The organism is Caldicellulosiruptor kronotskyensis 2002 (assembly GCF_000166775.1).
Lineage (GTDB): Bacteria > Bacillota > Thermoanaerobacteria > Caldicellulosiruptorales > Caldicellulosiruptoraceae > Caldicellulosiruptor > Caldicellulosiruptor kronotskyensis.
The window spans coordinates 2,325,931-2,383,601 of sequence record NC_014720.1 but is presented as its reverse complement, the minus strand read 5'-3'; the positions used below and the strand labels follow the sequence as shown (position 1 = coordinate 2,383,601).

Genomic DNA, 57,671 nt, shown 5'->3' with positions numbered 1-57,671 from the left:
TTTTCAATATATATTTTCTCTAAGACTTTATGAAATTATTATTTTCTTGCTATTAAAAAATGGTGTAAAATATTAAAGCGAAAAAACAAAGAAGTATCAGGGGGAGAAGATGTGGTAAAAAAGTCGCAAGAGTATATTGTCAAAATTGACACACTCAATCACCAGGCACAGGGCATTGCAAGAATTGATGGTTTTGTAGTGTTTGTTGACAATACTTTAATTGATGAGGTTGTAAAAATCAAAATAGAAGAGGTAAAAAAAGAGTATGCCAAAGCAAACTTAGTTGAAATTTTAGAAAAAAGCCCATATAGAAAAGACCCTGAATGCCCTTATTATGACTTTTGTGGTGGATGTCATTTGATGCATGCAAAATACCAGCATCAGCTAAGCCTAAAAAAGCTTCTTGTTGAAGATGCTTTTAGGCGAATAGGAAAGCTCAGCCCCAAAATAAATGATGTTATTGGAATGGAAAACCCATTTAGATACAGAAACAAAACAGCACTTCCGGTAGGTGGAGATTATAAAAAACCACAAATAGGATTTTATAAAAAGATGACACATGATATTGTTGATATAGATTACTGTCTTATTCAGCATGAGTTTTGCGATAATGTGATAAAAGGTATGAAGGATCTAATCCGAAAACACAAGATAGAGGTTTATGACGAAAAAAAGCATAAAGGAGTTTTGAGGCACATTGTTGTTAGAAATTCATTTGCATTTAATGAGATGATGCTCATTCTTGTTTGCACAAAAGTACCTGAGAATTTAGAAGCTATCAAAAATGACATTTTAGATAAGTTTCCCGAGATCAAATCCTTTTTCGTCAACTTGAATCCTAAAAGGACAAATGTAATACTTGGTGAGGAAGATATATTGATCTGGGGCAATAGCACAATAAAAGACAAGATAGGGAATTTAACATTTGAGATTTCCCCAAAGTCATTTTTTCAGGTAAATTCTGTGCAAACAGAGGTACTTTACCGTCAGGTAGTAAAATATCTGCGTAATATTGAGGCAGAAGTCGTATTTGATATATACTCTGGAATTGGTACCATTTCAATGTTTGTAGCTCGGTTTTGCAAAAAGGTTTACGCCATAGAGTTAGTTAGAGATGCAGTTGAAGATGCAAAAAAAAGCAGCAAGAATAACAGCATTTCAAATATTGAATTTATATGCGGTAGTGCTGAGATTGAAATTCCAAAGTTATTGAAAAGTGGAATTATACCCCAGGCTGTGATACTTGACCCTCCGCGAAGTGGCTGTGAAAAACAGCTCTTAGAAAGCTTGATAGAGCACAAGATACAAAACATAATTTATGTATCCTGCAATCCTTCAACACTTGCAAGAGATGCAAATATACTTTGTTCAAATGGCTATGAAGTTGTGGAAGTTCAGCCTGTTGATATGTTTCCACAGACATTTCATGTAGAGTGCGTGACATTGTTTAAAAAGTGTAATAGTTAAAAGAGGTGGATTCATTGAGTAAAAATATAAGAGAAAAGGCAAAATTATTAAAAAAACAAATTCCGGCTATTTTTTTAGCAATGAAAAGAAGAGATACACCTCTTTTAGCTAAGATATTTGCTTTAATTACCATTGTATATGCCTTGTCGCCAATCGACTTTGTACCAGATTTTATACCAATTTTAGGTTATCTTGATGATATAATAATTCTTCCATTTTTAGTTACAATAACAATAAAGCTTATACCAGATTCCATTTTAAATGAGTGCCAGAAAGAGGCAGAGAATCTTTGGCGAGAAGGAAAGCCAAAGAAATGGTATTATGCTATTCCCATTATTATTTTTTGGATGTTGATTATTGGATTGATTATTTAAAAAGTTGTGAAAAGTATTAGTTAAAAAGAGCAGGTGATTTAAATTGAAAAAATCTGTTGGTTATTTAATATCTCCAATTGGACTGATAAAGATTGTAGGACAAGACGATAGCATAGTATCAGTGGAGTTTGTTTCACGAAAAGATGAAAAAGAGCTGATTAGCCCTGTTATAAAAGAAGCTATTTTGCAACTTGAAGAGTATTTTGGAGGGAAGAGAACCAATTTTGAGCTAAAACTTCGTTTAGAGGGGACAGAGTTTCAAAAGAGAGTTTGGAATGAACTTATAAATGTTCCCTTTGGAAGTGTAGTTTCTTATAGAGAGCTTGCAAAAAAAGTTGGAAAGCCCCATGGTGCAAGAGCTGTTGGAAATGCTGCCAAGAAAAATCCAGCTGTGATAATTGTTCCGTGCCACAGAGTTATAAAAAATGATGGAACTTTGGGAGGATATAGTGCAGGAATTGATAAAAAGATATGGCTCTTAGAACATGAAAGGGTGACTTTTTAAAATGGTTGTGTTTGTGTTCGAGAATAAAATTTGGACTGTCTAAACTAATAATTTTGGTAATAACAAGAATAGGCTGGCTTATTCTAATTGCCAGCCTCAACAAGTTGAAGTTTTATGGGAACAAGAGCTGAGTATTTTGTAGAGCTTTTTTCATTGTACTTTGCATTACCTTTTTCATTGTCATGATGGTCAATTTTTAATACAATTCCGCTTAAATCTAAGTAAATCTTTTTTGTATTTTTGGCTTTGAATTTAAAGGTATATTCGAATGGGTAGTTAATATCAAGATTTAATACATTAGGACTAATAAGCATTTTTTTGAATTGAGTGGACAAGTCTTTAAATTTATTTATACTTCTTTCCCAAGTTGTTCCATCATAAGAGACGGAAATATCTTTTTCGTCAATTATTAGATTTCCCTGGGGTATTTTAATACGTACAAACAATATTCCTTTATGTTCAAAAGCATTTAAACTTAATGGTACCTGTTCATTTATAAAGGTAGTACCTATCTGATCCTGATAAAAAATTATTTTTCTGGACTTTAGAAGAGAAAGTTGTTCGAAGGTTAGCCTACAGACATAGTCAGTATAAATATTTTCCTTACTAAATACTTTTTTATATTTCGAATAATCTTTTTTGTCTGCAGAAAAATAGATTCTAATAGGTAATACACTTTTTAGATTATTCATTAGTATAGCAGAGCTTAGATCCAAAAAATATGTTTCTCGAAGGTCTCCATAATAGCCGTATTTTCTCAGGGTGTATATATTATTTTCTGGATAATATACCAAATTTAATTCTAATTTCTTTCCGACATTAAGCGGATAGCTGGAATTTTGAATAAGGTGAGGTAAAAATGAGTACTGGTTCAAATCACCTTTGTAACCCAACAGTACATTTGTTGTGTTTAAAGTTAACTTATTACCTGTAAGGTTTTCTATATACATTTTGAGTCTTATGCCTACTTTGTTTTCTTCTGGGAAAAGAGATGAAAGATTAGCCTTTATCTTGAGTCCTTTATAATCAATTAGTAAGGAATTTTTATCAAAATCGTATATCAGGTCTTTGACTGTTTGTAGAAATTCCACCTTTGTAGGGTAAAAATCAACAATGTATTTGCCGCTAATTACAGATTCTGCTTTTCTGAAAAGGTTTATTAAATTTTCGGGCTGATTGTTGTACACAACAACAATGTTTGCAATAATCAAGGCTATCAATAGAAACAATGAGATAAAAACCACTATTTTTTTTCTTTTACTCATTTTATTATTGTTACCTCCACCTAAAATATTGTTCCCTTAGGGGTTTTGCCCCTAAGGGAACTTGTAAAAGTTTTTGTATTATAGACCATCTACAGAATATACAGCATATCCTCTTGGTGGTGCCCATACTTCTACCCAACCGTTTGCATCACAGTATTTGTTTTGCGGCTGAACATTTTGACCTGAAACTGTGGATGACCAAGCATAAGCTTTTAAAGTCTTGCCTTTTAAGTAACTATTGCTTGTTTGAACCCATGCACCTTTCCATTGACTTGGATGATCATTTATTACAACGATGTATCCTGGGCTTGAGGTTGAATAGCCTTTGCTTCCGTAAATTATAATATCACCATCATTGCTTTTAAGAATTTCAATATTAGGTGCACCAGCAGCAAGTTTTTCTCTGCACCATACAAGCTGTTTTATACCATTTCCCCATCCACCAGGAGATGCTCCACCGCCTGTCGCAAGACCATAATCATAGTAATCTTTCCAGAATATACATGGATAACCTTGATAAGTCAAAATGAAAGCATAAGCCATCATTTTGTCATTTACAATTTCATCTGTGTCATGATTTGCAACAAAAGTTACAGCTTTGAAAGGATTTTTTGCAGCATAGCTTTTGCTATAGTCAAAGACGTTTGGCAAATATCCGCTGCCGCTTGTATTGTTGCAAATGTCTCTTAAGGTATAGTAAAGTGCAAAGTCAAATACAGAGGAACCACTTGAATTTGCCCACCAGTCAAGTGTTGATGTGTTTGCGTCCCAGTATTCCCCAACGCTAAATGTGGGGGATGTTGCAGCATTAAAATCTTTTACAACCCAATAGCCATAACCTTTTACATAGTCATATCTCCAGCTATCAAAACCAGCGTTTGTGGATGATTTCAGCCAGTTCATCCATGCTTTCATGTCATTGTAAGCTGGACCTGAAGTATAGCAGACATCTGGGAATCCAGCAAATGTTCCTTCGTCACCACTGCAATAGTTATTTGGATGGAAAGCATCCCAGTGCCACTGACACATACCGCTTGCTGTATTTGTAAAATCTGTCCATGTATTTGTACCAGTCTTAGGATTGTATTCACTCTTTCCACCAGAGCGGTGATTCAAGACAATATCTTCTGTTACAGATATACCATAGCTTTTATATTTTGAAATAGCATTTTTTAATTCAGATTGAGATCCAAACCTTGTTTCAGTTGTTCCATCTTGATAATATTGACCAAGGTCATAGTAGTCATGAGGATCATACCCCATTGAATAAGCCCCGCCTTGACCTTTATAGGCTGGAGGGAACCATATACGATTTATACCGTAACTTCCTCCTACCATGTATTTAAGCTCATACGCTTTTGAAGCAAGAGTGTTCCACCACGTGCCTCCTGCTGGTACATCCCAATAAAAACCTTGCATCATCACACCAGCATAGATAGATAGTGATGAAGTAAGTAAAAATACAATAATTACAATAAGGGAAATGATGGTAAGTTTTTTAGATAATTTTTTAAATAAACCATTCATACCAAACACCCTCCTTGTTTTGATTTTGAATTAATCGTAACAAACGTTTTCGATAAATGTAACTTAAAAATTCTTGTTTAGCTATTCCTCCTCTCATAGTTGAATGCAATCGTTTGTAATTATATTCTATAAAAAATAGCTGAAAAAAGTCAATAGTAGCTTAAATACTTTAGTTGTTTTGACTTAAATAAATAGAATACTATTCATTTAATGCTAACAAAAGGATATAAGGTGTAAAGAAAAAAATTGTGAAATGTATTTAAAAACATAAAGAATATAGATAGAAAAGATTTCTACAATAATATAAAAAAGGCTTTTGAAGTAGAACCCCTCCAAAAGCCCGTTTATATTTGTATTTATGAATTTTCCTTTATATACTGCTGATAAAAATAAAAACTATCTTTTTTAATCCTTTTTTGAGTTTCATAATCCACATATATAATTCCAAATCTTTTTGTATACCCCATTGCCCATTCAAGATTGTCCATCAGAGACCATACAAAATAGCCTCGCAAATCCACTCCATTTTCAATTGCCTTTCTTGCTTGTTCAAAGTGCTGTTTTAAATACTCCACTCTCTTTTGGTCATGAATCCTTCCATCTTCTACCTTGTCGTTATAAGCAGCACCGTTTTCTGTTATATAAATTGGAATTTGTGGGTAACTTTCTTTAATCCAAATCAAAAGATCAAAAAGTCCTTGTGGGAATACTTCCCAGCCCATCTCGGTGTACTCTCCTGCAGGATGTTCCCATCTTATTGGAAATATCCAAGAAGAATTTTCATCGTAAAGCCTGACGGCACGTGTATAGTAGTTGATACCAAGAAGATCAGGGAAAACGAAATTTTCTTTTACTTCCTGCTGCATACTCAATGCTTTTTGAGTTTCCAACAAATCTTTTTGAACAAGATAATCAAACAGCTTTTGTGGATAGCTTCCTTTGAGTACTGGGTCAAGGAAAAGTTCATTGTCAAGCTGGCTACTGAGGTTTACCATTTCTCTTTCAATTTCGCTTACCTTATATCCAAGACGCTCTGTTTGAAGGTAAACTGGAGTTAAATTAAGTGTAATTCCTACCTCAACATCAATATTGTTTTCCTTTACCGCTTTTACAACCTTAAAGTGTGAAAGCATAATATTGTGTACAACATCCATTGCAACTTTAAAATCTTTTATTCCCGGTGCATGAACTCCATAAAAGTGTCCCAAAAAGGCAATACAATAAGGTTCATTAAATGTTATCCATTTTTTTACTTTATCTTTGTAGCGATTTATAAGAAGCATTGCATATTCAAAATAATAATTCACGATTTCTGAGTTTGCCCAACCGCCAATGTCTTGAAGCTTTTGAGGAAGATCCCAGTGATAAATGGTGACAACCGGTTCAATATTGTTTTCAACAAGCTTTTTGATGAGTCTATCATAAAACTCAAGACCTTTCTGATTTACAGTACCATAGCCATCTGGAAATATTCTTGTCCAAGCAATAGAGAATCTGTATGCTTTTAGTCCAAGTTCTTTCATAAGAGAAACATCTTCTTCGAACCTATGATAGTGGTCACAGGCAACATCGCCTGTGTGACCGTATAGAATATTCCCTTTTTGATGAGAAAACCTGTCCCATATAGATTCACCTTTTCCATCTTCATTCCAAGCACCCTCAATCTGATATGATGCAGTTGCAGCACCCCACAGAAATCCTTTTGGTAAACTCATGTTTGTAAACCTCCTTGAGTAATAGAAATTTTTAGTTGTGAAATCAATTACACTCATATCAAAATATATTGCCATATAAAATTTGAGTTTGCAAATAAAAATTTTAAGTGAATATAGCAAAATTTTTAGATGTTTTTAACCAGTAGATGTTTTAGAAAAGAAACAAAAAAGAGACACACCACTTTAAATATGCAATGGTGTGCCTCCTCTTTTTGCAGTTTTATTTTCCTGTCTTAAATATTATTTTCCCATCACAACTTCAACTACATTTTCATTGCCAAGTAATTCTACTGGGATTAAATTTCCTGCAATCTCTTTTCCATTTACTAATATTTTTTTAACACCTTTCGAAATATGGTCTGGATTTGAAACCTTAATAGAAAGTTTTCTTCCTCTGAAAACTCTCTCAACTTCAAAACTGTCCCACTGATTTGGTATACATGGGTCAATGATAAGCCCTTTATAGTGAGGTCTTATTCCAAGGATATACTGTGTTGCAGCAACAAATGCCCATGTTGCAGTACCTGTCAACCATGGATTTCGCGCGCGACCAAAATAATATGGATGTTCTTTTCCAGTGATAAACTGGGAATAAACATAAGGTTCAGTGGTATATATTTCAGCAATATCATTTTTGTTTGCAGGAAGGAACGACATATAGTATTCAAAAGCATAATCGCCTCTTCCAAGTACAGCCTCTGCAATAATTACCCATGTATTAGCATGACAGAAAATAGCAGCATTTTCTTTTAATCCTGGTGGGAAAGAAGTTACAGCCCCAACCTCTATGATATAATCAACATAAGCTGGCCAGTTCTTAACACAACCATGCTCTGTTGCAAGATACTTTTTAACACTATCCATTGCCATTTTGCCTTTTTCATCAATAAAAGCCCCAGAAAACACTGCCCAAGACTGTGAGTTTAAGAATATTTTGCTTTGCTCACTTTCTTTTGACCCAAGTTTTTTACCGCTTGCCAAATACCCTCTTACAAACCATTCGCCATCCCATGTATACTCTTCCATTGCCTTTTTGATTTCATTTCTATAAGCTTTATACTTTTCAGCATCATCAGTCTTTCCAATATACTCAGCAAGTTCTATAAACTCAGATAAAGCTTTGTAATAAAGCTGGGTTGACCATGTACTCTCGCCACCGTCTTTGAGGTTGATACAGTCATTCCAGTCAGCAGCAAGACCAAGCAAAAGTCCATGTTTTCCTCTGTGATTCCATGAGAACTCCAAAGCTTGTTTTAAATGCTCATAAACAGAAGCACTTCCCTTGTCCGCATATTCCACAACTTCATCTAAGATAGAAAAGTCACCTGTTTCTTTTATATAGTGTGGCACAGCAATTAAAAGCCATAAATGGTCATCTGAGTAAATTCTATCTCGTGGAGGTATATTATGTTCTCCCTGAGTCAATGTAAGAGGCTGGAAGTGATGCATCGCATATCCTTCAGAAAGCTGGGCCTTAAGAAGTTCAATAAGTCTTTTTCTTACCTCTTGGGGGATTGAATGTGCAACGCCCAGAATGTCCTGTGAAGAATCTCTAAAGCCAAGTCCATCTCTTCCACCAGCTTCAATAAATGAAGCAGACCTTGACCAGTTGAATGTTGTATGGCACTGATATTGATTCCATATATTTAACATCAAATTCATCTTTTCGCTTGGCGTTGAAAATTTAAACTTACTAAGTCGTTCATCCCAATACTTTTGTACTTTTTCAAATTCTTTTTGAATATTTTCTTTTGATGCAAATAGTTTTTTATATTCTTTTCCTTCCTTGTATGCATCTCCTATTCCCAGTACAAACACTAAGTATTCTTCTTGACCGGGCTGAAGTTCAATTTTTACCTGTGTTGCAGCACATGGATTTCCACCTATTGCAATTGACCCAAAACACCTGCCGTTTTGAATTGCTTCTGGATTAGCCTCACTGTTATATGGACCAATAAATACATCTCTATCTGTATCAAAACTTTCAATCTTTTTATTTGTGCACGTGAAAAATGCTTTTGGTTCATAAGGACTCCAGAGTTTGATAGAATAATCTACAATTTCATCTTCTTTGTTGTAACCCATTCTGCAGGTGTAAAGAATATACTGAAAATCCATCATGTCAAGCATAGAATTCCATAGACAGAACTCTGTATAAGTAAATATCGATAGTTCTTTTTTCTCATCTGATTCATTCTTGATTTTAACTTCCCAGATCTCAATTGGTTTGTCTACTGGGACAAAGATTTTTAAAGATGAAGTTATATTGCTGTATTTGCTTTCAAATATTGAATATCCAAGACCATGTCGACAGATGCTCAGGAACTTCTCAAGAGGCTTTCCAACAGGTTGCCAGCTTATTGACCAGAAGTCTTTTGTCTTTTCATCTTTGATATATACATATCTTCCAGGTCTGTCCATTGGGATGCTGTTAAACCTAAAACGAGTGACCCTTCCAAGTTTTGGAGATTTGTAAAAAGAATAACCTGAAGCGTTATTTGAGATTATAAGACAATAATCACTTGTTCCTAAATAATTTACCCATGAAGTTGGTGTTTTGGGGTTTGTTATAACATACTCTCTGTTTTGAGAATCAAAATATCCATAATTCATAAAAAATGCCCTCCTTAAAATTTTTCTATCCCATTATCACTTCAACAAAATGCTCTTTGCCATCTGAAAAAGCTGGTATTAAATTAGAAGACATTTCTTTACCATCAACTACAACTTTTTTTATACCTTTTGAAACACCATCAGGGTTTTTTACTTTGATATTGTAAACTGCATTTCTGAACACTCTTTTTACAGTAAATCCATTCCATTCTTTTGGTATACAAGGATCTATTAAAAGTCCATCAAAGTCAGGTCTTATTCCTAAAATCCACTGTGTCATTGCCACAAAGTTCCAAGCAGCAGAACCTGTCAGCCATGAATTTTTTGCCTCTCCCGGTTTGTATGCATCTTTTCCAGCAATCATCTGGCAGTATACATATGGTTCAAGCTTATGAATTTCACTTATATCTTCTCTGTACGATGGAGCAATCTTTGACCAGTATTCAAATGCTCTGTCTCCTCTTCCAACTATGCACTCTGCTATCATAATCCATGGATTATTGTGACAAAAAACTGCTGCATTTTCTTTGTAGCCCGGCGGATAGCTTGTAATCTCACCAAGATGAATTTTGTACTCTGTAAAAGCTGGCTGAACAAGGACTATTCCATGTTCTGTATCAAGATATTTTTTAACAGAATCGAGCGCAGAAATAGCTTTTCCATCATCAAGTCCTATTCCTGCCATTACACAAAAACCCTGTGTTTCAATAAAAATTTTTCCTTCATCATTTTCTTTGCTTCCAACTTTGTTGCCAAAATAGTCGTATGCTCTTAAAAACCATTCACCATCATAACCATACTTTAAAATAGCCTCTTTCATATTATCAATGTGTTTTTGGGCATCTTTGGCCAGCTCAAAATTTCCTGTCTTTTCACACAGCCTTACAAATTCTTTTCCTACATATACAAACATCCCTGCAATCATGACCGATTCAGCAGTCTTGCCATCCTTGTTGTCGCATGTCTGGAACGACTCGTCAGGGTTTGTTGAAAAAGCATTGAGGTTCAAACAGTCATTCCAGTCAGCCCTGCCGATAAGAGGAAGTCCATGTGGGCCTAAGTTGTTGACTACATGATAAAATGCTCTTTTCAGATGTTCAAACAGTGTTCCCACTTTTTCAGGGTTATTTTCAAATGGTACTACTTCGTCAAGGATTGACCAGTCTCCAGTTTCTTTTATATAGTGAACTGTTGAAAGTATCAGCCACAAAGGGTCATCATTGAAGTTTCCACCAATTTCATTGTTACCTCTCTTTGTAAGTGGCTGATATTGGTGGTATGCCCCACCATCTTCTAACTGGGTTGCAGCTAAGTCTAAGATTCTTTCTCTTGCACGCTCTGGGATCTGGTGAACAAAACCAAGAATATCCTGGTTTGAATCTCTAAATCCCATTCCTCTACCAATTCCGGATTCAAAATATGATGCACTTCTGGAGAGGTTAAATGTAACCATGCATTGATATTGATTCCATATATTTACCATTCTATCTACTTTGTCAATTCCTGTTGATACATTGAACTTGTCCAAAAGCCCATCCCAGAATTCTTTCAATTTTTCAAATGCAGCATTTACATCTTCTGGTTTTGAAAACTTTTCAATCATCTTATACGCCTTTTCTTTATTTATAACGCCTTTTTTAAACCACTTCTTTTCAGGTTCATTTTCAACATAGCCAAGAACAAATACAAGCTCTTTTGTTTCTTCTGGCAAAAGGCTAATTTCAATCATGTGAGATGCAATTGGTGACCAGCCATGAGCTTCTGAATTAAAACTTTTTCCTAATTCAACAGCTGCAGGGTTTTCAAATCCTCTGTAAAGCCCAAGAAAAGTATCTCTGTCTGTATCAAACCCAGAAATAGGAACATTTACAGAGTAAAAAGAAAAATGATTTCTTCTTTCTCTGTATTCAGTCTTATGGTAGATTACAGAACCTTCAATTTCAACTTCACCTGTTGAAAAGTTTCTCTGGAAGTTTGTCATATCGTCAAGTGCGTTCCACAGACAAAATTCGATTAAAGAGAAAAGTTTAATTTCTTTTTTAGTATTTGTCTTGTTAGTAATTCTCAAATGATGTATCTCACAGTTTTCATCAACAGGAACAAAAAACCTTTGTTCAACCTCAATACCATTTCTTCTGCCCGTGATAATTGTATAACCAAGACCATGCCTGCACTGGTAAAATTCAAGGTCTTTTCTTGTTGGCATCCATGAGGGTGACCAGACATCATCCCCATCTTTTATGTAGAAATATCTTCCACCCATATCAAGCGGAACGTTGTTATAACGAAATCTTGTTATTCTTCGAAGCCTTGCATCTTTATAAAAACAGTAGCCTCCAGCGTGGTTTGAAATCAGAGATAGAAAATCTTTCATTCCAAGATAGTTTATCCAAGGATATGGAGTAAGCGGTGTTGTGATTAAATATTCTCTTTTAGCATCGTCAAAATAGCCAAACTTCATTTTTGAAAACCCCTTTCTCGAAACATATTCAATAAGATAATATGCCTATCTTAATTATACCTTTTTTGCCAAACTGCCAACTTTAATTATTTTGCTTTTATTTTGCACTATTTTGTCATGAAACAGTCTACCCAAAGCTTTGATTTTAGATATTAATAATCAGCCCAAATTATGATATACTCAATATGGACAAAATTTTGCTGATCCTCAAATAATCAAGAATATCTGTTGTACTTTTTGGAAAGGGAGAAGAAAGTTGAAAAAGGTTTGGATATTTAATCACTATGCAATCCCGCCAAAAGTTGGGGGAATTACAAGGCATTTTGATTTTGCTAAGCAGCTTGCAGAAAGAGGCTATAGCGTTACTATCTTTGCTTCAAGTTTTGACCACAAACAGAGGGTTGAGATGTTAGAAAAAGGCAAGAAATTTAAAATAGAGGAATATGAGAAAGTAAAATTCGTGTGGATAAAGACGTTTCCTTATAAAAAGAATGATATAAAAAGACTTTTTAACATATTTTCATATGCCAAAAACCTTTATTTCATTGCAAGAAAGTTTGAAAGACCTGATGTAATATTGGCATCTTCATTTCATCCTCTTGCCTGGATTGTGGGGTATTTGCTGTCAAAAAAATTTAAATGTAAATTCATTGCAGAGGTCAGAGACCTTTGGCCGCAAAGTGGTATTGACCTTGGTGCTTTGAAGGAAGGAAGTGTAATTGTAAAGCTTTTAAGAAGTCTTGAAAAATTTATTTACACAAAAGCAGACTATGTTGTAACGGTATTGCCAAAGGCAGACCAATACATTGAAAGTTTAGGTATTGATAAAAAGAAGATTGTTCATATTCCTAACGGATGTGATATAGAAAGGTTTGATAGTCTTAAAAATATTCTCTCAGAGGAAACGAAAAGGATTTTAGATGAACATAATGGATATTTTAAGGCTTGTTACTTGGGTGCGCTTGGACAGGCAAATGCAATGGAGACCATAATAGAGGCAGCAAAAATTGTCCAGGAAAATATAGGTGATAGAGTTCATTTTTTGATAATAGGTGACGGGCCAGAAAAAGAAAAGCTTGAGAATATGGCAAAAGAGCTTGAACTTAAAAATGTATTTTTTTATTCTCCTATCTCAAAGCTTTCTGTGCCAAGCTTACTTGAGCGCGTTGACATAACACTTGTTTCAATGCACAATCTAAAAGTTTACAGGTTCGGAATATCACTTAATAAGCTTTTTGACTATCTTTGTGCTGCAAAGCCGATTGTTTTTGCGGGTAATGTAGCAAATGATATTGTCAAAGAGTCAGGTGCAGGAATTTCCTGCCAAAGTTATGACAGCAAAGCATTTGCTGAGGCAATATTGAGCTTGTATGGTATGTCCAAAGAAGAAAGAGAGAGAATTGGGCAAAAGGGAAGAGAATATGTTCAAAAGTACCATGATATAAAGGTGCTTGCAGAGAGGTTAGAAAAAATATTATAAGCGGAGATGGTAGGAGATGAAATCATATATTAAAAGCTATCACAAGCTGAGCAAATTTTTTGTTGTCCTTATGGACATTTTACTTGTACACGCAGGTTACATTCTTGCATATATAATCAAGTTTAACTTTACATTCCCAGAAAAAAATTTTATGCCTTATTATACATTGATTCCACAAATAACTCTTTTTACACTTGTGCTTTTAAATATCTATGGACTTTATACAATAACAATGAAAACCATTAGCGAAATTGCATTTTCGCTTGGTCTGGCACTTATGCTTCTACAATTTTTAACAGTTGTATCAACATTTTTCTACAGACACTTTGCTTTCCCACGAAGTATATTTATAATTGCCTTTTTTGTACAGTTTTTGTTGCTTTTGGGTTGGAGAGGACTTGTTTTATATGTTTTCAAAAGAGTTCAAGGTGTCAAGCATGTACTTGTGATTGGAGAGATGTCAAAAGCGCAGGAGTTTGCTCAAAAGCTTCAAAATATTTCGAAAGGTTGGATAGATGTAAAGTATGTTCTTGAGCCAAAAGCTATAGAAGAATTGATACCATATATAAAACTTGTTGATACAATTTATATTTATTCAAAAATGGATGAAAACTTAAAAAGTGAGATTGTAAGAAAGGCGATAGAATTCAAAAAACATATTTTCATAGCACCAGACTTTAGAGATATATTGGTATCACGTGCGAGGGTGATTCAGTTTGACGATGTTGCAACACTTTCTATTGAACAGCCAGAACTTACTTCCGAGCAAAAGCTTATAAAAAGATTTTGTGACATTCTTCTTGCATCAGTTGCACTGGTTATTTCTTTTCCTATAATGATCTTGATTGCAATTGCCATAAAACTTGACTCAGAAGGTCCAGTGATTTATAGGCAAAAAAGGATTACAGAAGGAGAGAGAGATTTTTATGTTTTAAAGTTTAGGACGATGGTAAAAGATGCAGAGAAAATGACAGGTCCTGTGCTGGCAACCGAAAACGACCCCAGAATAACAAGGGTTGGAAGGTTTTTGCGCGCAACAAGGCTTGATGAGCTTCCACAGCTTATAAATATTCTAAAGGGTGAGATGAGTTTTATAGGACCAAGACCAGAGCGTCCTTATTTTGTTGAGCAGTTTAAAAAGCTTTATCCTGAGTATTCTCTTCGTCATAATGTAAAGGCAGGGCTCACAGGACTTGCACAGGTTTACGGCAAGTATGCAACAAGTCCAGAAGATAAGCTCAGGCTTGATTTGATATATATAAAGAATTACTCTGTTTTTTTGGACATCAAGATTTTACTGTTGACCTTAAAAACAATCTTTACAAAAGAGGCAGCTGAGGGGGTAAAAGCTAAAAATGAATAGGGGCTGCTTTTCTATTTTGTGAGGCAGCCCTCTGTTTATGGTAAAATCTCAATAAAAATGAGCAATCAGCATAAAGCGGCACTACCAATTGGGTAATGCACTGCCGACTTCTTACAAATTGTTCCAAACCTCATCGTCAATATCGTTGTTCCAAAAATCTATACTACTCTCACTGGCGGACACCAAATCACTTAATAACTTTTTATCTTGCTTGTGTTTTAAAAACAAAATAAAGTCAATAACTTCTTCAAGTTGACTTTCCGGGATTTCCTCAATTAGCTTTAATAAAAGATTTTTATTTGCTTTCACTAATTTCACCTCTGAATTAATATACTATACCTCATTATTTTTCTAATGGGAGTTCTTCTTAGAAGTGTAGTCTCATAATCCTAAAACATTGTAGAATTGTTTATTTTGGTGGAGGCGGGGGGATTTGAACCCCCGTCCGAAGGCATCGAACCCCAAACTTCTCCGGGTGCAGTCAGTGTACTTAAATTCTCGGGAAGAAAACGCCCACTGACAGGCTTTTTCTTCCCCAGCCTGAAATTAGTCCCAAAAGTAAGGCTCAGGCGACCTTACTTTCGGTGCCCCACGACGGTTGGCGCCCGACTCGGAGGCCGTGGGCACCTCCGGCGGACGTTAGCTGCGCTTTAGGCAGCTAAAGCGAGTTCTGCTTTGTCTGCAGTTATTTTTCTTCTCGGTTTTTTATAGTGGCACCGAGAAAACCACTACCCGCTATTTGGAATCCGACTGCCCCCGTCGAATTCCAAAACACGCCCCCTTATCTTAAATACTCCTTCATCTTCTTTCTTATCTCAAGCTCAGCATCCCTTTTTGCTATTGCTTCACGCTTGTCATAAAGTTTTTTACCCTTTGCAACTGCAAGCTCTACTTTTATTTTACCTCTTTTGATGTAAATCTTCAATGGGATTAAAGTGTAACCTTTTTGCTGAACATAACCCGCAAGCCTGTTGATTTCATGTTTGTGCAAAAGTAGTTTCCTATCTCTCATTGGGTCAACGTTAAAGATGTTGCCTTTTTCATAGGGACTTATATGCATGTTGTAGAGAAAAACTTCACCATTTTCAACCCTGGCAAAACTGTCTTTGAGATTAACATGACCAAGGCGCACAGACTTTACTTCTGTGCCTTTTAGCTCAATTCCTGCCTCGATTGTCTCTTCAATGAAGTAATCATGATATGCTTTACGGTTTGTTGCTATGACTTTTATGTCATCCTTCTTATTCTTTTCAGACATCTAATCAACTCCTGCAATTGATTCCAAACAATTATTCTCTGCAAACTTTTATTATATAATAGAAACAAATTTTTGTCAATCCCCAATATGCATTACATTTGCTCTATATATCATTGTTCCAACAACTCCATTATTTCTTCTTTTGTAAATTTTCCTATAAACGATTGACTTGCTTCTATTAAGCTATCAAATAAGTCTTTCTTTTTCTGTTGTAAAGCAAGTATTTTTTCTTCTATTGAATTTTTGGCTATAATCTTGAATGACTGAACAACATTTTTCTGACCCAGCCTATGTGCTCTTGCTGTTGCCTGGTTTTCAACTGCCGGGTTCCACCATGCATCAAAGTGAATAACAACGTCTGCGCCAGTAATATTGAGTCCAAATCCACCAGCTTTTAGAGAAAGTAAAAAGACATTTCTCTCTCCACTGTTGAACCTGTTCACCATTTCAACTCTGTCTTCAGCTTTTGTTGCACCATCTAAATAAAAGTATAAAATTTTTTCCTTGTCAAGCATTTTGTTGATAATAGATAACATTGAAGTCCACTGAGAATATATAATTACCCTGTGCCCGCTTTCTAAACAGTCTTGTAAAATTTCTTTCAGTGCTTCCATCTTACCAGAGCTTCCTTTGTAATCTTCAAATACAAGCTTTGGATGACAGCAGATCTGTCTTAGTCTTGTCAGCAAAGAAAATATTTTTATTTGACTTTTTTCAAACCCAGCTGAATCTATTTCTTTTTCAATCTCTTTTTTGGCTGAGACTAAAAATTGCTTGTAAATTTTTTCCTGCTCTGGACTCATTGCAACTTGGATATTTGTTTCTATTAGCTCAGGAAGTTCATTTAATACATCTTGTTTTACTCTTCTTAAAACAAACGGTTTTATCAACTTTTTTAATTTTTCTAAAGAATTATTGTCTCCGCTATAAATCGGTATTACAAAACGCTCAACAAATTTTTCTTCGCCTCCTAAATATCCAGGAAGTATAAAATCAAAGATTGACCACAGTTCAATGAGATTATTTTCAATTGGTGTACCTGTCAGGGCAAATTTAGCATCTGCACAGATTTCTTTTACAGCCAACTTTATTTGTGAGTGAGGATTTTTTATGTACTGTGCTTCATCTAAAATACAAACACTAAAATCGATGTCTTTATAAAATTCTATATCTTTTCTCAAAAGTGCATATGATGTAATTACAATGTCATACTCTGGTATTTTTTCTATAGCTTTTTTGCGCTTTGCAGGTGTTGAGTCTATAATTAGAGTTTTCAAGGTTGGCGCAAATTTATCAATTTCCTGTTTCCAGTTATAAATAAGTGATGTTGGCACAATGGTTAATACCGGCTTTTTAATTTTTTGCTTATTTGCAAGGATAAAGCCAAGTACCTGTAGAGTTTTTCCAAGCCCCATATCATCAGCTAAAATTCCACCAAGTTCATTTTCAAATAGAGAAGACAACCATTTTATTCCAAGTTTCTGATAATCTCTTAACACACCTTGAAGCTCAACAGGGATTTTAATATCAATTTCCCTAATATTTTCTATCTTTTCAACAATATTTTTTATACTTTCAACTCCATTTGCCTGAATTTCGCTTTCTTCTAAAAGTTTTGTTACAGCCACTGCTTCTTGTAAAGAAAGCTCAGCTTTTTCTTTTACAACCTGGCCAATGTCAGATGCAGATTCTAAAAATGAAGCAAATCTTTTTATATTTGGACTATCTAAAATCAAAATTGAGCCGTCTTTGAGTTTGTAATACTTCTTCTTTTTCTTTATTGCATCAAGAATATTTTTAAGTTCTGAGCTATCAAGATCATCACTTTCAAGCCAGAAGTCAATTGAGTGTTTAGAATATTTTAAGCAGGGAATAATTTTTACATCTTTCTTTATTTTAAGCTTCTTAAAATCTTCCGAATAATAAACATCAGTTATATTTTGGATTTGTGGGACACCTTCTGCTAAAAATTCCATAAACAGATCAGGGTCAACACATTCATAACAGAATTCTTGGTCAGACTTTATCTTATTAAACCTATAAGCAAATAAAATACTTTGTATCTCAAACAAACCAAAATAATCAAACAATGGAACTTTCTTTGTTTTTGATATTATATTAAATATTTCATTCATTCCACTGATTCTTGCAACAAACCTTTCATTTTCAAATTCTAAGTATAGTTTGGGTTTAATAATATAATCTTCTAATATTAATTTTTTGAGGTCTGGGTCAATTTCGAATTCAAAGTGTTCATTTAAAAATAAATAATATTTGTTCATGAACTCACAAAAGTCTTCTTTATTGAGGGTAAAAAATTTAACGTATTCAACTTTGAAAAAATTAAATACTCTATTTGCTTCAGCCATTTTTTTGATAATTGAAGAAAATATCTTTTGCTCTGGCGAAAGCTTATATAAAGTGTCACCTGAGACAAAATAACTACCATCGCTATATAAAAATTTTTTGTTGGCAGTGTCTATTAAATCACTATAAAGTCTTACCTGATTGTCTTCAAGTTTAAATAAAATCTTTGGTTTTACTTTAGTGCAAAGATCAACTTTTACTTTTTGAGCATCATAATAATTTGCCACAAAATAATCAAAAGATATAAAAATTTCTTCATTGTCAAGGATTTCGATTATTTCATTTGCTATCTTTACAGGTAGGTAAATAGTATTTTTTTCTGTTTCTAAATCTAAAAAGTTCAAATAATTCAATAGCGCATTCAAAAATTTTTTGTCTTTTTCACCAAAAAAATGATAAGTAGGATTATACACAAAATTTTTACCAAACTGAAATGGTTGTTTTTGTTCGTATGCTTTTAAAAATTCTGGTATATTTGAAACCACATAGTCTCTTTTTAAATCTGAAGTTTTTACTTTTAATTTTAAAGTTACTACATCATTAGTAGAATATCCGAAGTATTTTTCTAAAAATATGTTAGGAGACTTTATAGATAAATTATCAAGTGAAAACTTTATATAATTTTCTTCAAAATTGTTTGCAAAGAATTGATAAATCCGGGAATTTTGTTTTCTTTCCTTCTCAATAGCCTCATTTAATTTTTGTTCTAACATTTGAAGCAAAGTTTCTTGCATTTTATTTAGGCTATTGAGAATATACTTACCATCGGCAAAACTTTTTAACACAGCAATTATATGCCGACAAAAATCATCGAATAGAACAAAATCTTCTATATCAATATCTTCTTCCGATTCTAAATCAATATTTTCCAAACTGCATGTACACGCAGCACTTATGATTATATTTTCAATTTTGATATTACCAAAAAAGTCCTGAGTCATGTATGAAGGCAAATCAAAATCAACAAAAACCCAATATTCATTTTTACCATCTTCTACTTTGCCGAATATTGCATTTTCTTCTTGATCATATTGAATATCTTCTTTTTGTATTTTTCGAGCAAGAGATATTCCCTTTTCAAAAGCTTTTCTATTTTTTGCAAGTTGAGCAAGTTGACTGTCTGTTAAAAACTGCACAATTGTTTGATAATTAAGCTCTATTGACATTGTATTTCACATCCTTTATCCCTTTAGTAAGTAAATTTTATGCAGGAATTTTCATTCATATTGATTTTATCAAAAAATGAAGAACATTCAATAAGCAAAAATTTTCTATAAATTTTTAGCTATTTAATCTAAGACAAATAGTATCATCTCTTGAATTTTAAAGGGAAGAGGCTTGAAGATTAGATTAATCGCCAATTGTTACTCGAATAATCTCAAGCTTTTTCTCAATCATATCAGGTATTGGCAAATTGTATGGGCATCTTGTCACGCAAACTCCACATTTAATACAATTTTTTGCTTTTTGATAGGCATCATAAAACCAACCAGACTTTAGAGTTTGATAAGGTAGCCTTTTTATTGCTGAATCTGCATGGAGTATAACCCAAATAGGAATTTGTTGAGGGCATGGTTGACAATAACTGCATCTTCTACAAAATTCTTTGCCGAGCTCTTTTCGTATCCTTTCTATTTCTTTCATTTCATCATCAGTCAAAGGGCTAAGGTTCATTGCTACATTTACGTTTTGTTCTAATTCCTCAATAGTTTCTATTCCAGGGTCGGGTACAACAAATTCTTTTTGCAAGACGTATTTTAAAGATAGTGCAGCATTTGGGATAACACCACCACCAACTGGCTTCATTGCAATTATTCCAATATCTTTTTGGAGTGCTAATGGGAAAACTTTGTCTTCTACATCTGTTTCTATTATATTATAGCAAAGTTGGATCACATCAAATTTATCTGTATTTATTAACTTTTCAAGAATTTCTGTACTGTGGCTTGAAGCGCCGATAAATCTAATAAATCCTTTTTCCTTTGCTTCAACCAGTCCCCAGTAAGCTCCATCTTCAGCAAAAACCCTATTGAATGTATCTATATCATTAACACCATGTAGCTGATAAATATCAATTTGTTCAACACCAAGATTTTTAAGGCTTATTTCAATATCCTTCAAAATACCTTCTTTTATTCTATTTTGTGATTTAGATGCTAAATAAACTTTTTTATTGATTCCTTGTAGAGCTTTGCCTATCTTTATTTCGCTGTCTGTATATGATCTTGCAGTGTCTATAAGGTTTATTCCAAGTTCTATTGCTCTTCTTACTACTTTCACAGCAGACTCCTCATCGATTCTTTGTATTGGTATTCCACCAAATGCTATTGGGAAAACCTCAATATTTGTCCTACCAAGCCTTCTGTATTTCATATTTTTATACCTCCCTTATTAAGCTATTATTTTCATCAATTAACTGCACAGAACACAAATGATAATAAAGTCCTTTTTTAGCAAAAAGTTCTTCATGTGTACCCATTTCCACAATTTCGCCATCTTTCAAAACTATAATCTTATCTGCCTTTTTTACAGTAGATAACCTGTGAGCAATAATTAAAATTGTCCTTGTACCTGCTAAGTTGTTTATGGCTTCTTGAATTTCTTTTTCTGTTTCTGTATCAACAGAAGAAGTTGCTTCATCTAAGATTAATATCGGTGCATTTTTCAAAACAGCTCTTGCAATTGCAAGGCGCTGTTTTTGGCCTCCAGAGAGTTTTACCCCTCTTTCACCAATTACAGTGTCATAACCCTGAGGGAGATTTTGGATAAAGTCGTGAGCACAGGCAATTTTTGCAGCTTGAATTATTTCGTCCATGGTAGCATTTTCTTTTCCGTATGCAATATTTTGAGCAACTGTTCCATTGAACAAAAACACATCTTGCATTACCATACTGATATTATCATGCAGAGATTTCAATGTAACATCCTTTATATCAATATCATCAATCTTGATTGTACCTGAATCTGGGTCATAAAAACGATTTAAAAGATACATAATTGTTGTCTTTCCAACACCTGTTGGGCCAACAAATGCAACCATTTGTCCTGGCAGAATCTCAAACGATATATTTTTTAAAACCTGAACTTCAGGATTGTAAGAAAAAGAGACATTTTCAAAGGTGATTTTACCTTGAACATTTTTGAGTTTCTGCGCATTTTCTTTTTCTTTTATCTCAGACTCTGTTTCAAGAATCTCAAAAACTCTCTCAGCACCTGCCAAAGCTTGCTGAACGTTTTCAATGACTTGAGATAGCTGAGTCACTGGTTGATAGAACATGCTAAGATACAAAATAAATCCAACAATATCTTGCACAGGTACTTTTCCTCTCAAGGCCATAAGTCCACCAAAAGAAACTACTATCACTGTTCCAACAGAGCTTAGAAAACTTACAGTTGGATGAAATATTGCTGAGAGTTTAAGCGCACTCAAAAGTGCGTTAATGTGCCTGTAAATTTTTTCTTTTATTTTTAAAAGCTCTTTTTCCTGCTTGTTGAAAATCTGTATTTCACGGATACCTGAAAGATTGTCTTGCAAGTCGGCATTTAAATCTGCTAAAGCTTTTTGAGCTTCTCTAAAATTTGGCAAAATCTTTTTAGCAAAGACTGTGCCGCTCAAGATCAAAAATGGTATAGGAATTAAAGATAGCGCAGCAAGAACAGGGTTTATGATAAAAAGGATACATGCAACACCGAGTATTATAAGAGAATTCGTAAAAAGCTCTGGTACTGCATGAGCTATCAAGACTTCAAAGTTTGCAGTATCATTTACAACTCTTGACATAAGCTGCCCTGTTTGTTTGTCTACAAAGTACCCGAAAGAAAGCTGTTGAAGCTTGCTATAAACCAAAGTTCTCACATGTGCAACTAAATTCCATGCAGCATAATGTGAGAGATAACTATTTAAAAACTGAAATACAATCCTTAAAATGTAAGATAGAATCAATATAAGAGAGATGTTGATTATCATTCTTTTTGCATTTGGGTACTTGCTAATATTTGTAATTATTCCTGTCAAATCCCTCACAAGCCACGGACCAAGAAGGTTTAGTGCTGTGATTGCAAGCATAGAGATACCAGAAACAACAAGATATTTCCAGTATGGTCTTGCCATCTTCACAAGCTTTATCAAATACCCCATACAATCATCTCCTTAAAAAAACTTATTCAATGATTTCGAAAAGTCCAAATCCTTGAGAATTTTTTGAGCCAAGTCCGCAGTAATATGCTACCTCCATTATTATTGGGTCAGTTTCAATTGTATAAAAACCAAGCCAGCCTTTTATAGGCGTTTTTTTGAAAAGCAGGGGTTTAAAGTGTGTTTTTTCTTCAACCTTTAGTGGTTTTAAATCAAATCTGAAGCTTTTTTCATCAAAGTCTTTTATTAAAAGTTTGCATTTCTTCATTAAGTTTTGAGAAATAAGGTTATAGAACTCATCCTCAAAAGGAGTAAAAAAGTGTTTGTGTTCTGAATTTTCGTTTCTGATTGTTTTGTATGCACACATAGGAGATAACATTTTTATTTTATGGAAGCTTGAAAATTTCGGTTTTCTGAGCATATTTGCAGATGTCACATATAGTGTATTATCTTTTAGATAAATTTGGTCTTTTTTTAAAAGCCCGGTTGAAAACTTTGTAATAAAATCCTCAACAGGTGAAGAGATTATAAGTGAAACTTTTTTGTCAAAGACTATCTTTTTATTTGAGTCATTTCCTACAATTTTAAATGGACCTTCTAAGCGAGAAAATGAAAACAGTTTAAAGTTTTTCAAATCAACCTCATATCCCTTGTCATGTAAAAATGTTGCATAGATTTTATCATCAATAGTATTGTATATCATTGACTGGACAAAATAGTTGTAATGAATAGGAAGTTCTATTGGCTTTTGGGATTCAAAGACTACTTTTATTCTCATATTTCGCTCCCTTTCCTTAAAATGAAGTTTTATTTTCCATAAAAATATTTTATCAGGAAAATCAAGAATTTGCACGGCAGCTTTTGAAAAGACATATCAAAATTTTAGTGTTTATTTAATTTTTTTAAGTGAATATAGCAAAACATCTCACATGATGATATTATAAATTTTAAAAGAACCAGCTTAAAAAGAAGGAGGTTTAAAAGATGCCAATAACCTTTAACCCACAGACAAATATGTTTTTCATAGAAGCAAAGAACACAAGCTATGTGATAAAGCTTTTCAAAGGAAAGTTTTTGTCCCATGTTTATTGGGGGAAAAAAATTAAAGAATTTGAGTGGACAGATTTTGATGTGACAGGAGGAAGAGCATTTGGTGCAACACCTGACCCAAATGACAAAACATACACATTTGATACAATGCTTTTGGAGTACCCTGCATATGGAAATTCAGATTTCAGGCATCCTGCATTTCAAGTAGAGCAGGAAGACGGCTCTTGTATCACAAACCTTGTTTACAAAACACACAGAATTTATGATGGAAAGCCAAAACTTGAAGGTCTTCCAGCAACATATGTTGAGTCACCTGATGAGGCTCAAACACTGGAGATAGAACTTTATGATGATTTGATTGGTTTGAAAGTTACATTGACATATACAGCTTTCAGAGATTTTGATACAATAACAAGGAGTGTAAGGTTTGAGAACTTAGGAAAACAAACTCTCAAAATCCTTCGTGCAATGAGCGCATGTGTTGATTTCCCAGAAGGGGACTTCGAACTTTTGCACCTGTGGGGTTCATGGGCAAGAGAGAGATTCATAGAGAGAACCCCTCTTATCCATGGAACTCAGATAATTGACAGCGCAAGAGGTGAAAGTTCACATCAGCACAATCCATTTATAGCACTTTTATCAAAGGGTGCGACCGAAAAGTTTGGAGATGTTTATGGGTTTTCTCTTGTCTACAGTGGTAATTTTGCTGCAATTGTAGAGAAAGACCAATACAATCTGGTAAGAGTGACTATGGGAATAAATCCATTTGAGTTTACATGGGTTTTAGAGCCGCAAAGCAGTTTTCAGACACCAGAGGTTGTGATGGTTTATTCACAAGAGGGCTTGGGAGGGATGTCTCGCACATACCACAAGCTTTACAGAAAAAGACTTTGCAGAGGAGCATATCGGGATAAAAGAAGACCAATTCTGATTAACAACTGGGAGGCTACATATTTCAATTTCAATGAAGAAAAACTTCTTTCTTTGGCAAAAGAGGCAAAAGATCTTGGGATTGAGCTGTTTGTTTTAGATGATGGTTGGTTTGGTAAAAGAGACGATGATACAAGCTCACTTGGAGACTGGTTTGTTGACAGAAGAAAGCTTCCAAACGGTTTGGACGGGCTTGGGAAAAAGTTAAATGAAATGGGGCTCAAATTTGGACTGTGGTTTGAGCCTGAGATGGTCTCACCAGACAGCGAACTTTACAGAAAGCATCCTGATTGGTGCATACAGGTACGAGGAAGAACGTTGACACAATGCAGAAACCAGTACGTTTTGGACATCACAAGAGAAGATGTTAGAAAAGAAATTTTAAGGATGATGAAAGAGATTCTAAAAGCAGCTCCAATTGAATATATCAAGTGGGACATGAACAGGCCCTTAACAGAGGTAGGTTCGCTTGACCTTCCACCAGAAAGACAAAAAGAGGTCTTCCACAGGTATGTACTTGGACTTTATCAGATGATGGAGGAGCTCACTTATGAGTTTCCATACATCTTATTTGAAGGATGTTCTGGCGGTGGTGGAAGGTTTGACCCGGGAATTTTGTATTACATGCCTCAAATTTGGACAAGTGATGACACAGACGCAATCGAAAGGCTTAAAATCCAGTTTGGAACAAGCATAGTTTATCCTGCATCAACTATGGGTGCGCATGTATCAATTGTGCCAAACCATCAGGTTGGTAGGATAACACCAATGAAAACAAGAGGGGTTGTAGCACTTTCGGGTGCTTTTGGATATGAACTTGATTTGACAAAGCTATCTCAAGAGGATAAAGAGGAGATAAAAAAGCAAATTGAGATTTACAAGAGAATATGGCATATAGTGCTTAAAGGTGATTTGTACAGGCTAATTTCCCCATTTGAAGAAAATGCAGCTGCTTGGATGTTTGTAACAGAAGATAAAAATGAGGCGGTTGTATTCTATGTGGAAATTTTAAGGCAGCCAAACCCACCAATCAAAAGGTTAAAATTAGATGGTCTTGACCCCAGCAAGAGCTATTTGATTGAAGGTGAGCAAAAAACAAGGTTTGGCGATGAGCTTATGAACATTGGGCTTATGATTCCTCAAATGTGGGGTGATTTTAATTCTCATATTTGGATACTGAAAGCAGTTGATTAGATTTAGATTTGGTAGTATAATTGTAAAAAAGCAGGAAAGTGTGATTCTTATGATAAGAAAACTTTCAAATGCCGATTTTAAAACTCTCATGGATTTTGTCCGAAAGGAAAAAGAGTGGAATATTTTTATAATTGGCGATATTTTAAGCTTTGGTTTTGACTCACCGGTTGTTGAGGTTTGGGGAGAATTTGACGTTACTTCTGGAAATTTAAAAGCAGTTCTTCTTCGCTATCGCAGAGATTTAATTTTCTATTCAGATTCTTACGGCTGGGACATTGACTCATTTTGCAATATTATACTTACAACAAAATGCAAGGTTTTTTCTGGCAAAAAGGATGCTGTTATGCCGTTTTTGAAAGTACTGAATGTGCTCAATAAAAGAGAGCAGCTTTTTATGAAGCTTGATAGCAGTGTAGATAAGAATAAATTAGAACTTTCTCAGAAAGAATTTGAAAAGGTCAGGGTAATTAATAAGGACAATTTAGAAGAAAACCTTGACAAGCTTGAACTGATAGTATACCTATATCAGTCTATAGAAGAATTTTTAAATCCCTCAACGTTTGAACAGCTAAGACAGGATGTTTTGATGGGAAGAAGTAGAATATATTATATTGAAGAAGATGGAATGGTTGTATCGTCAGCACGAACAGGTGCAGAAATTGCAGACATGGCAATGGTTTTAAGTGTTTGCACAATGCACGAGTATCGTTCAAGAGGATATGCTACTATGTGCATGAAAAGACTTTGCAGTGATTTGATTAAAGAGGGTAAATCGCTTTGCTTGTTTTGTGACAACCCAAAAGCTGCCAATATATACAGAAAAATTGGTTTTCAGCAGATTGGCACATGGATAACATTGGGATTGTAAAGTATTTGTTTCAAACAGACTTAACCACCTGTGATTTTGCAGGTGGTTTATTATTTTTTTAAATTTTTGGTTGTAGTTATATAGATTTAGTGATATAATATAGCAAAATAAAAATGGTGAACAAACTATGAAAAAATTTGTTCTCTTTTCAGTAGTTTTTTTAAGCTTAATCTTGGTTTCCATCTTATTTGCAATTTTTTCGTTTAGTCTTTTATTTTCACAAGACAGCGGTGTAAAAGAATTCGAAGAAAATTTTAACATAAGACTTCCAAGAGGTACAGTTTCAGAAAAAATATATGACGATTATAGTGGTTTTCACAATGATGGTGTGAAACTTTACAAATTTGTTTTTACTCCCAAAGGTATGAAAAGTTTTGTTTCATACATCGAAAAACAAAAAGACTGGGAAAAGCTACCTTTAAGTCAATCATATCAAGCACTAATATATGGCGGAGAAGTTAAAGATTTTTCTGGTAATGTTACAGGATTTGGAGGCTTTGCAAAAGAAGTTGGTCTTCCTAAAATTTCTTCGGGATATTGGAAAGCAATTGGTGACAAGTCGGTTATCACAGCAAGGTTTATAGATTATGAAAACCTCGATATTAAAACTCTTATCAACCTTAATTCATATGATTTTTATTTGGCAATCTACGATACAAAAAAAGGAATACTTTATATGTTCCATATTAATACTTAAAAAACTTATAAAAAAGAAACAATGTGTAAAAGTTTTTCAGAGCAAAAAACTGGTTTGATATTAATTACATTTTATTTGAGCAACTTCTCGGTCAAGTTTGTAAAACAGATTTATCTTTTGCTTATAAATGGAATAAAAAACTTTTTTGTTTTATGTATTGTTGGTAATATTTTCTTCAATAACCTCTTTTACAAAAAATTTATATTGACTCAGTTTTAAATCTGCTGCTACAATTGAAAAATTTTATTTTTACATTGGAGTTGCCAAATATAAGCTCAAATTTTTGTTTTAATGGAGGTTTAATTTAAAATGAAAGATTATAGACTCATGCTGTTAGGAATTGCAATTATTCTATTTGGAATTGCTTACGAAGTAACGTTAATTGGTTATGCTCCAGAGGAATTTTTGCGATTTATAGTAAAAACATTTAAATTTATAGGCATTATTGTTACAGTAATTGGTTATTTTGAAGCAGAAAAAAAATAATCGAGCAGATAGTTACTTTATTTTTATAAAATTTTGATTGTAGCCTCAGGAATTTAATGATATAATGTAATAAAGTGAAAAAAATGGAGGTTAAAATTTTGAACAATAAGAATTTTACCTATGTTCTGGTTGCTTTAATTATAGGGATTTCTTTTACAATCTCTTCTTACTTTTTATCAAACGGCCTTATAAATTTAAGGGCAGAAAGAAAGGTCATTACAGTAACAGGTTCTGCAAAAAAACAGCTCAGATCTGACCTTGTCAAGTGGACAGGGATGTACACTGTTGTGGCAAAAGATTTAAAAGAAGCTTACAAATTTTTGGAAGAAAGTCAAAAGAAGGTGAAAGACTATTTCCTTTCAAAAGGTCTTTCTGAAAAGGACTTGATTTTTTCTTCAATTTCAACTCAAACAATATACGAGATGCTTCCAAATGGAATATATTCAACAAAGGTTGATAGCTACAAGCTTTCGCAAAGCATTCAGATTACATCAAAGGATGTAGACAAGATTACAGAGCTTTCTCGAAAGTCAACAGAGCTTATAAACTCCGGTGTTCAGTTTGAGTCTATGCCACCTCAGTATTATTATACAAAGCTTGCAGATTTAAAAATAGAAATGCTTTCTTTAGCGACAGAAGATGCTGTAAGAAGAGCAAAACAGATTGCAAAGAGCACAGGAAGTCAAGTCGAAAGACTAAAATCTGCTTCTATGGGTGTTTTTCAGATAACTCCGCTTTATTCAACTGAAGTTAGTGACTATGGAATAAATGATACAACATCAATAGATAAAGAAATAACTGCTGTTGTGAACTGCGAGTTTATAATAAAATAAGTGGCAAAAAGCCCCTTCCAGTTTCCTAAGAAAGTTGGAAGGGGTCTTAATATTCAAACTCAATCCCAAACGGTTTTAATGCTCTTGGCAAAATCCCGTGAACATATGCAATCATTAGACCATAGTTTGTTATTGGCACACCTTGCTGTTTTGCAAGCTCAATTCTAAATAGCATCTCTCGCCTTGTTATCATACACCCGCCACAGTGGATTATAAGCTTGTACTTTGTAAGGTCTTTTGGATAATTGTAGCCTGATACCCACTCAAAATTTATATCAAATCCAGCTATCTGGCGAAGCCATCTTGGAATTTTAACAGTTCCAATATCATCTGATTGCCTGTGGTGTGTACATGCCTCGGCAATCAAGACTGTATCTCCAGGTTTTAAATCTTTAATTTTCCTGACTCCTTCAACAAACTCCACCAAATCGCCTTTGTATCTTGCAAACAAAATAGAAAATGAAGTAAGTGGTATATCAGGTGGGGTGTCAGCATCAACCTTTAAAAAGGCTTGTGAGTCTGTGATTACAATCGCAGGTTTTTTACCAAGATTTTCGATAGTTTCTTTAAGCTCGTATTCCTTTGTCACAATTGCAATTGCATCAGAATCAAGAATATCCCTTATTGTCTGCTGCTGGGGCAAAATAAGTCTTCCTTTTGGGGCAGCTTTGTCAATTGGTACAACTAAAACTGCAAAGTCGCCTGGGTTTATCAAATCTCCTACTATTCGCAAATCCTCACCAACATCTGGTACAAGCTTTGAAAGTGAACTTTTTAGCTCATCAATTCCTTTTAAAGTAACACATGACACAGCTAAAAATGGCATTCCCAAACTTGTTTGCAAAAAAGAAAGTTTTTCTTTATAATTTGGGTCTTTGTCAATCTTATTCAAAACACCGATTTTTGGCACTTTTTTCTCGTCAAAAAGTTTTGCAAGCTGCTTTTCATACGTCAAATCATCTATATCAGATACCACCAAGATTGCAATATCTGTTTTATTTAAAACCTCCAGGGTCTTTTCAACTCTGAGCTTGCCAAGTATGCCTTCATCGTCAATTCCTGCTGTGTCAATCAAAACAACAGGACCGAGTGGCAAAATCTCCATTGATTTGTAAACAGGGTCGGTTGTAGTGCCCGGCATGTCAGACACAATTGCAATTGGCTGGTTTGTGATTGCATTGATTAAACTTGATTTGCCAGCGTTTCTCTTTCCAAATATAGCTATGTGAAGCCTTTCACTGCGCGGTGTTGTGTTCATCTTAAAGTCAGTCCTTTCCATAATATTTCATTCTTTAAACTTTATAAACTCAAAAGGATTCAAAAGCTCTTGTGCTTCTTTTTCATCCATAATATTTAGCTCTTTGACAACATCAATTATCTGTTTGTTCTCAAGAATAGCCTTTTTTGCAATTTCTGCTGCCTTGTCATATCCAATCCTGTCAATTAAGCTTGCTGCAATAGCAGGAGTCTTTTTTGCATACTCTAAACATTTTTCTTTGTTTGCTGTTATACCATCTATACACTGCTGCCTGAAAATTTTAATACCGTTTTTGAGAATTTTAAGACTCTCAAGAAGATTATTGGCTATCAAAGGCAAAAAGGCATTCAGTTCAAGCTGACCAGCTTGTGCTGCTAAAGTTATCGCAAAGTCATTTGCCATCACCTGAAAAGCTACTGTGTTTATAAGCTCTGGTATAACAGGATTTACCTTTCCTGGCATAATACTTGAACCTGCCTGAACAGCTGGCATGTTTATCTCATTTAATCCTGTGTTTGGGCCAGAGGAAAGAAGACGAAGGTCATTTGCAATCTTTGAGAGATTCACTGCTAATGCTTTCAAAAGCCCCGAGCATTCAACAAAAACGTCTGCATTTTGTGTTGCATCCATGAGATAGTCAGACCTTGCCAAGCCAATTTTAGTTAAGTTTCTTAATATTTCTATCACCTTGAAAATGTATTTCAAAGGTGCGTTTACTCCTGTGCCAACAGCAGTTGCACCGAGATTGACAACTCTTAGCCGCTCTTCAACCTTGTATAGTCTCCATCTGTCGCGTGAGATGGCTTGGGCATATGCACCAAACTCCTGACCAAGTGTTACAGGCAGGGCATCCTGCAGCTGTGTTCTTCCTGCCTTGATTACATCTTCAAATTCATGTTCTTTTTTCTGGAGGCTTTTTTGAAGCTCTGCACACTCTTCTGAAAGCTCTCTTACATTCCATATTGTAGCAATTCGCAGGGCTGTAGGGTACACATCGTTTGTTGACTGTGACATATTAACATGATTGATTGGATGAATTATGTCATACTCACCTGGTTTTCTTCCAATGTGAGTTAAGGCTACATTTGCAATAACTTCGTTTACATTCATATTTGTAGATGTTCCCGCACCGCCCTGGAATCTGTCTACAATGAACTGGTCATCATATTTTCCTGCCAAAATTTCGTCACATGCAAAGACAATAGCGTCTTTAATTTTTTCATCCAAAAGACCAACTTCATAATTTGCAATTGCGCACGCTTTTTTGACCATGACAAACGCTTTTATTAAATCTTTGTCAACACTCTTTCCAGAGACGTTAAAATTAGCAAAAGCGCGTTTTGTGTGAATTCCATAAAGTTCAATGTCAGAAAGTTCAATACTGCCCAAGAAATCTTTTTCTATTCTTGACATTGCTGTATATCTCTCCTGATTAAATGTATTTTAAAATTGTCCTATATTAATCAACATCAAATATTATATCATATCGATAAGAATTCAGGTGAAAAAGACGCGATTTTAAAACCACTTTCTTTAATTGCAGAATTTTAAAGCTTTGCGAGAGGTTTTTATGTCTAATAAAGATAACTTTGAATCAGTTCACAACGGTCATTTCATGTGATTTTTCCCTTTGGATTTATGTTTGTTTTTTAAGTGTGTAATTGGAGTGCAAAAAATATAGTAATTGGTTTAATTTAAAAACAGAAAACAGTCCAGGGTAAATTTTTATCTTTGGCAAGACAAAATAATGTAAGATTGAGTGCAGAATATTGCAAAAAAAACAATATTATGAATTGAAATTAAAACAGCAGTTATAAATTATAATTAAAGGTTCTTAAATGAAATAGAATTAAAAAACGAAAGAGTGAGAAGATATGGTCAGAAAATTACTAAAAAAGGGAAGGTACAAAAGAATCGTGATTAGTGTTATTGTGTTTTTTACATTACTCTTACTGAACCTTAGTGATGCGTTTGCAGAAAATACAGTTACGTATGTTGAACTTCCAGTTAAAAAGGTAAGTCAGGCATATTCAAATTGGTGCTGGGCAGCAGGAAGTGAGTCAATACTTTACTATTGCAAAAACTATTTAGGTTTTGGAAGAGAGGCAACACAGTGGGATATAGTGAAATATATTTATGGAAGCTATGTAAATAAACCTGCATCTCTTTATGATATACAAAGAGCACTGAGCTATTATGGTGTTGGTTCTACACGCATGATACCAGTAAGTGGCTGGATAATTTCATATGGGCAAATTGCAGAGCAAATTGTAAATTATAAAAGTCCAATAGGATTAGTAATTACAGCAACAGTAAGTCAAAATCATTTTGTTATTTTAAATGGTATATAGCAATATTTTGACTCAAATGGATATCTACAAAATTATATAATGATTATGGATCCAGCTATAGGTGGAGTAATTAGTATTCCTGATTCTGAGTTGAGGGATAATGACAATTACCAGGATTACTTAGATGCGATAAGAGTATTTAAACCATATTGATATAACAGGGGGGTGAAATAGAATGAAAAAGAATAAGGTATATATTGGTTTTGTAATGACCTTTTTGTTGCTTTTCTTTACGACATTTTCAGCTACTGGAGCAAGCTATTCAATCGACCACAATGATGAAATTAATATACTCAGAAGGCAGTACTTAGCCGAGTCATGGCTCAATCTTTATATCAGTACTCTTATTAAAAATTCTATAAAAGACTCACCTATGCTGCAATCGTTAAATGAAATAACAAATATCAATGGACCGTATAACATTGAAAAATTCAAGTTGAGCAAAGAGTATGAATATTACAGGGTATTTCATATTCCAACTGAAGTTAAAATAGCTGAAAATGGGCGTCCATATCATATTGTAAGAGATGAGGTAAAAGATAAAATTAAAAATTTGAGATTTAACTCTTGGAAAGATGTTTTTAATACTGAATTTGTAGACAATGGATGGGCAAGAATTGTATATTACGATAATATACCTGTTGGATATCTTCTTATCGAGTGGGATAGTAAAATGAACAATTATATAGTGAATACTGGAGTGTTTGGTAATGATTCATTGGGTAATGCAGTAAATAATTTGGAAAAATATTTGGTACAACGGGGCATGAAGAGTGATGTAAAAATTGTCAATATTGGAGAAATGACATTATACGCAGTATCAGGTGATGGAAATTGGTGGTGTGCTGGTGCAAAAGGTTACGAAAATCATATATGGGATTTTGGCATAATAAAAGATGCATTAAATAAAATACCAGTTCAAATTTTAAACGCTATAGAAGAAAGAAGTAGATTGATGAGGGAAGCTCCTGAAAAGATAATGATAGGTGGGGAAGATCCTTCAAAGACATTATACTTTGCTGCTGCCAAAAAAGAAAGAACTCAGAATGCCATGATTGCCATATTCTTACTTATCCTAACTGCTATTGTTGTTATATGCTCAAAGTGGAAATTTTCTTACCAGCATCTATTCTACAAACATGTTAGAAATAGACAAAAGTAAAACTATGTTCAAAAATAATTTAAAAAAAATTTAAAGGGAGCTGTCTAAAAAATAGAATAAAGACTGCTCCCTTACTGCTTTTTGTAGGTCTTTTTTAGAACAAATCAATTTCTTCCCACTCTTTTTTCATAAGACTGTGGTACCTGTCTTTAAAGAATTTCTCATGTTCCTCTTCCCACTTTGCAAGATGTAGAAGCAAACCTTTTACATTGCCATCTTCAACCTTTTCAGCAGCATGTTTATAAAATGCTGCAAAATCGCTCTCAATCAGATATGCAAGCCTTAAAATTGTAAGGTCTGAAAAGTCAGTTTCCAAAATTTTGGAGTTATCAACTAATATATGCGGGTCAACCATCTTGTTTTGGTCATCTACAACCCATGAAATTGAAATTGGTGGTTCTTGGCTGCCCAGACTTTTTAGAATATTCTCAAGATACTTATAATGTTCCTGCTCAATCTTTACAAACTCTTCAAAAAGTTTTTTTAAAGTCTCATCCTGCAGGCTATTTGCATAGAAAGAATAAAAGTCTTGTGCATTTTTCTCCATCTTCATTCCAAATTTTAATATGTTTTCAATCTTTTTGCTCATCACAAGGTCTCTCCTTTTATAAGATTTTTGTTCTCAGAGATATTTATACCCAATAGCTTGTATTAAAAACATAAAATAAATCAAAATATAAATGTTCAAAATGCTCTTCACTATTCCTACCTATAGCTTTTTTAAATTTTTCATCTTCTTTATTTAACAGGCTAATATTATAGTTTAATAGAATACCTTAATTCTCTCAAATTTACCCCTGCAATATTAATTATTCTTACTTTATTATCACTTCTGAACCCATACCTTTCATAAAAATTCAAAGCTCTCGTATTGCCTTCTAAAACCCAAAGGTGACAATAATCAAAATTTTGCTTTTTCAATCTATTTAAAGCAAAATTCATTAATTCATAACCTTGCTTAGTTGACCAATATGCTGGTAAAACATATATCGATATGATCTCTCCGTATCCAGCTTCTCCATCACGCGATTTGCCAAAACAAACACATCCAGTATCAGTTTCTCCATTATTTATTATCGCCGCTTCATGCAATTTATTAGATAACGCATCGGTAAATGGCTTGATCCACTTATCTTCCGAAATCTCATTTAGATATTCTTGCGGTATCAAACCTTTATAAGCTTCTTTCCACGTTAAAGCGTGTATTCTACTCATAATAGCTACATCTTCAATTTTAGCTAACCTTATATAACTCAATTATTTCCCTCCTATTATTCAAGTATTTTTATCAGCAATTAATAATTCTGAAAAGAAAACTTTTTTACTTTATAATATTTTGTTCAGAATCTGATATAAAGAACTGTTCTACTTCTGCACCGCATGGCACATACAATTAAATAAACTTCAGAAAGCCGAAGATGCCAAAGAACTTTTAGCAAAGACAAAAACCAATTTTTATTTTTTCTGCACATAATTTTTTGCTGCTACAGAAAAAGTTTTTCCTTAATGTTTCTTTCTTCTGTACTTTTGTATAACTTAACCTATAGATGCCATGGCAATATAGAATGCTATAAAGTTATTCTTTGTGCTTTTATAGTTTTTAGTCTATTAGAAATCCTTAGTAAATCACCCTTCGACTCTTTGGTATATTTGAAAATAATATAAGAAGAACAAAGTTGTTGAATTAGAAGGCAAAAGTTTTAGATGATGAAATCACCTCTCAAGTTAATTATTTACATTCATATTAGCAAAAAAAAAAAAAAAAAGAAAAAACAATTAGCATTTTAAATAAAGTTTTAGATAAAGACAAAAAGAAATTTTGTTGATAACTAATAAGGAAACTATGGTAAAATATTAAAACTAAGAGATAAGTTTTAAAAAATTTTTTGCTCCAGCCACCTGAAAATGAAAAATGCTTGCAATAATCAAATGAAAAATTTAGAAAAGAAAAAAGGAGAGTAGGAGAGTATGATTATAGACTTTCATACCCACTGTTTTCCAGATGAACTTGCACCAAGAGCAATGTCAAAGCTTTCACAAAATTCTGGTATGCCATATTATCACAACGGTACTTTGTCAGGTTTGAAAGACTCTGCTAAAAAAGCTGGAATTGACATGTGCGTGGTTCTGCTCATTGCGACAAAACCTCAGCAAACAAGGTCAATTAACAGATGGGCCTTGTCGGTAATGGAAGAAAACAAGCAGATAATTTGTTTTGGCACAGTTTATTCTGAGTTTGGCACGAAAATAGATTGTATTCAAAAATGATCTTGAAAATTAACAATATAATATGTTAAATCATTGCGTATTTTTGTTGAATAATTTTTTAGTGGAAAACAGATAAAATCAATTCTACTATAACTACTATAGAAACAATATGGATATAAATAATTTTCATCCTCTGCATTCGACTGTTTGCTCTTAGGTATTGGTGAGAGGACTGGTAATACTCCGCTTGAGGCTATGGTAATTGAATATGCCCAGCTTAGAGGCACAACAAAGAATATGAGGCTTGAGGTAATCACTGAGATTGCAGATTACTTTGAAAAAGAGCTTGACTACAAGATTCCACCAAGAACGCCGTTTGTTGGCAGGGCATTTAATGCAACAAGAGCAGGAATTCATGCTGACTGTATTTTAAAGGATGAGGAAATCTACAACATATTTGATACAAAGAAGGTTTTAAACAAGCCAATTGTCATTGCAGTTGATGCACACTCTGGGCTTGCAGGTATCGCTGCATGGATTAACACATATTTCAGGCTTGAAGGTGACAAGAAGATTGACAAGCGCGACCCGAGAGTTGCTAAAATCAAAGAGTGGGTTGACAGGGAGTACGAAAATGGAAGAACAACTGTTATTGGCGATGATGAGCTTGAAATGGTTGTTCGAGAAATCATGCCAGAGCTTTTCAAGATGCATGAAAGCAGGGTAAAATAGTTTTTCTCAAGTATTTGAAAAGAGCCAGTCCTAAAAAGTTGGGCTGGCTTTTTACTTGTGTATCTGTCTTGTCTGTTTCCATTTTTCTACCAGGTTAGTCTTGACGCTTAAACAATATCTATATTTATTACCTTAGACAAATAGCTCAATCAAATGAAAGGGGATATGCAATGAAATTTACTTTTTAGGAGGGGTAAAAATTAAACTAAAGGTGAACTAATTCAAGGCCAATCAGTTATATCAGCTTTTAAGCCTTTGTGAAATAACAACTCTGCTTTTTTTAAGTCCCACTTTTCAAGCATTTTATCAAAATACTTGTCGGGGTTATGTAAAGCTTTATCACTTTCTATAATCTCTCCATTTTCAGATATTATGTTTTTTATCAAGCTGCAATAATTTGATAGCATATTGTAAATATCTTCGTTTGTTAAAAATTTAAGTTTATTGCTGTCATTTGTAGTAATAGGCTTACCTTCTGAAAGATTAAAATATATTTGCCCTATTAACGAGTTAATATCATTAACCGTATACAAAATAGATGGGACCTTTGATTCATATTTTCTATATCTGGGATTTGTGTTACGTAATATTACTAAAAGACGTGCGCTACTGGTCAAGCTATCTCTTAGATATAAAAACTCCTGAGAAAAAGTCAGTTTATTATTTTTTTTCAAATTTTCCATGAAATATAAAGCATTAAAGTAAGTATCTTTTATTGAACAGAAAAATTCATATTTAGCAGCTTTACTTGAGTTAGCAAATCTCTCTTTGATATTAAAGTAATTCCAGCAAATTACTGCCAAAATCAAGGCTAAAATAATTGATAAGAAAGCAAGTTTGTAAATAAGTTTTTTATTCATTAAGGATTTCCCTCCCGAAAATAAAAATTACTTGGGATTGTCTTAAAAACTAAGTTTTAAAAATTTTATGTGATAATAATTAAAAACTTTATATTTATTGTAATGAAGGGACAGTCCCAATAATTTTTAAGACAGCCCTATATAAATGCAAATATTTTAGTTTTATTTAATATAATAGCTTTTGCTGCCTGTTATTTTCATAAACATATCAACCCTAATGTAGTTAATCTTTTTTTTCATAAGCTATCACAAGCTAAGATTTATTTTTAATTTCTTTCAGAAGGGTATACTATTTTGTTTGCCTTTTCAATATCCCAAGTTTTAATAATCTTATTAAATAACTCAGTACCTGTAGAAGACTTTGTTACGTGTAAGTCTAATTTTGAAAAAAGGTCGTGATATAATAAAAACTCGTTATATATATCTTTTTTAGTTTTTATTAAAAACTTGTTATCATTGTTGTCAAATAAATTAAAAGGCTTGCCTCCGTCTTTAATATACTCAATAACTTTACTCAAAAATCTACCATATTGTAAAAATGTCCAATACATTGAATTTAATTTTGCATTATAATCAAGTATCTCCAAAGAATCGATGTCTATATACTTAAGTGCCTCTATAATATAAGAAACAAATTCTACTTTAGATTTTAAAAACAATACATTTTCCATAGAAAAACCGTATTTATCAAAATTATATATTATATTATTTGTAAACCACGTGGTTTCTCGTATTTCAGAAGAGACTATCGATTTCATATTCTCCAAAGCTCTAACAAAATATGTTCTTTTTACTGAGTAATTTTTATAAAAAATAGATAAAATTAATGCTATTATAACCAAGAAAACAATATGGATATAAATAATTTTTCTCTTCATGAATTTCCTCCTCTCTCAATATACCTCCATAAATAAAAAAAGTATATGAATGCACTGCATAATTCAAAGCTTATGCAGCGCATTCATATTTAGATGGTTATGCTTTAGCATTATTGAATATAATAATTTTTTGTAATTGTTTTGTCTACAGTTGCTTCCAATACACTATATGTTAACCAAACAGGATGACGTGAATATATTTCAAAATAAAATTTATTATAAATTGTACGACTCCCTAAAACTTTTGTTCTGTCAGTTGGCACACAAACATCATACATTAAAAGCAAGCGGTGACCTTCTGTATTTAAATATGAGTTTGATAGTGCACTAAGCTTGAAAGCCCTAACAGTATTTCCTTTTTGCTTTTCTTGCTCTTTTACTGACATAGGATACAAGTAAGTAGGGGCTAATACTTCATCTCGTGATATGATTGATCTAAAAAAATCAACTGCATTGGTATAATTTTGAGCAAAAGGTAATAATCCCACTGCTGCAATTATATCAAAATTTATATTAGTAACATAAAGTTGTTCCTCTCTACTAATTCTATACATTATATCGGTATTTCCTGTTCCAATACCTACTTGAATATATGCATTTCTTACTCTTAAATTGGCACTATTATCAAATAATTGAATTGAACCGTTATATGCAAGATAAATATACTGGGCTTCGGTTTCGATACTTAACTGAATACCACCATTTACAGCTGTGTTGTTTCTAGTATCTGAAGGTGGATTAACTGTATATCCCCATTTTAGTAAAGTTGTAAGTCTATTGCCGCTTCCTACTGGCCACTCTACAGTGTTTTTGTAGTAACCATAAGCGTTATCAGCTGTAAATAACTTCTTGCCAAGAGTAGTAAAATCACTCACGGGAACACCAGGTACTGGAGATGTTGTTGTGAGACTAACAATTTGAGATTCCTTATGGCTAACATCTTTGGTTTCTTCAAGCTGGGAAGTATTACTGTTTGCGATAAAAGGCATAAACCAATTTTCAGAAAGACCTACTTTGTCAGATTCGTCAATGTTTGTATTGCCAATTTCTATACCTGATTTATCAACTTTATCTTTATTATAAGTTTCAGCTGGCTCTTTAGCAAGATTATATAAACTTGATAATTTATTTATACTGGGGAAAACATCTTCAAAGTAGAAAATATCATCTGTGTTTGTGCACAATACTGCTATTTTAGCCACAGTTTTATTTTTAAGTTTTCTATTTACAGGAAGAAGAAGTCCTTCATTGGCGTTATTTTCAATTATAAATGATAATATTTTGTAATCTCCTTCATTGTTAAATAATACTGTTAGAGATCTTGTTTTCTTCAACATCATGTTTTGAGAATAATATATTTTTCCAGTTGCTTGAATTAAGTTTTGCATATTTTTATTTTCTATTACAGCTTCTAAAATAAGCTCATCATTTTTTATTTGCATTTTTTTAATTATCAATTTAGAATCCAGTTGATTTTCGGAATCAACTTTAACAAAATTTCCACCTTTATATTGTATTCCTTTTAAAATACCATTGTCAACAATCAATTCATTGTTTTCAGCATACGCTTTAATATTAAAGGCACTCGTAATAAGAGAAAAAGATATTATCATCAATACTGCTAGTATTTTAGTAATTATTTTATTTCTCACTATTAAACTCCTCCTCAAGTTAATTATTTATATAACTACAATTTACAATTTTAACAACAATTCCTTTCTTGCATTATATTTTGATCAGAATCGGATATAAATGCTGTTTCACTTCTGCACCGCATGGCACATACAATTAAATAAACTTCAGAAAGCCGAAGCCGCCAAAGAACTTTTAGCAAAGACAAAAAACAATTTTTATTTTTTCTACACATAATTTTTTGCTGCAACATAAAAAGTTTTGCCCTTAATATTTCTTTCTTCTGTACTTTTGTATAACTTAACCTATAGATGCCATGGCAATATAGAATGCTATAAAGTTATTCTTTGTGCTTTTATAGTTTTTAGTCTATTAGAAATCCTTAGTAAATCACCCTTCGACTCTTTGGTATATTTGAAAATAATATAAGAAGAACAAAGTTGTTGAATTAGAAGGCAAAAGTTTTAGATGATGAAATCACCTCTCAAGTTAATTATTTACATTCATATTAGCAAAAAAAAAAAAAAAAAAAAAGAAAAAACAATTAGCATTTTAAATAAAGTTTTAGATAAAGACAAAAAGAAATTTTGTTGATAACTAATAAGGAAACTATGGTAAAATATTAAAACTAAGAGATAAGTTTTAAAAAATTTTTTGCTCCAGCCACCTGAAAATGAAAAATGCTTGCAATAATCAAATGAAAAATTTAGAAAAGAAAAAAGGAGAGTAGGAGAGTATGATTATAGACTTTCACACCCACTGTTTTCCAGATGAACTTGCACCAAGAGCAATGTCAAAGCTTTCACAAAATTCTGGTATGCCATATTATCACAACGGTACTTTGTCAGGTCTGAAAGACTCTGCTAAAAAAGCTGGAATTGACATGTGCGTGGTTCTGCCCATTGCAACAAAACCTCAGCAAACAAGGTCAATTAACAGATGGGCCTTGTCGGTAATGGAAGAAAACAAGGACATAATTTGTTTTGGAACAGTTCATCCTGAGTTTGATGAGTGGCAGCAAGAAATTGAATGGTTAAAATCACAAGGTTTTAAGGGAGTAAAATTTCACCCTGATTATCAGGATTTTTTTGTAGATGACAAAAAGATGTATCCAATCTATGATGCTATTTTCCAAAACGATATGATTATACTTTTTCACAGCGGAGTTGACCCGGCTTTTATGCCACCTTACCATTGTACACCAAAAAAGCTTCATAAGGTTCTAAAAGATTTTTCGGGTGCAAAGATTGTTGCAGCGCATATGGGTGGATATAGGTTTTTTGATGAGACGCTTGAGTATTTGATAGGTGAAGATGTGTATCTTGATACATCCTTTTTCTTTGGTGAAGTTGATATACAAAATCCAGAAGAAATTTTCAGGAAACACGGCATAGATAAGATTTTGTTTGCAACAGACTCTCCCTGGAAAGACCAGAAAAGAGAAGTTGAGCATGTTAATAGCTTAAAACTTTCTGAAGAAGAGAAAGAAAAGATTTTTTGGAAGAATGCGCAGCAGCTACTTGGACTCAAAATTGTCCATAGGGCAAACTAAGACGTTTTGTGTATAGATTAGTAAATGGCAAATTAGAAAGAGAGGCTTTTTTAGAATGAAAGCCAAAATACTTGTCAACAACTGGACGTTCAAAGGCGGGTATTTAGCTGAACATGGTCTTTCGATTTTGATTGAAAAAGATGACAAAAAGATTTTGTTTGACTGTGGGCAAACAAATGCCATTGTGAAAAACATTGAGAAGATGGGTGTGGGCTTTGATTTTGATGCTGTGGTCCTTAGCCATGCCCATTATGACCACACTGGTGGACTTAAATTTCTTATTGAAAGAACAGATTGTAATATTTGGGTGCACAATGGATTTTTTGAGAAAAAGTTTGCCAATAGAGAAGGGGAGTACAAATTTATAGGTGAAAATTTTGAAAGGTTTGACATGGCAAGGTTTAAGGTTGTTAATGAAGATGTCTATGAGATATTTGATGGTATTTTTGTGGTGAATGTTACCTCAGGTAAGGAATCTAATGAGTTTTATATTCTCAAAGATGGTCGGTTTCAAAGCGATTTGTTTTTAGAAGAACAATCTCTTGTAGTTAAGGAAGATGACAAACTTATACTTATTGTCGGCTGCAGTCACAACGGAATTGAGAATATTATAGAAAAAGTGGAAAAATGTTTTTCTCAGAGCATCTTCGCAGTAATCGGCGGATTTCATTCAAAGAATTTTCAAAAAGATGATTTTAAAAGGCTTTGTCAGTTTTTCAAGGAAAAGAGAATCTATAAGCTTGTACCTCTTCACTGCTCTGGGACAGAAGCATTAATTTATTTTGGTAACGAATTGGCAAATAAGCTAAAAGTTTGTGGTGTGGGAGATGTGATTGAAATATCATCATAATTCTTAAAAGGTGGTAGTGCCGCATGAGAAAAGATTTCTGGAGGGATAAGACCATCATTATTACAGGGGCAACATCTGGTCTTGGGAAGGAAATGACAAAGATTTTACTTGAAAAAGGTGCAAAGGTTGTTGCCATTTCAAGGTCAGAAGAGTCTTTAAAAGGGCTTCAAAATGAGCTTACGATGTTTTCAAAAAATCTATTTTTAATAAAGGCAGATATAAGCTTTAAAAAAGATTGTGAAGATGCATTTAAAATCATAAAAGATGAGCTAAAAACGGCAGATGTCTTAATTAACAACGCAGGAGTTGGCTTGAGATGTGAAGTGGAAGAAATCGATGTTCTTGATCTTAAAAAGGTATTTGATACTAACTTTTTTGGTGCTTTTTATATTATGAAGTATGGAATAGCCTTTTTCAAAGAGCAGGGAAGAGGTACAATTGTGAATATTTGTTCGCTTGGTGTAAAAAGACCTGTGCCATTTACAGGTGGATATACAGCATCAAAGGCTGCACTATCAAGCTTGGCAGATGTTGCAAGAATGGAGCTTAAAAAATATAACATAAATATTTTAAATGCATATCCAGGTTCTATTTCAACAAGTTTTAGAAAAAAAGCTTTAGGAAAGCCGTATCCAGAAGATGAAGTTCGGCTTTCAAGGCTTTCGCCAGATGTTGCTGCAAGAAGAATTATCAGAGGGATAGAGATGAACAGAAAAGAGATCTACACATCAAAAAAAGACTATATATTTGTGCTTTTTACCCGCCTTTTTCCACACCTTTCAGATTTTATAGTTGAAAAAGCATTTAAAAAAAGTTAAAAAGATTGTAATAGTCTTTGCACCTAAATTCCTTGACACGAATAAAAATACGTGCTAAAATATTTCAAAATTTAATTTGAAAATAACAAAAAGCTATTAGCAAAAAAGCAATTGTCCGACAAATTAAAGTAGCATGGTCGGACTTTTCATATATAAAGGGTGGGATTGTATTTATGGCAAAGATGACGGTAGCACGGGCAATGGTAGAGGTTTTAAAAAGCGAAGGTGTAGAGATTATCTTTGGCATTCCAGGTGCGGCAATATATCCGTTTTATGATGCTCTTTATGATTCTAACATAAAGCATGTCCTTGTGAGAACAGAACAGGCAGCAGTTCATGAGGCAAGTGGATATGCGCGCACAACTGGCAAGGTAGGTGTGTGCGTTGCAACCTCTGGGCCTGGTGCTACAAATCTTATAACTGGCATTGCAACTGCATATATGGATTCAGTTCCTATTGTGGCTATCACAGGTCAGGTAAATTCAAGTTTAATTGGAAAAGATGTGTTTCAAGAAGTGGATATAACAGGGGCAACAGCTCCGTTTACCAAGCATAACTATCTTGTAAAAGACCCTAAAAAAATTGTAAGGATTTTAAAAGAAGCATTCTATATAGCCTCAACAGGAAGACGTGGGCCTGTTTTGATAGATGTTCCTATAGATGTTCAGATGCAGGAGATTGAATTTGAAATCCCAAAAGAAATTGATATTCCTGGCTACAAGCCAAAAGAAAAAGGGCATCCTCTGCAGATAAAAAGGGCAGTAGAAGCGATAGAAAGCTCAAAAAGACCTGTTGTATGCAGCGGTGGTGGAGTTATTGCATCAGGCGCATCACAAGAGCTGCAAATTTTGATAGAAAAACAAAAAATCCCTGTGATTTCAACCCTAATGGGAATTGGTTCTATTCCAACAGACCATCCTTACTATCTTGGCATGATAGGTTCACATGGTCAGAAAGAGGCAAATTTAGCGCTCAGACAGGCAGATCTTTTAATTGTGATAGGTGCGCGGCTTGCAGACAGAGCCTTGGGTGATACAAAGATCACTGAGGATATGAAGATTATTCATATAGATATTGATCCTGCTGAGATAGGCAAAAATGTTGATACAAACATTCCAATTGTTGGCGATGCAAAACAGGTGCTTTCAGAGGTTAATAAAAGAATTTCAGAAAGAAAAGATTTTTGGGCTTATGAGATTAAAGCGCAAAAGAAAGTTCTTCCAGATGATGACAAGCTTCATCCTTATGATGTGCTAAGAGAAATTTCAAGGGCGTACAATGGAGATTATATAATCACAACAGATGTTGGGCAGCATCAGATTTGGGCAGCTCATAATCTGTATATAAAAGAACCAGGGACATTTATAACTTCGGGTGGACTTGGTACAATGGGATATGGTGTCCCTGCTGCAATTGGCGCGAAGTTTGGTAGACCCGAGAAGGAGGTAATTAGCATCACTGGTGATGGAAGTTTTCAGATGCTTTTGCAGGAGCTTGCTACCATTAAAAGAGAACAGGTGCCGATTAAAATTGTTCTTTTCAACAACACAAGGCTTGGAATGGTATATGAGCTTCAAAAGAAAAGATGCACAGGCAGATTTATTGCAACATGTTTGGATGGTAACCCTGACTTTATGATATTATCAAAAGCATATGGCATTGAGAGTATGAGGCTTGAGAGCAAAGAAAAGTTAAAAGAGGCTATTGAGATTATGAAAAGCCACAAGGGTCCGTTTTTACTTGAAGTTGTAACAAGCCCTGATGAGCCAACTATACCTTAAGGGTTTAATTAAGCTTGCTAAAATTTTTGGTGATAGGGGGATGTAAAAAGGTGAAGTACACACTTTCTGTTCTGGTTGAAAACCACCCGGGTGTGCTGTCAAGAGTTGCAGGACTTTTTTCAAGAAGAGGTTTTAACATAGACAGCCTTGCTGTTGGCGTTACAGAAGACCCAACAATATCCCGCATGACAATTGTTGTAAATGGAGATGACTACATTGTCGAGCAGGTGACAAAACAGCTAAATAAACTTATTGATGTTATAAAAATCAAAAAACTTAATCCTAAAGAAGCTGTTGAAAGAGAGCTTGCGCTTATTAAAGTTAATGCTAATTCTCAGACTCGTTCAGATATTATTCAAATAACAGAGATTTTCAGAGCAAATATTGTTGATGTGTCAAAAGAAACGCTTACAATTGAGATTTCAGGCGATGAAGACAAGATTGAAGCGCTGATAGAACTTTTAAAACAATATGGTATTCGCGAGGTAGTCCGTACAGGACTTATTGCGATAGAGCGTGGAAATAAAGTCATATCAAAATCTAAGTCTGAGGAGGATGAGTAAAGATGGCAAAGATATTCTATGATAGTGATTGCAATTTAGATTTGCTTAAAGACAAAACGGTTGCAGTAATTGGTTTTGGTAGCCAAGGTCATGCACATGCACTGAACTTGAGAGATTCTGGTATAAATGTTGTTGTTGGACTTTATCATGGAAGCAAGTCTTGGGCAAAAGCAGAAAGTCATGGTCTTAAAGTTATGACAGCTGATGAGGCAACAAAAGTTGCAGATGTTATTATGATTCTTGTAAATGATGAAAAACAGCCAAAGCTATTTAAAGAGAGTATAGAACCTAACTTAAAAGAAGGAAAGGCTATAGCATTTGCGCACGGGTTTAACATTCACTTTGGTCAGATAGTTCCACCACCATACGTTGATGTTATAATGATAGCTCCAAAAGGACCAGGGCACACAGTCAGAAGCCAGTATGAGGAAGGGAAAGGTGTACCAGCTTTAGTCGCTGTACATCAGGACTATACAGGAAAAGCCTTAGATGTTGCCTTAGCTTATGCAAAAGGTATTGGTGCATCAAGGGCAGGGATAATTCTTACAACATTTAAAGAGGAGACAGAGACAGACCTTTTTGGTGAACAGGCAGTTTTATGTGGTGGTCTTACAGAGCTTATCAAAGCCGGGTTTGATACACTGGTTGAAGCAGGATACCAGCCAGAGATTGCGTATTTTGAATGCCTGCATGAGATGAAGCTGATAGTTGATTTGATTTGGCAGGGTGGACTTTCACTTATGCGCTATTCAATTTCAGACACAGCTGAGTATGGCGACTACATGACAGGTAAGAGAATTATAACAGAAGAGACAAGAAAAGAGATGAAAAAAGTATTAGAGGAGATTCAAAACGGTACATTTGCTAAGAAGTGGATTTTGGAGAACATGGCAGGAAGACCTGAGTTCAATAGCATAAGAAAAAGAGAACAAAATCTTTTGATTGAACAGGTTGGTAAAGAGCTCAGAAAGATGATGCCGTGGATAAAGCCAATAAAAGAATAAGGGTGAGGGGTTTTTAATGGGAAAAAGAGTGATAAAAATATTTGATACCACGCTCAGAGATGGTGAGCAAACACCAGGTGTGTCGCTCAACGTTAATGAAAAGCTTGAGATTGCAAAACAGCTTGAAAAACTCAAAGTTGATGTAATAGAAGCAGGATTTGCAATAGCCTCTCCTGGCGATTTTGAGGCAATAAAAGTAATATCTGAGAATATAAAGGATGCAGTAATAGTCTCTTTGGCAAGAGCGATTGAAAAAGACATAGACAGAGCATATGAAGCACTCAAAAAGGCTTCATCCCCAAGAATTCATACATTCATTGCAACAAGTGATATTCATATGAAATACAAGCTCAAGATGACAGAAGATGAGGTACTCGAGCGAGCAATTGCTATGGTAAAATATGCAAAAAGATATGTGTCTGATGTAGAGTTTTCATGTGAGGATGCAACACGTTCAAGGATTGAGTTTTTGATAAAGGTATTTGACGCTGTTATAAAGGCTGGTGCAACAGTTATAAACATACCAGACACGGTAGGCTACACAACACCTGAAGAGATGAAAAGGATTATTCGAGCAATAAAAGAAAACATTCCTGACATTGACAAGGTTCAAATTTCAGTTCACTGCCACAACGACTTAGGTCTTGCTGTTGCAAACTCACTTGCAGCGGTAGAAGAAGGGGTTCATCAGGTTGAATGTACAATAAACGGTCTTGGTGAGAGGGCTGGGAATGCTGCCTTAGAGGAAATTGTTATGGCTCTTAAGACAAGAAAAGACTTTTATGATGTTGATGTTTTGATAGATACAACCCAGATTTATCGAACAAGCAAGCTTGTGTCTTCTCTTACAGGTGTATTTGTTCAGCCAAACAAAGCAATAGTTGGTGCAAATGCTTTTGCGCACGAGTCTGGGATTCATCAGCATGGTGTACTTTCGGAAAGAACTACTTATGAGATTATTGACCCTGTATCAATTGGTCTCCCTAAGAACAGGATGGTTTTGGGTAAGCATTCTGGCCGCCATGCGTTTGAAGAAAGGCTCAAAGAGCTTGGATATACAGACCTCACAAGAGAAGAAATTGACGCTGCGTTTGAAAAGTTTAAAGTTTTGGCAGATAAAAAGAAGGTTGTGCTTGACAAAGACATTGAGGCACTTTTAGAACAAAAGTCGCTCAATATTCCAGAGACATATGAGCTTGTGAGGTTCCAGATAATAAGCGGAAACGGTCTTATATCAACTGCATCTGTAAGGATAAAATCGGGTGAGGAGGAGTTTGAAGAGGCGGCGACAGGTGATGGTCCTGTTGATGCAATCTTCAAGGCAATTGACAGAATTACAGGTCTTCAGGTTGAACTTGATGATTATAGCATAAAGGCTGTCACCCAGGGCAAGGATGCTCTTGGCGAGGTAACAGTCAGAATTAAGAAGGATGGCAAAGCGTTTTTGGGAAGAGGCTTATCTACAGATATTTTAGAAGCAAGCGCAAAGGCGTATGTAAATGCTATAAATAAGATGCTGTATAAAATTTCAGAGGAGTAAAATTGACTCTTTACAATTTTTTAAATTGGGTTTAAAATAATTAGCAAATAAAACTTGAGGGTCAAAGGGGTGCAAAAAATGATAATACGAATATGCGGCGCAATCACAATTATTAGCGTTATTTCAATAATTAAAAAGAGAATAATTAAGTGGATTTATAAAATTTCATATGCCGCATTGCACCCATTTTGGCCTGTGTATGAGCAAAGAGGGTTTTTGAAAAGACCCTTAGGGCATCTTTAGAATTTGCAATCAAATTTGAGATTGAATTTTAAAAGCCCAGCCTAAAAATCACAGGCTGGGCTTTTTTGATATCAAAAAGGAGGGAAAATGAAGTGGAAGATAATAAGACCATCATCATTTATGACTCAACCTTAAGAGACGGTGCTCAGGCTGGTGGAATTTCATACACTTTGGAAGATAAGCTCAAGATTGTAGAGAGACTTGACAAATTTGGTGTAAAATTCATCGAAGCAGGCAATCCCGGCTCTAACATCAAAGACCAGGAGTTTTTCGCAAGAGTTAAAAAGATGAAACTGAAAAATGCAACGCTTATTGCCTTTGGTTCGACAAGACGAGTGGGAATTGACGTGAAAGATGACCCTAACATCCAGTCATTAATTGCAGCTGACACCGAAGCTGTTGCAATCTTTGGCAAGTCATGGGATTTTCATGTTAAAGAGGTTTTAAAAACAACAGAGGATGAAAATCTTCAGATGATTTATGATACAATAAAATATTTAAAGTCCTTAGGCAAGTATGTTGTATTTGACGCAGAGCACTTTTTTGATGGGTACAAGAATAACAGAAAATACGCTTTGGAGACTTTAAAGGTTGCAAAGGAAGCAGGAGCAGATTCTTTGGACCTGTGCGATACAAACGGTGGCACCTTCCCAATGGATATTTACAACATCACAAAAGAAGTTGTTGAGATGTTTCCTGGGACATTGATTGGAATTCACTGTCACAACGACACAGGTATGGCTGTTGCAAACTCAATCATGGCTGTTTTGGCAGGAGCTCGTCAGGTACAGGGAACTATAAACGGATATGGTGAGAGGTGTGGGAACGCAGACCTTATCACGCTCATTCCAAATCTTCAGCTAAAGCTTGGTTTTAAATGTGTACCAGATGAGAACATAAAACACCTGACATCTCTTTCAAGGTATGTTGCAGAGATAGCAAACATGATTCCAAACGAGCGCGCACCATATGTTGGAGCTTATGCATTTACTCACAAGGCAGGAATGCACATTGATGCTGTCAAGAAAAATCCAGCTTCGTTTGAGCATATTAACCCTGAGATTGTTGGAAACACAAGAAGAATAGTACTGTCTGAGGTTGCCGGAAGGGCTACAATTCTTGACAAGATTCGCGAAATTGACCCGACAGTTACAAAAGACTCACCTGTCACAAAAGAGATTATTGATGAGCTAAAGCGCCTTGAGAATGAAGGGTATCAGTTTGAGTCTGCAGAGGCTTCATTTGAGATGTTAATTAGGAAAAAGCTGGGACTTTACCAGCCGTTCTTTACTCTCAAAGAATTTAAAGTTCTCATTAATGAACCGGCAGTAGAGTACAGCTCATCTGCAATTGTAAAGATTGCAGTAGATGGGGTTACAGCAATCACTGCTGCAGAAGGTGATGGTCCTGTTCATGCTTTAGATAGTGCTTTGAGAAAGGCTTTGGAAAAGTTTTATCCCGAGCTCAAAGAGGTTCATCTTGTTGACTACAAAGTAAGAGTGCTCAACGCCGAGACAGCAACTGCTGCAAAGGTAAGAGTTCTGATTGAGTCAACAGACGGAAAAGACACCTGGACAACTGTAGGTGTTTCAACAGACATTGTCAATGCAAGCTGGATTGCACTTGTTGACTCACTGGAGTATAAGCTTTGCAAAGAAAAAGTGGGGAAATAAATATAAAGCAGGGACTGTCCATCTCAAAATAATTTTTGACAGCCCCTGCTTTTAATTTTGCAGAATCCATAAATATATTACTTTTTTATTATTTTCAATTTAGTATGGTCTTATGAACATCTGGGTCCAATACAAAACTCCCTTGCTATTTTTTGCAACCCCAACACCAATTTCAGTAAAAGAGGGGCTAAGAATATTTGCTCTGTGCCCTGGGGAGTTCATCCATGAACGAACAACCTCTTGAGGTGATTTTTGCCCGTACGCAATATTTTCCCCTGCTGCAGAAAATTTGAGCCCAAAACTTTCCATCATCTTAAATGGCGAGCCATAAGTTGGGGAATAGTGTGAAAAATAGTTTTTGCTTGCCATATCCAGAGATTTGTATTTGGCAACGCGTGAAAGCTGCCAATTTGACTTAAGTATCGCAAGCCCTGCTTTTGCGCGCTCTTGGTTTGTAAGTCTTATTACTTCATCCTCAAAAGATTTAAAATCGGATTGATTGGGGATATTTATCTTTTGTCCGGGAAATATTAAGCTTGGATTTTTGATCTGAGGGTTTGCTGCTAAAAGTTCGCTTATACTAACTTGATTTTTAACAGCTATACTCCACAGAGTGTCTCCGCTTTGGATGGTATAAATCTTTGTTTGTGCAAAGGCACTTGAAAAATTCAGAAAAAATAGGATGCTCAAAAATGCAAATATTTTTTTCATCTTTACGCTTTCACCTCCTCATATCTTATTTTTCTTAAAAATCTTTTGCTTAATTCTTTCCTTTTAAAAACCTAATTAAAAATCTATTTTAAAAACCACAAAATCGTGGTATTATTATAGAAGTAAATCTAATTTCAAAAAGGAGGCAAAGATAAAATGGCATATTACATCACAGATGATTGTATTTCATGCGGCGCATGCGAGAGCGAATGCCCTGTTTCGTGCATATCCCCTGGCGATGGAAAGTATGTAATTAACGAAGAAGAATGCATCTCATGCGGTGCATGCGCAAATGTATGTCCAGTTGATGCTCCAAAGCCAAGAGAGTAGTTCTTGAAAGTTGCAAAATTAGCTTAGGACCGGGTAGAAAATCAAGTGCCCGGTCTTTAAATTATAAATTGAAACAAAATTAGAAAAATCTGTATAGTTGAAAGGAAGGGCGAAAAAGAAATTGAACAGGATTTATGTTCCAGTTCAAAATCCTGAGGAGATACAGAAGCTAAAATGTGGTCAAGAAGTTTTAGTGTATGGCAAACTTTTTGTTGCAAGGGATGCTGCTCACAAAAGGCTTTTTGAAATGATTCAAAAAGGAAGAAAAATCCCAATAGATTTTAAAAACGGTGCGATATATTATATGGGTCCCTGTCCTGAAAAGCCAGGTGAAGTAATAGGACCATGTGGCCCAACAACAGCAGGCAGGATGGATGTATTTACTCCCATGATGCTTGAGCTTGGAATAAAGGTTTTAATTGGAAAGGGTAAAAGAAGTGACGCTGTAAAAGAGGCAATTAAAAAACATGGCAGCGTTTATCTTGCTACATTTGGTGGTGCTGCAATGTTGATTCAAAGCTGTGTAAAATCTCAAAGGATTGTTATGTTTGATGACCTTGGTGCAGAGGCAATTCGTGAAATTGAGGTCGAAAGCTTGCCATGCATTGTTGCAATAGATTCTCAAGGGGAAGATATATATGAAATTGGACCAAGAAAGTATGCAAAGGATTTTAGATAATCTTAAAATTTTCAATGCTCTTAAAAGTTACAATTTTTTGCGTCTTCACATGCCAGGTCACAAAGGTAAAGAAGAGATTTTTCCAGATGCAATTAAAAATATATTTCCCAGCTTTGATGTCACAGAAACCTTCTATACAGACAACTTATTGGACCCAAAAGGTTATATAAAGGAATTTTTAGATGGAATAAATGAGTTTTTTGGTTCAAATTATAGTTTTTTGTCTCTTCAGGGTTCAACACACCTTCTGCAATCCTCAATTGCTGCATTTTCAAATCCGTACGACAGTATACTTATAAACAGAGATGCTCACAAAAGCATATATAATATTGCAAAGATTTTAAAGCTTGATATTGAATATATATATCCACAGTACGATGATTCATTAGGAATATTTACACATATCGACAAAAAGCACTTTGAAAGTGTTCTTCAAACTTCAAAAGCTCAGATTGTTGTAATAACTTCACCATCATATTATGGCATTGAGCAGAATGTAGAAGTGCTCTCAAAGATTGCAAAGAAATATCAAAAAAAGCTCATAGTTGACCAAGCTCACGGTGGTTATTATAAATTTGTAGGGGAAAAAACAGCCTTGGATAGCGGAGCTGATATATGCATTTTAAGTCTTCACAAAACATTGCCATGTCCAAACCAGTCTGCAGTGCTTTTGTCAAACTTAGCAGATAATGGCAATAAGAAACTTTCTGCAACATTGGGTTATTTTCACACAACAAGCCCATCGTATGTGCTGCTTGCTTGGAGTGAGTATGGGATAGAGTTTTCAAAAATGTTTGGCAGACAGTTTTTTGAAGAGCTTAAAAGAAAACTTGATAAGCTATGCAAGCCGGTCTTAGAATATACAAACTATGTCTACAAAGATGTAGATATTTTAAAACTTCTTTTAAACTTTAGCAAAGTAGGGAAAAATCAAAGTTTTATAAAAAGTCTTTTGGAGAGGTATTCTATTGTTCCAGAGCTTTTTGACCAAAATAGGATTCTGTTTTATTTTTCTCTGGTGGATGCTCTTTCTAATTTTGAAATCTTGGAAAGCTTTTTTTATGATATAATAAAAGAAAAAGGAAAAGAAATGCTGAAAAAAAAGTTTTTATCGCCGCCAAGACCAAAAAAGGTTTTAAAAGTGTATGAAGTTGACAGCATGAAAAAAAGAAGGGTAAAGATTTGTGAGGCAGAAGGCTTTGTATGTGCGCAGGCAATCATTCCTTATCCCCCGGGATTTCCGGTTGTTGTTGAGGGTGAGGTTATAGAAAAGGATACTATAGAATATTTACAAGAGCTTTTGGGTATTGAATTTATTAAAAAAAATGAGGTTGATGTGGTTGAGGATGGGTAAACTCATAGTATTTGAAGGAAACGATGGTTCAGGTAAAACTACCCAGCTTGTAAAAGTTGAAAAATATCTTAAAGAAAAGGGATACAAAGTTCTCACAACAAGAGAGCCAGGTGGGACAGAAGTAGGATACAGAATCAGAAAGCTTCTTTTAGACCCTCAATATAAGATGGATGGGCTGACTGAAGCTCTGCTTTTAGCTGCAGACAGGAACGAACATGTTAAAAATGTACTCATTCCTGCACTGGATGAAGGGTACATTGTGCTTTGCGACAGATACATCCTAAGTAGTGTAGTTTACCAGGGCATTGTAAGAGGGGTTGGTGTTGAAAATATTCTGAGATTAAATTCAATCTTTGAAGATAGAATAAAACCCGATCTTTACATTGTTCTTACCTTAGAGCCTGAAATAGCTCTGCAGAGAATTAAAATGGCTGGAAAAAACGACAAGCTTGACTTAGAAGATTTGGAGTTTCACAGGCTTGTGTACAGCGGCTTTAAAGAGGTATCAAAATGGTTTGAAAGATGTGTGAACATTGAGGCGCAAGGTTCAGAAAAAGAGGTTTTTGAAAAGGTGTTATTGGAGATAGAGAAGCTATTGGTAAATGGGAAGTAGAGAAGTAGAAAAGGAAGAAGAGTTTTTAAATAAGAACCTTTTTACTGCAATAGAGAGGAGAGAGGAGAGAAGATGAAGCTTATTGTAGCAGTTGTGCAAAATGAAGACATTGGCAGGCTTTTGGACGCTCTTCAAAAAGAAGGTATAATGGCAACAAAGCTTTCAACCTCAGGTGGATTTTTGCGTTCTGGCAACACCACTTTGCTCATAGGCATTGATGATGACAGGGTTTCTGAGGTGATTGACATTATATCTCAAAAGTGTAAGACACGTAAACAAATTGTTTCATCACCTGTTACAAACAATCCGTCAACAGGTGTATACATGCCATATCCTATTGAAATAACAATTGGTGGTGCAACAATATTTGTCCTCAATGTTGAAAGATTTGAGAAGGTTTAAAAAAATTTAAGAAGTGGGAAAGTAAGATGAGAGTAGAAGATGTTAAAAGAAACAATATAAATAATGTAGCGTTTTTTCAAGACCAGCGAAGAGTTGAAAGGGCAAAAGACTCTTTTTCAAACTATGTAAAGCAGCTTGAGAAAGATGAAATTATCAATAGAATAAAAGAGCTTATTAACAAAATAGACTCTCTTGGCAAGAGCCTTGCAGAAAGATTGGACCTTTCGACGCTAAAAGAGTATAAAAAGGCGATAAGAGAACTTTTGGGATATACAGTATTCTCTTCTCACGAATATTTTAGTGAAAGTCTTTTTGGCAGAAAAGGCAGACACAAGGTGTTTGGTATTGTTAAAAAAATTGATGAAAAAATGGATATGTTAACTCAGGAGATTTTGAAAAAAGAAGCGGACAATCTCAAAGTTTTGTCATATGTAGGGGAAATAAAAGGGCTACTTGTTGACCTATTTATCTAAGAAAATCTATACAGGGTGAGAAAAAGTATGAATTTAGATACTTTTATAGGGCAAAGAGAGATTATTAATACACTCAAAAAGGCACTCAATAAACCTTTTCACGCATACATTTTTGAAGGTGAAAAAGGACTTGGCAAAAAGCTTTTGGCAATGACCTTTTCAAAGCAAGTTTTGTGTGAAGAAAAGCTTGCGTGTGGGGTTTGTAAAAGTTGCAGGCTCTTTGACGCATTCACACACCCGGATTTTAAATTAATAAAGAGAGATGAAGACAGAAAAGAGATATCTGTTGATGCTATTAGAGAGATTATAAAAGACATTTCACGAGGACCTATTTTTGCAACAAAAAAGATATATGTAATACAAGAAGCTGAGGAGATGTCAACAAGTGCTCAAAATGCACTTTTAAAGACCTTAGAAGAGCCTCCAGAGTATGCCCTTTTTATTCTCACATGCAACAATTTAGAAAGACTTTTGCCGACAGTTATTTCAAGGTCATTAGTGCTTTCATTCAAAAGGTACAGCTCAAGCGAAATCTCTGAGATTTTAAAAAAACATGAGCTTGAACCCAAAGACTATGTTTTAAAACTTTGCAGAGGGAATCCTAAAATTGCTCTTGATTTTTATGATAAAGAGGTTCAAAATAAAAGAGACTATATTTTTGATAAACTTCTTTCATACGATGGGGCAAGTTTTAGTTTGATAAAAGAATTTGAAAGTGATTTTGAAAAGTTTAAAGACGACTTTGCATTTTTATTTGAAACAGTTATATACTTTTTACGAGATGCGCTTATGTTCAAAAAGACAAACCTTGTTGAGCTTATTATAAACACAGACAAGTTAGAAAAGATAGTTGAGTTTGCAAACAAGCATACAATCTCTCATATATACAGGCTATTGCAGGATTTTATAATGTTAGAAAAGTATCCTGATGCAAATGTAATCTCAGACAATGTGCTTGACATGATTTTTTTAAAACTATCAGGGGGCTAAAAAAAGATGGCAGAAGTTGTTGGAGTTAGATTCAAAAAAGCAGGGAAGATATACTGGTTTGACCCGAATAACATAGATTTAAAAGCCGGAGATGACGTCATTGTTGAGACGGTCCGTGGAATTGAAATGGGAAAAGTTATGATAGAAAAAAGAGAGGTGCCTGACGAAGAGATAGTCCAACCTCTCAAAAAGGTAGTAAGAAAGGCAACAGAAGAGGATTACAAAAAGGCTCAAGAGAACATGGAAAAGGCTGCAAGAGCACTTGAGATTTGCAAGGAAAAAGTACAAAAGCATGGTCTTCCTATGAAGCTTTTGCATGCCGAGTACACATTTGACAACAACAAGCTTCTTTTCTATTTCACAGCAGAAGGAAGGGTTGATTTCAGAGAACTTGTAAAAGACCTTGCAGCAGTTTTCAGAACAAGGATTGAGCTGAGACAAATAGGTGTCAGAGACGACACAAAGTTCCGTGGTGGTTTGGGACCATGTGGTCGTGAGGTTTGCTGTGCAGTGCATCTTTGTGAGTTTGTACCAATTTCAATAAAGATGGCAAAGCAGCAGGGGCTTGTTTTAAACCCTGCAAAGATATCCGGCCTTTGCGGCAGGCTCATGTGCTGCTTGACATACGAGCAAAAATTCTATGAAGAGGCAATGTTAAAGCTTCCCGGGATAGGTGCGATTGTAAAAACAGCCGATGGTATAGGTGAAGTAGTTGAGGTAAGCGTCTTAAAAGAAAAGATAAAGGTCAGATTTGAAGATGAAATGCAAAATGTAGAGGTAAAAGAATACTCTGTTGGTGAGTTTGAGATTCTAAAAGACACCAAAAAGATTCAACAGCCGGTTATTACACTTGATGACGACGAGCTAAAAGAGCTTTTGGATTTGGAAGAATAAAAATGAATTTGAACTTGAAAAAGGCAAAAAGGGCTGCTAAAAAAGTTAATGTGAAAGCAGCCCGTTTTTTAAATTTTAAGATTATTCTTCTTTAAAAACAGAGGTGATAAAGATTGGAAGCAGTTTTGCTGATTGTTGCTATTGTTCTTGGCATATCAAACTTGTTCCTGCTCATAAGATTTAAAAATAATATGAATTCTTCTTTGGAGACACAAAATAAACTGTTAGAGATTGAAAAAGAACTTGAACAAATTCAAAATTCTATCTCGCAGCAATTTTCTCAGAATAAAAATGAAATGCAAAACATGATAAGCTCATTTGGCAGCATTCTGATGACAAGATTTTCAGACCTATCCAATCAGATAATAAATTTTACATCATCAAATCAGGAGAGACTTGACAGTATCCGAAAAGAGATAGATAGCAAGCTTGAGAAAATACGAGAGACTGTTGACAGCCAGCTACAAAGCACATTAGAAACAAAACTTTCACAGTCTTTCAAGCTTGTATCAGAGCGGCTTGAGCTTGTCCACAGAGGCCTTGGTGAGATGCAGGTTTTAGCAGGAAGTGTTGGTGATCTTAAAAAAATTTTGAGCAATGTAAAGGTAAGAGGTACACTTGGTGAGATTCAGCTTGGCAATATCATAGACCAGATTTTGGATCAATCACAGTACGAAAGAAATGTCAGGATAAAACCACACACTCAAGAACAAGTTGAGTTTGCTATAAAGATTCCTTCTAAAAATTCAAAGGATAATGAATTTATATACCTTCCAATAGACTCTAAATTCCCCATAGAAAGTTATCAGCGACTTATTGAGGCACAGGAAAAAGCAGATGTAGAAGAAGTTGCAAGATTTTCGAAGGAGCTTGAAAATAGTATAAGACAGAATGCAAAGACTATAAAGGAAAAGTACATTGACCCGCCTAAAACAACAGATTTTGCTATCATGTTTTTGCCTTCTGAGGGGCTTTATGCAGAGGTGCTGAAGATACCTGGACTATTTGAGTCTGTGCAAAGGGAATACAAGGTAATTATTGCAGGACCTACAACAGTTGTTGCAATGCTCAACACCATTTCGCTTGGATTTAAAACTTTTGCTATTGAAAAGAGAACAAATGAGGTCTGGGAGCTTTTGTCTGCCGTCAAGACTGAGTTTTCAAGGTTTGCTGAGATTCTTGAAAAGGTTAAAAAGAAGCTTTCTGAAGCGCAGGATACAATTGACACTGCAACAAGAAAGACAAGAACTATAGAAAGAAAGCTTAAAAGTGTTGAGACTCTCTCTTCAGAAAAAGATATAGATATGATTCTTTATGAAGAGGAAGCTACTGAAGAAAGTTCAGGAAAATAGTCTCATTTATGAAGATTTCAAATTTCCATCTTGCAAAATTTCGTTCAGTATCTTAAAATATACTCTTGTGCAAAAGAACAATTTGCAATGTCCTATTGTCAAAAATGCAAAAGTAGAATATAATATATCTCATAACACTTGATTGTATACATATATACAATGTGGAGGGAAGTTTAAGTG

General features: G+C 34.5%; 49 protein-coding genes, 1 other RNA gene and 3 pseudogenes (1 of these 53 running past the window's edge). 33 read left to right on the top strand and 20 right to left on the bottom strand.

Translation table 11 applies throughout. The annotated features are described in order from the left end of the window. Nucleotides 1-111: 111 nt before the first annotated feature. The 3 genes from rlmD to CALKRO_RS11010 are packed head-to-tail and all read left to right on the top strand — an operon-like array spanning nt 112 to nt 2,346. Nucleotides 112-1,467 carry a 23S rRNA (uracil(1939)-C(5))-methyltransferase RlmD gene (rlmD, locus tag CALKRO_RS11020; RefSeq protein WP_013431091.1) on the top strand — a complete coding sequence of 452 codons (1,356 nt, stop codon included), beginning with the start codon at nt 112-114 and terminating at the stop codon, nt 1,465-1,467. A gap of 14 nt (nt 1,468-1,481) precedes the next feature. Continuing rightward, the gene (locus tag CALKRO_RS11015) at nt 1,482-1,841 is read left to right on the top strand and encodes a YkvA family protein (RefSeq protein ID WP_013431090.1); all 360 of its coding nucleotides are present in this window, start codon (nt 1,482-1,484) and stop codon (nt 1,839-1,841) included. 43 nt (nt 1,842-1,884) lie between these two features. Then, on the top strand, nt 1,885-2,346 hold the full coding sequence (locus CALKRO_RS11010; protein WP_013431089.1) for a methylated-DNA--[protein]-cysteine S-methyltransferase: 462 nt from the start codon (nt 1,885-1,887) through the stop codon (nt 2,344-2,346). Between the two features lie 83 nt (nt 2,347-2,429). Here CALKRO_RS11010 and CALKRO_RS11005 read toward each other — a convergent pair whose 3' ends face one another. The 5 genes from CALKRO_RS11005 to CALKRO_RS10985 form a co-directional block, all read right to left on the bottom strand. Beyond that, a complete protein-coding gene (locus CALKRO_RS11005) occupies nt 2,430-3,611 on the bottom strand; it encodes a hypothetical protein (protein WP_013431088.1) in 1,182 nt (393 codons plus the stop codon). A 78-nt stretch (nt 3,612-3,689) separates the two neighbouring features. Next, on the bottom strand, nt 3,690-5,138 hold the full coding sequence (locus CALKRO_RS11000; RefSeq protein WP_013431087.1) for an alpha-amylase domain-containing protein: 1,449 nt from the start codon (nt 5,136-5,138) through the stop codon (nt 3,690-3,692). A gap of 356 nt (nt 5,139-5,494) precedes the next feature. Then, on the bottom strand, nt 5,495-6,853 hold the full coding sequence (locus CALKRO_RS10995) for a GH1 family beta-glucosidase (protein ID WP_013431086.1): 1,359 nt from the start codon (nt 6,851-6,853) through the stop codon (nt 5,495-5,497). A gap of 240 nt (nt 6,854-7,093) precedes the next feature. Continuing rightward, nucleotides 7,094-9,466, bottom strand: a complete 2,373-nt coding sequence (locus CALKRO_RS10990) for a GH36-type glycosyl hydrolase domain-containing protein (protein WP_013431085.1) — start codon at nt 9,464-9,466, stop codon at nt 7,094-7,096. Between the two features lie 25 nt (nt 9,467-9,491). Further along, nucleotides 9,492-11,927 carry a GH36-type glycosyl hydrolase domain-containing protein gene (locus CALKRO_RS10985; protein ID WP_013431084.1) on the bottom strand — a complete coding sequence of 812 codons (2,436 nt, stop codon included), beginning with the start codon at nt 11,925-11,927 and terminating at the stop codon, nt 9,492-9,494. 256 nt (nt 11,928-12,183) lie between these two features. Between CALKRO_RS10985 and CALKRO_RS10980 the strand changes: the two genes are divergently transcribed. Together CALKRO_RS10980 and CALKRO_RS10975 are read left to right on the top strand one after the other, a co-directional pair. Continuing rightward, a complete protein-coding gene (locus CALKRO_RS10980; RefSeq protein ID WP_013431083.1) occupies nt 12,184-13,407 on the top strand; it encodes a glycosyltransferase family 4 protein in 1,224 nt (407 codons plus the stop codon). Between the two features lie 16 nt (nt 13,408-13,423). Next, on the top strand, nt 13,424-14,770 hold the full coding sequence (locus tag CALKRO_RS10975; protein ID WP_013431082.1) for a sugar transferase: 1,347 nt from the start codon (nt 13,424-13,426) through the stop codon (nt 14,768-14,770). A 111-nt stretch (nt 14,771-14,881) separates the two neighbouring features. Here the strand turns inward: CALKRO_RS10975 and CALKRO_RS10970 are convergent, their stop codons facing one another. The 7 genes from CALKRO_RS10970 to cas6 form a co-directional block, all read right to left on the bottom strand. Further along, nucleotides 14,882-15,079 carry a DUF2281 domain-containing protein gene (locus CALKRO_RS10970; RefSeq protein ID WP_013431081.1) on the bottom strand — a complete coding sequence of 66 codons (198 nt, stop codon included), beginning with the start codon at nt 15,077-15,079 and terminating at the stop codon, nt 14,882-14,884. Between the two features lie 106 nt (nt 15,080-15,185). Next, nucleotides 15,186-15,551, bottom strand: a transfer-messenger RNA (tmRNA) gene (ssrA, locus tag CALKRO_RS13375). Beyond that, nucleotides 15,552-16,028, bottom strand: a complete 477-nt coding sequence (gene smpB, locus CALKRO_RS10965) for an SsrA-binding protein SmpB (protein WP_013431080.1) — start codon at nt 16,026-16,028, stop codon at nt 15,552-15,554. It lies immediately after the preceding tmRNA gene. 110 nt (nt 16,029-16,138) lie between these two features. Then, nucleotides 16,139-19,561 (bottom strand): SNF2-related protein, encoded by a 3,423-nt coding sequence (locus CALKRO_RS10960; protein ID WP_013431079.1) that lies wholly within the window; start codon nt 19,559-19,561, stop codon nt 16,139-16,141. Between the two features lie 184 nt (nt 19,562-19,745). Beyond that, nucleotides 19,746-20,768 carry an aldo/keto reductase gene (locus CALKRO_RS10955; RefSeq protein ID WP_013431078.1) on the bottom strand — a complete coding sequence of 341 codons (1,023 nt, stop codon included), beginning with the start codon at nt 20,766-20,768 and terminating at the stop codon, nt 19,746-19,748. Nucleotides 20,769-20,772: 4 nt separating this feature from the next. Then, nucleotides 20,773-22,533, bottom strand: coding sequence for an ABC transporter ATP-binding protein (locus CALKRO_RS10950; RefSeq protein ID WP_013431077.1), 1,761 nt, complete (start codon nt 22,531-22,533; stop codon nt 20,773-20,775). A 22-nt stretch (nt 22,534-22,555) separates the two neighbouring features. Further along, nucleotides 22,556-23,308 (bottom strand): CRISPR-associated endoribonuclease Cas6, encoded by a 753-nt coding sequence (cas6, locus tag CALKRO_RS10945; RefSeq protein WP_013431076.1) that lies wholly within the window; start codon nt 23,306-23,308, stop codon nt 22,556-22,558. A 206-nt stretch (nt 23,309-23,514) separates the two neighbouring features. Between cas6 and CALKRO_RS10940 the strand changes: the two genes are divergently transcribed. The 5 genes from CALKRO_RS10940 (at nt 23,515) to CALKRO_RS10920 (ending at nt 28,588) form a co-directional block, all read left to right on the top strand. Continuing rightward, complete coding sequence (locus tag CALKRO_RS10940) at nt 23,515-25,704, top strand: alpha-galactosidase (RefSeq protein WP_013431075.1); 2,190 nt, start codon at nt 23,515-23,517, stop codon at nt 25,702-25,704. Next, a complete protein-coding gene (locus CALKRO_RS10935; protein WP_237699076.1) occupies nt 25,697-26,572 on the top strand; it encodes a GNAT family N-acetyltransferase in 876 nt (291 codons plus the stop codon). The genes CALKRO_RS10940 and CALKRO_RS10935 overlap by 8 nt, the downstream gene beginning before the upstream one ends. A 127-nt stretch (nt 26,573-26,699) precedes the next feature. Continuing rightward, on the top strand, nt 26,700-27,269 hold the full coding sequence (locus CALKRO_RS10930) for a hypothetical protein (protein ID WP_013431073.1): 570 nt from the start codon (nt 26,700-26,702) through the stop codon (nt 27,267-27,269). Nucleotides 27,270-27,578: 309 nt separating this feature from the next. Further along, nucleotides 27,579-27,755, top strand: a complete 177-nt coding sequence (locus CALKRO_RS13705) for a hypothetical protein (protein ID WP_013431072.1) — start codon at nt 27,579-27,581, stop codon at nt 27,753-27,755. A gap of 98 nt (nt 27,756-27,853) precedes the next feature. Next, nucleotides 27,854-28,588 (top strand): SIMPL domain-containing protein, encoded by a 735-nt coding sequence (locus CALKRO_RS10920; protein WP_013431071.1) that lies wholly within the window; start codon nt 27,854-27,856, stop codon nt 28,586-28,588. Between the two features lie 46 nt (nt 28,589-28,634). Here the strand turns inward: CALKRO_RS10920 and hydF are convergent, their stop codons facing one another. Together hydF and CALKRO_RS10910 are read right to left on the bottom strand one after the other, a co-directional pair. Beyond that, nucleotides 28,635-29,846, bottom strand: coding sequence for a [FeFe] hydrogenase H-cluster maturation GTPase HydF (gene hydF, locus CALKRO_RS10915; RefSeq protein WP_013431070.1), 1,212 nt, complete (start codon nt 29,844-29,846; stop codon nt 28,635-28,637). Between the two features lie 27 nt (nt 29,847-29,873). After that, on the bottom strand, nt 29,874-31,259 hold the full coding sequence (locus CALKRO_RS10910) for an aspartate ammonia-lyase (RefSeq protein ID WP_013431069.1): 1,386 nt from the start codon (nt 31,257-31,259) through the stop codon (nt 29,874-29,876). 461 nt (nt 31,260-31,720) lie between these two features. Between CALKRO_RS10910 and CALKRO_RS10905 the strand changes: the two are divergent. Together CALKRO_RS10905 and CALKRO_RS10900 are read left to right on the top strand one after the other, a co-directional pair. After that, a pseudogene (locus tag CALKRO_RS10905) lies at nt 31,721-32,350 on the top strand (papain-like cysteine protease family protein). Nucleotides 32,351-32,372: 22 nt separating this feature from the next. Continuing rightward, nucleotides 32,373-33,359 (top strand): hypothetical protein, encoded by a 987-nt coding sequence (locus CALKRO_RS10900; RefSeq protein WP_013431068.1) that lies wholly within the window; start codon nt 32,373-32,375, stop codon nt 33,357-33,359. 94 nt (nt 33,360-33,453) lie between these two features. On the opposite strand, the gene CALKRO_RS10895 is transcribed toward CALKRO_RS10900, so the two are convergent. Both CALKRO_RS10895 and CALKRO_RS10890 read right to left on the bottom strand, forming a co-directional pair. Next, nucleotides 33,454-33,948, bottom strand: a complete 495-nt coding sequence (locus CALKRO_RS10895; protein WP_013431067.1) for a ferritin-like domain-containing protein — start codon at nt 33,946-33,948, stop codon at nt 33,454-33,456. Between the two features lie 167 nt (nt 33,949-34,115). Beyond that, complete coding sequence (locus CALKRO_RS10890) at nt 34,116-34,616, bottom strand: GNAT family N-acetyltransferase (RefSeq protein ID WP_013431066.1); 501 nt, start codon at nt 34,614-34,616, stop codon at nt 34,116-34,118. A gap of 711 nt (nt 34,617-35,327) precedes the next feature. Here CALKRO_RS10890 and CALKRO_RS10885 point away from each other — a divergent pair. Then, nucleotides 35,328-35,597, top strand: a pseudogene (locus tag CALKRO_RS10885) (amidohydrolase family protein); the annotation flags it as partial. Between the two features lie 162 nt (nt 35,598-35,759). Beyond that, nucleotides 35,760-36,299 (top strand): annotated as a pseudogene (locus tag CALKRO_RS10880) (2-isopropylmalate synthase); the annotation flags it as partial. A gap of 221 nt (nt 36,300-36,520) precedes the next feature. Here the strand turns inward: CALKRO_RS10880 and CALKRO_RS10875 are convergent. From CALKRO_RS10875 to CALKRO_RS10865, 3 genes are all read right to left on the bottom strand, one after another. Beyond that, nucleotides 36,521-37,159: a hypothetical protein gene (locus tag CALKRO_RS10875; protein WP_013431065.1), complete on the bottom strand. Its 639-nt coding sequence runs from the start codon at nt 37,157-37,159 to the stop codon at nt 36,521-36,523. A 266-nt stretch (nt 37,160-37,425) separates the two neighbouring features. Further along, nucleotides 37,426-38,037, bottom strand: a complete 612-nt coding sequence (locus CALKRO_RS10870; protein WP_013431064.1) for a hypothetical protein — start codon at nt 38,035-38,037, stop codon at nt 37,426-37,428. A gap of 110 nt (nt 38,038-38,147) precedes the next feature. Further along, complete coding sequence (locus tag CALKRO_RS10865) at nt 38,148-39,689, bottom strand: hypothetical protein (RefSeq protein ID WP_013431063.1); 1,542 nt, start codon at nt 39,687-39,689, stop codon at nt 38,148-38,150. A 716-nt stretch (nt 39,690-40,405) separates the two neighbouring features. Here CALKRO_RS10865 and CALKRO_RS10860 point away from each other — a divergent pair. The 9 genes from CALKRO_RS10860 to cimA all read left to right on the top strand — a co-directional run bounded on the left by CALKRO_RS10860 (nt 40,406) and on the right by cimA (nt 49,693). After that, a complete protein-coding gene (locus tag CALKRO_RS10860; protein ID WP_013431061.1) occupies nt 40,406-41,221 on the top strand; it encodes an amidohydrolase family protein in 816 nt (271 codons plus the stop codon). Between the two features lie 55 nt (nt 41,222-41,276). Further along, nucleotides 41,277-42,071, top strand: coding sequence for an MBL fold metallo-hydrolase (locus CALKRO_RS10855; protein WP_013431060.1), 795 nt, complete (start codon nt 41,277-41,279; stop codon nt 42,069-42,071). A 23-nt stretch (nt 42,072-42,094) separates the two neighbouring features. Beyond that, nucleotides 42,095-42,889 carry an SDR family NAD(P)-dependent oxidoreductase gene (locus tag CALKRO_RS10850; RefSeq protein WP_013431059.1) on the top strand — a complete coding sequence of 265 codons (795 nt, stop codon included), beginning with the start codon at nt 42,095-42,097 and terminating at the stop codon, nt 42,887-42,889. 173 nt (nt 42,890-43,062) lie between these two features. Continuing rightward, nucleotides 43,063-44,670, top strand: a complete 1,608-nt coding sequence (ilvB, locus tag CALKRO_RS10845) for a biosynthetic-type acetolactate synthase large subunit (RefSeq protein ID WP_013431058.1) — start codon at nt 43,063-43,065, stop codon at nt 44,668-44,670. A gap of 50 nt (nt 44,671-44,720) precedes the next feature. Beyond that, the gene (ilvN, locus tag CALKRO_RS10840; RefSeq protein ID WP_013404018.1) at nt 44,721-45,233 is read left to right on the top strand and encodes an acetolactate synthase small subunit; all 513 of its coding nucleotides are present in this window, start codon (nt 44,721-44,723) and stop codon (nt 45,231-45,233) included. A 2-nt stretch (nt 45,234-45,235) separates the two neighbouring features. After that, complete coding sequence (gene ilvC / locus CALKRO_RS10835; RefSeq protein ID WP_013431057.1) at nt 45,236-46,237, top strand: ketol-acid reductoisomerase; 1,002 nt, start codon at nt 45,236-45,238, stop codon at nt 46,235-46,237. A 16-nt stretch (nt 46,238-46,253) separates the two neighbouring features. Then, nucleotides 46,254-47,777 (top strand): 2-isopropylmalate synthase, encoded by a 1,524-nt coding sequence (locus CALKRO_RS10830; RefSeq protein ID WP_013431056.1) that lies wholly within the window; start codon nt 46,254-46,256, stop codon nt 47,775-47,777. Nucleotides 47,778-47,855: 78 nt separating this feature from the next. Continuing rightward, on the top strand, nt 47,856-48,020 hold the full coding sequence (locus CALKRO_RS13700) for a hypothetical protein (RefSeq protein WP_013431055.1): 165 nt from the start codon (nt 47,856-47,858) through the stop codon (nt 48,018-48,020). Nucleotides 48,021-48,112: 92 nt separating this feature from the next. After that, nucleotides 48,113-49,693: a citramalate synthase gene (cimA, locus tag CALKRO_RS10825; RefSeq protein WP_013431054.1), complete on the top strand. Its 1,581-nt coding sequence runs from the start codon at nt 48,113-48,115 to the stop codon at nt 49,691-49,693. 99 nt (nt 49,694-49,792) lie between these two features. Here cimA and safA read toward each other — a convergent pair whose 3' ends face one another. After that, nucleotides 49,793-50,404 carry a SafA/ExsA family spore coat assembly protein gene (safA, locus tag CALKRO_RS10820; RefSeq protein ID WP_013431053.1) on the bottom strand — a complete coding sequence of 204 codons (612 nt, stop codon included), beginning with the start codon at nt 50,402-50,404 and terminating at the stop codon, nt 49,793-49,795. 156 nt (nt 50,405-50,560) lie between these two features. Between safA and CALKRO_RS10815 the strand changes: the two genes are divergently transcribed. The 10 genes from CALKRO_RS10815 to CALKRO_RS10770 form a co-directional block, all read left to right on the top strand. Continuing rightward, the gene (locus CALKRO_RS10815; protein ID WP_013431052.1) at nt 50,561-50,734 is read left to right on the top strand and encodes an indolepyruvate ferredoxin oxidoreductase subunit alpha; all 174 of its coding nucleotides are present in this window, start codon (nt 50,561-50,563) and stop codon (nt 50,732-50,734) included. Nucleotides 50,735-50,855: 121 nt separating this feature from the next. Beyond that, the gene (locus CALKRO_RS10810; protein ID WP_013431051.1) at nt 50,856-51,413 is read left to right on the top strand and encodes a FumA C-terminus/TtdB family hydratase beta subunit; all 558 of its coding nucleotides are present in this window, start codon (nt 50,856-50,858) and stop codon (nt 51,411-51,413) included. Then, nucleotides 51,373-52,767 carry an aminotransferase class I/II-fold pyridoxal phosphate-dependent enzyme gene (locus CALKRO_RS10805; RefSeq protein WP_237699074.1) on the top strand — a complete coding sequence of 465 codons (1,395 nt, stop codon included), beginning with the start codon at nt 51,373-51,375 and terminating at the stop codon, nt 52,765-52,767. Before CALKRO_RS10810 ends, CALKRO_RS10805 begins: the two co-directional genes overlap by 41 nt. Next, nucleotides 52,754-53,380 carry a dTMP kinase gene (gene tmk, locus CALKRO_RS10800; RefSeq protein ID WP_013431049.1) on the top strand — a complete coding sequence of 209 codons (627 nt, stop codon included), beginning with the start codon at nt 52,754-52,756 and terminating at the stop codon, nt 53,378-53,380. Before CALKRO_RS10805 ends, tmk begins: the two co-directional genes overlap by 14 nt. A gap of 72 nt (nt 53,381-53,452) precedes the next feature. Then, nucleotides 53,453-53,782, top strand: a complete 330-nt coding sequence (locus CALKRO_RS10795) for a cyclic-di-AMP receptor (RefSeq protein WP_013431048.1) — start codon at nt 53,453-53,455, stop codon at nt 53,780-53,782. A gap of 26 nt (nt 53,783-53,808) precedes the next feature. Then, the gene (locus CALKRO_RS10790; RefSeq protein WP_013431047.1) at nt 53,809-54,255 is read left to right on the top strand and encodes a YaaR family protein; all 447 of its coding nucleotides are present in this window, start codon (nt 53,809-53,811) and stop codon (nt 54,253-54,255) included. Nucleotides 54,256-54,282: 27 nt separating this feature from the next. After that, a complete protein-coding gene (locus tag CALKRO_RS10785) occupies nt 54,283-55,245 on the top strand; it encodes a DNA polymerase III subunit (RefSeq protein ID WP_013431046.1) in 963 nt (320 codons plus the stop codon). 6 nt (nt 55,246-55,251) lie between these two features. Further along, nucleotides 55,252-56,139, top strand: a complete 888-nt coding sequence (locus tag CALKRO_RS10780) for a PSP1 domain-containing protein (RefSeq protein WP_013431045.1) — start codon at nt 55,252-55,254, stop codon at nt 56,137-56,139. Between the two features lie 113 nt (nt 56,140-56,252). Next, on the top strand, nt 56,253-57,491 hold the full coding sequence (locus tag CALKRO_RS10775; protein WP_013431044.1) for a DNA recombination protein RmuC: 1,239 nt from the start codon (nt 56,253-56,255) through the stop codon (nt 57,489-57,491). Nucleotides 57,492-57,668: 177 nt separating this feature from the next. After that, nucleotides 57,669-57,671, top strand: the 5' end (the start) of a protein-coding gene (locus CALKRO_RS10770; RefSeq protein WP_013431043.1) for a beta/alpha barrel domain-containing protein. Its footprint extends 1,395 nt past the window's final position; the window shows 3 of its 1,398 coding nt (coding positions 1-3); the start codon lies at nt 57,669-57,671; its stop codon lies beyond the right edge, outside the window.

What these genes read in the sequence shown, in the direction of transcription:
- CALKRO_RS11005 (WP_013431088.1), bottom strand. Translation starts at nt 3,611, where the DNA reads ATGAGTAAAAGAAAAAAAATAGTGGTTTTTATCTCATTGTTTCTATTG.
- CALKRO_RS11000 (WP_013431087.1), bottom strand. Translation starts at nt 5,138, where the DNA reads ATGAATGGTTTATTTAAAAAATTATCTAAAAAACTTACCATCATTTCC.
- CALKRO_RS10995 (WP_013431086.1), bottom strand. Translation starts at nt 6,853, where the DNA reads ATGAGTTTACCAAAAGGATTTCTGTGGGGTGCTGCAACTGCATCATAT.
- CALKRO_RS10990 (WP_013431085.1), bottom strand. Translation starts at nt 9,466, where the DNA reads ATGAATTATGGATATTTTGATTCTCAAAACAGAGAGTATGTTATAACA.
- CALKRO_RS10985 (WP_013431084.1), bottom strand. Translation starts at nt 11,927, where the DNA reads ATGAAGTTTGGCTATTTTGACGATGCTAAAAGAGAATATTTAATCACA.
- CALKRO_RS10975 (WP_013431082.1), top strand. Translation starts at nt 13,424, where the DNA reads ATGAAATCATATATTAAAAGCTATCACAAGCTGAGCAAATTTTTTGTT.
- smpB (WP_013431080.1), bottom strand. Translation starts at nt 16,028, where the DNA reads ATGTCTGAAAAGAATAAGAAGGATGACATAAAAGTCATAGCAACAAAC.
- CALKRO_RS10960 (WP_013431079.1), bottom strand. Translation starts at nt 19,561, where the DNA reads ATGTCAATAGAGCTTAATTATCAAACAATTGTGCAGTTTTTAACAGAC.
- CALKRO_RS10955 (WP_013431078.1), bottom strand. Translation starts at nt 20,768, where the DNA reads ATGAAATACAGAAGGCTTGGTAGGACAAATATTGAGGTTTTCCCAATA.
- CALKRO_RS10950 (WP_013431077.1), bottom strand. Translation starts at nt 22,533, where the DNA reads ATGGGGTATTTGATAAAGCTTGTGAAGATGGCAAGACCATACTGGAAA.
- cas6 (WP_013431076.1), bottom strand. Translation starts at nt 23,308, where the DNA reads ATGAGAATAAAAGTAGTCTTTGAATCCCAAAAGCCAATAGAACTTCCT.
- CALKRO_RS10940 (WP_013431075.1), top strand. Translation starts at nt 23,515, where the DNA reads ATGCCAATAACCTTTAACCCACAGACAAATATGTTTTTCATAGAAGCA.
- CALKRO_RS10930 (WP_013431073.1), top strand. Translation starts at nt 26,700, where the DNA reads ATGAAAAAATTTGTTCTCTTTTCAGTAGTTTTTTTAAGCTTAATCTTG.
- CALKRO_RS13705 (WP_013431072.1), top strand. Translation starts at nt 27,579, where the DNA reads ATGAAAGATTATAGACTCATGCTGTTAGGAATTGCAATTATTCTATTT.
- hydF (WP_013431070.1), bottom strand. Translation starts at nt 29,846, where the DNA reads ATGAACACAACACCGCGCAGTGAAAGGCTTCACATAGCTATATTTGGA.
- CALKRO_RS10910 (WP_013431069.1), bottom strand. Translation starts at nt 31,259, where the DNA reads ATGTCAAGAATAGAAAAAGATTTCTTGGGCAGTATTGAACTTTCTGAC.
- CALKRO_RS10900 (WP_013431068.1), top strand. Translation starts at nt 32,373, where the DNA reads ATGAAAAAGAATAAGGTATATATTGGTTTTGTAATGACCTTTTTGTTG.
- CALKRO_RS10895 (WP_013431067.1), bottom strand. Translation starts at nt 33,948, where the DNA reads ATGAGCAAAAAGATTGAAAACATATTAAAATTTGGAATGAAGATGGAG.
- CALKRO_RS10875 (WP_013431065.1), bottom strand. Translation starts at nt 37,159, where the DNA reads ATGAATAAAAAACTTATTTACAAACTTGCTTTCTTATCAATTATTTTA.
- CALKRO_RS10870 (WP_013431064.1), bottom strand. Translation starts at nt 38,037, where the DNA reads ATGAAGAGAAAAATTATTTATATCCATATTGTTTTCTTGGTTATAATA.
- CALKRO_RS10860 (WP_013431061.1), top strand. Translation starts at nt 40,406, where the DNA reads ATGATTATAGACTTTCACACCCACTGTTTTCCAGATGAACTTGCACCA.
- CALKRO_RS10855 (WP_013431060.1), top strand. Translation starts at nt 41,277, where the DNA reads ATGAAAGCCAAAATACTTGTCAACAACTGGACGTTCAAAGGCGGGTAT.
- CALKRO_RS10850 (WP_013431059.1), top strand. Translation starts at nt 42,095, where the DNA reads ATGAGAAAAGATTTCTGGAGGGATAAGACCATCATTATTACAGGGGCA.
- ilvB (WP_013431058.1), top strand. Translation starts at nt 43,063, where the DNA reads ATGGCAAAGATGACGGTAGCACGGGCAATGGTAGAGGTTTTAAAAAGC.
- ilvC (WP_013431057.1), top strand. Translation starts at nt 45,236, where the DNA reads ATGGCAAAGATATTCTATGATAGTGATTGCAATTTAGATTTGCTTAAA.
- CALKRO_RS10830 (WP_013431056.1), top strand. Translation starts at nt 46,254, where the DNA reads ATGGGAAAAAGAGTGATAAAAATATTTGATACCACGCTCAGAGATGGT.
- CALKRO_RS13700 (WP_013431055.1), top strand. Translation starts at nt 47,856, where the DNA reads ATGATAATACGAATATGCGGCGCAATCACAATTATTAGCGTTATTTCA.
- safA (WP_013431053.1), bottom strand. Translation starts at nt 50,404, where the DNA reads ATGAAAAAAATATTTGCATTTTTGAGCATCCTATTTTTTCTGAATTTT.
- CALKRO_RS10815 (WP_013431052.1), top strand. Translation starts at nt 50,561, where the DNA reads ATGGCATATTACATCACAGATGATTGTATTTCATGCGGCGCATGCGAG.
- CALKRO_RS10805 (WP_237699074.1), top strand. Translation starts at nt 51,373, where the DNA reads ATGAAATTGGACCAAGAAAGTATGCAAAGGATTTTAGATAATCTTAAA.
- CALKRO_RS10795 (WP_013431048.1), top strand. Translation starts at nt 53,453, where the DNA reads ATGAAGCTTATTGTAGCAGTTGTGCAAAATGAAGACATTGGCAGGCTT.
- CALKRO_RS10790 (WP_013431047.1), top strand. Translation starts at nt 53,809, where the DNA reads ATGAGAGTAGAAGATGTTAAAAGAAACAATATAAATAATGTAGCGTTT.
- CALKRO_RS10785 (WP_013431046.1), top strand. Translation starts at nt 54,283, where the DNA reads ATGAATTTAGATACTTTTATAGGGCAAAGAGAGATTATTAATACACTC.
- CALKRO_RS10780 (WP_013431045.1), top strand. Translation starts at nt 55,252, where the DNA reads ATGGCAGAAGTTGTTGGAGTTAGATTCAAAAAAGCAGGGAAGATATAC.